The following is a 56654-nucleotide window of genomic DNA, read 5'->3' as shown; positions in this document are numbered from 1 at the left end:
GCGATACCGTCTGCTGGTCGTTACTCCTGCTGGCGCTCTATTTTGCCGCCGGCAGCGCCGCAGAATTTAATCTGCTGACCATCTGGCACTCGCTGCCCCACTTCTTTGACTATATGGCAGAGACCATTCCGCCTCTGAGTGCCGGTAACCTGTTCGCCGATGTGCAGACCAAAGGCTCGCTGGCCTGGTGGGGCTATCGCCTGCCGATCCAGTTGCCGCTCATCTGGGAAACCCTGCAGCTGGCGCTGGCCTCGACGCTGGTGGCGGTCGCCATTGCCACCATCTTCGCGTTCCTCGCCGCCAACAACGCCTGGACCCCAGCGCCGGTACGCTTTGCCATTCGGGTACTGGTGGCGTTTTTGCGCACCATGCCCGAGCTGGCGTGGGCGGTGATCTTTGTCATGGCGTTCGGCATCGGCGCGATCCCGGGCTTTCTGGCGCTGATGCTGCACACCGTCGGCAGCCTGACCAAACTGTTCTACGAGGCGGTGGAGAGCGCGCAAAACAAACCGGTACGCGGCCTGGCGGCCTGCGGCGCGTCGCCGCTGCAGAAAATCCGCTTCGCCCTGTGGCCGCAAGTGAAACCGCTGTTTCTCTCCTACGGCTTTATGCGGCTTGAAATCAACTTCCGTTCGTCGACGATTCTCGGGCTGGTGGGCGCGGGCGGTATCGGCCAGGAGCTGATGACCAATATCAAGCTCGACCGCTACGATCAGGTGAGCATCACCCTGCTGCTGATCATTCTGGTGGTGTCGGCGCTGGACATGCTGTCCGGTCGTCTGCGCCTGTGGGTACTGGAGGGTAAGAAATGAGCGTCTGGCACATGCAACCGGATATCGCCGCCAGCCGGCGGCAGCATAAACAGCTCTATCAGGTTCAGGGGCGCTACCTGCGCTACGTCGGGCTGGTAGCGCTGGCCTGCGTGCTCTATTACGTCTGGTTTTTTCTGCAGTTTGGCATCAGCGGCGAGCAGCTGACCACCGGTCTGCAGCAGATTGGCCGCTACCTGGCGCGGATGTTCGTCTGGCACGACTTCTGGAACTGGCCGTTCGGCTATTACTTCACGCAAATCGGCATCACCCTGGCTATCGTCTTCGCCGGGACGCTGACCGCCACGGTGCTGGCGCTGCTGCTCTCCTTCTTTGCCGCCCGCAACATCATGCGCGGCGTGGTGCTGGGGACCCTCGCTCTGCTGATGCGCCGCCTGTTTGATGTGCTGCGCGGGATCGACATGGCTATCTGGGGATTGATTTTCGTGCGCGCGGTCGGCCTCGGGCCGCTGGCCGGGGTGCTGGCGATCATCATGCAGGACACCGGTCTGCTGGGACGGCTGTACGCGGAAGGACACGAAGCCGTGGACCGCTCGCCCGGGCGCGGGCTGACCGCCGTGGGCGCGAACGGCCTGCAAAAGCATCGCTTTGGCATTTTTACCCAGTCGTTCCCAACCTTCCTCGCCCTGAGCCTGTATCAGATTGAATCCAACACCCGCTCCGCGGCGGTGCTGGGCTTCGTCGGCGCCGGGGGTATCGGGCTTATCTATGCCGAGAACATGCGCCTGTGGAACTGGGATGTGGTGATGTTTATCACCCTGCTGCTGGTGGCGGTGGTGATGATCATGGACACCCTTTCCGCCTGGCTGCGCCGTCGCTATATCGGCGGCGCCGCGGTGCCGCTGTATCAGGGCGGACGCTAGCACACCTTTGCGCCGGATGGCGGCTTCGCCTTATCCGGCCTACTCGTCCAGGACTGGCTGTTGACTCACCGCCGGGCCTGGGGCAACTGAAACTGCCGGTACTGGCGGCCTCAACATCGCTGAGACGTTCCCGGAAGGCCGGGGGACAGGGGGCGGCGGCGACTGGCCCCCCCCTGTGCGCTCCCTGCGCCACGAAAAACAGAATGCAGAAAAATTAACCGGGAGCGCAATGTGCCCGGAAATAACACAGGAGTGGTAGCCCTGCTAAGCGTAGCGCGAGCAGGGACATTTCCGGTTGCGCCGATATTTCGCCGGGTAGCGGCTGGCGCCTTACCCGGCCTACTCGTCCGGCTCCGACTGTCTGTAGGCCCGGCAAGCACAGCGCCGCCGGGCGATGGCATCAGGCACGGAGCTGCTTTTATGCCGGGTGGCGGCTGGCGCCTTACCCGGCCTACAGGGCTTATCCGGCCTGGAACGGCTGAACCCGAAGAAATATTTATCCGCTCCGCTATTCCAGCCGCCAGCTCAGCACCGGCCAGCCATATCCGGCACCCGCCGCCTGCAGCTGCGGACAGGGATTGACCAGCCGCACGCGATCCGCATGCAGGCACAGCGGCAGATCGTTAATGGAATCGGTATAGAAAGTCACCTCGCCGTCATACTGCGGATGCGCCTCGCGCCACTGCGCCAGACGCGCCACCTTCCCCTGCTGATAGCTGGGGATCCCGGCAATGACTCCGCTGTAGCCGCCGTCGACCATCGCCACGTCAATGCCCAGCGCCTGATCAATCTCCAGCGCGGCGGCCACCGCCTGCACCAGCAGGCTAACCGAGGCGGAGATAATCAGCATCTGCTCCCCCTCGGCCCGCAGACGACGAATGAGCTCCCACGCCTGCGGATAGACCCGGGGGAGGATCGCCTCGCGCACGCAGCGGGCCACCAGCGCATCAACGTCCGACTTCGGTATTCCGGCCAGCGGCGCCTGGATCAGGGCCACATAATCGGCGATATTCATCTCTCCCCGGTCATAATCCGCCATTAGCCGCGCCTCGCGGGCAAGATACCCCTTCTGCGTCGCCAGCCCTTCGCGAACCATAAACTGGCTCCAGACCGTACTGCTATCGCCCTGTATCAGGGTGTTATCGAGATCAAAAATCGTCAGCGTGTTGCCCATGGTACTTTCCCTTACTGGTCAAAATAAGCTGCCGGGAGCATGCGTAAAAAAGATGACAGGAAAATGAACCGGACGCCAAAGCGCCCGGCTCGCCATCAGCCGGCGCGGACCTTCGCGGTGCGGAACACCAGCACGATCCCACCGATGATCGCCACCATACCGACCATCGCCGCCGCCGACAGCCGGTTGCCCAGCAGCAGATAATCCAGTAGCGCCGTGATCACTGGCACCAGATAAAAGAGGCTGGTGACATTGACAATATTTCCCGCGCTCAGCAGACGATACAGCAGCAGCTGGGCGACCACCGAAATCAGCAGCCCGAGAAACAGCACCGGAATAATCAACCCGGCGTTAACGGTAAACTGGAAGCCGCTGACCGGGGCAATCAGCAGGCACAGCCCCAGACTGACGGCGTACTGCAGCGGCAGGACATCCGCCGGCGCCTGACGGCTGCGCTTTTGCCACAGCGCGCCAAAGGTCATCAGCAGCAGAGCCGCCAGCGCAAACAGGATCCCCACCATCGCCATCGGCGAGGCCGCCAGGCTGCGCCACACCAGCAGCACCAGCCCCGCCAGGGCAATCAGCAGCCCTGACAGCCGCCGCCCCTGCAGGCGACGCTCCACCACGCAAAGCGTAAGGATGGGCTGGATCCCCATGATGGTGGCGATAAGTCCCGGCGTCACACCGTTAGCCATCGCCTCGAAGTAACAGACCGAATAGCCGCCAATCAGCATCAGGCCGGTGGCCGCTGTCTGCAGGCGGGTGCCCGGCGCGGGTAGCCAGCGCCGACGGACGATGGCCAGCGGCGCCAGCGCGACCAGGGCAATCAGAAAACGAAAGACCAGCAGCGCCATCGGCGAAGCGTTGTCCAGTCCCCAGCGGGTGAAGATGGCCGCGCTGCCCCACAGCAGCACAAAAATGGCCGTTGTCGCCTGCGAGGCGAGCAGAGAATAGCGAACGTGCATAGCATGCTCCAGAACGTCAAACACAAGGTATCAAGCGTCATACCGGCAGGTAAGCGCCTGCTAAAGACGGCGTTAAGCGTCGAAAACAACCCGGTCTGGAGGGGGAGGCGGTGGGCAGAGCGTGGTGAAGCAATGATGAAGCGCAGACGTCATCCACCCCGCGTCGAAAGCGGCGCCGGGCAAAGTCTCACCAGAGATGGCGTAATGCGTCATGGAATGCCTCGTGAAATGTTTAATCAGAATCCTGGCACAGGCCGTTCGGAAGTGACAACTGCCTTTTATGGGTGATCTCTCGCCTGATTGTTTATTTTTAATCGTAAATAAACGTAAAGGCGGCCTCGGCTTATTCAGCCGTTCTTTTTAATCGGCTATAAAACAAAGCAGTCTGCTTGCTACTTCGAAAATAACGATATGAAGCCAAAACTGACGCATGCTCTCTTTTTAATTCCTTTTTTGTTGTTGGCAGGATGCTCCTCCTCACCGAAACAGGCAAAGAACACAAAATCTCATGCGGATATGACCATTGACGGCGGATCGGACGATCTGATCCCGGTGGTGGCGGCCCTGCATGATCAGATGCACACCTGGCAGGGAACCCCCTATGAATGGGGCGGTACTGAACAAAGCGGCGTCGACTGCTCGGGTTTCGTCTGGCGCACGTTGAAGGATCGCTTTAACCTGCCGATGGAGCGGATCACCACCCGCGAGCTGCTGCACATGGGCGTGCGGGTCAATAAGCGCGATTTACGTCCCGGCGATCTGGTTTTCTTCCGCACCCGGGCCGGGATGCACGTTGGCTTTTACGATACCGATCATAATTTCCTTCACGCCTCGAGCAGCCAGGGCGTGATGCGCTCTTCGCTGGACAACCCTTACTGGGAATCGGCGTTCTATCAGGCGCGTCGTCTGCCGAAGGAGTATAACGCGCAGATCACCATGAACAGCGACACCCTGCATCTGGCGAAGAATCGCCGCTAAAAAAAAGCCGCAGCCAGGGCTGCGGCGGGTGGTTCTGCGGTTAATCAGAACTGGTAGGTCATACCCAGCGCGACGATGTCGTCATCGTTGATGCCGAGTTTGTTATCGCTTTTCAGCTGGTTGATTTTGTAATCCACGAAGGCGTTCATGTTTTTGTTGAAGTAGTAGGTCAGGCCCACGTCAATGTAGTTAACCAGATCTTCGCTACCCACCCCTTCGATATCCTTCCCTTTCGACAGCACATAGCCGAGGGACGGACGCAGACCGAAGTCGAACTGATACTGCGCCACCGCTTCAAAGTTCTGCGCTTTGTTGGCAAAACCGCCGCTGATCGGGGTCATTTTGCGGGTCTCAGAATACATGGTCGCCAGGTAGATATTGTTGGCGTCATATTTCAGGCCGGTCGCCCAGGCTTCCGCTTTCGAACCCTGGCCGCGGGCCAGCAGGTTCTGATCGTTGGTACGGTCGGAGCTGGTGTAGGCCGCGCTGACGGCGAAGTCGCTGCCGCCGAAATCATAGCTTAATGAGGTGCCAACGCCGTCGCCGTTCTGTTTCTTCGCTTCACGGCCTTCGTTTTTACCCTGGTACTGCAGGGTCATATCCAGACCATCCACCAGACCGAAGAAATCGGTATTGCGGTAGGTCGCCAGGCCGCTGGCGCGTTTGGTCATAAAGTTATCGGTCTGGGCAGAGGAATCGCCGCCGAATTCCGGGAACATATCGGTCCAGGCTTCCACGTCGTACAGGGCGCCAAGGTTACGACCGTAATCGAAGGAGCCGTAGTTCTTCAGCTTCACCCCGGCGAACGCCAGACGGGTTTTCTGGCTGGAATCGCTCTCGGTTTTGTTACCGGAGAATTCAGATTCCCAACGGCCATAGCCGGTCAGGTCGTCGTTAATCTGCGTTTCGCCTTTAATACCGAAACGCACGTAAGTCTGATCGCCATCTTTGCTGTCATAATCGCTGAAGTAGTGCATGGCTTTGATCTTGCCGTACACATCCAGTTTGTTCGCGTTCTTGTTATAAACTTCCGCTGCCTGCGTCGCTGTTGAAGCCACAAAGCCCATCATCATTAATGCCAGAGTACTCTTTTTCATTATTCAGTCCTGGTGATTTATTTATACGCGCTATTCAATTGCGGGCGCTCGCCCATCAAAAACAGGAGGTTTTTTAACGCCGGGAGATTAAATATTTATGACAAGGTGGAACTTTTTATAAAAAAGAGTATTTAAATGTATCTGACATATTTTTGTCACATCCCCTCTCCAGAATGCCCGATCCCGCGCAATAAAATGGCGCGCCCGCCGCCCCGGGTGTTGGCAAGCGGGCCGACTCCTGCTACAACATCAGCTCGATATCGATATTCCTTTTGAACGGCAGAGAATCATGAGTGAAAGCCAGACGCTGGTGGTAAAACTGGGCACCAGTGTTTTAACAGGCGGGTCCCGCCGCCTGAACCGCGCCCATATCGTTGAGCTCGTGCGCCAGTGCGCACAGCTGCACGCCATGGGACACCGTATTGTCATCGTGACCTCCGGGGCCATTGCCGCCGGGCGCGAGCACCTTGGTTACCCGGAACTGCCCGCCACCATCGCCTCCAAGCAGCTGCTGGCGGCGGTGGGACAAAGCCGTCTGATCCAGCTGTGGGAACAGCTGTTTTCTATCTATGGCATTCACGTTGGCCAGATGCTGCTGACCCGCGCCGACATGGAAGACAGAGAACGGTTCCTCAACGCCCGCGACACTCTGCGCGCACTGCTGGATAACAGCATCGTCCCGGTCATTAACGAAAACGACGCCGTCGCCACCGCGGAAATCAAAGTGGGCGATAACGACAATCTCTCCGCACTGGCCGCGATCCTCGCCGGAGCGGATAAGCTGCTGCTGTTAACCGACCAGCCAGGCCTGTTCACCGCCGACCCGCGTAGCAACCCGCAGGCGGAGCTGATTAAAGACGTCTACGGCATCGACGACGCGCTGCGCGCCATCGCCGGCGACAGCGTCTCCGGACTCGGCACCGGCGGCATGGGCACCAAGCTGCAGGCCGCGGACGTCGCCTGCCGCGCGGGGATTGATACCATCATCGCCGCTGGCAACCGCCCGGACGTCATCGGCCACGCGATGGAAGGCCTGCCGGTAGGCACCTGCTTCCACGCTCAGGAGTCTCCGCTGGAGAACCGTAAGCGCTGGATCTTCGGCGCCCCGCCGGCCGGTGAACTGACCGTCGATGCGGGCGCGACTCAGGCGATCCTCGAAAGAGGCAGCTCGCTGTTGCCAAAAGGCATCAAAATCGTCAGCGGCAACTTCTCCCGCGGCGAAGTGATCCGCATCCGCAATAGCGAAGGACGCGATATCGCTCACGGCGTCAGCCGCTACAACAGCGATGCGCTGCGCCTTATCGCCGGCCAGCACTCGCAGCAAATCGATGCCATTCTGGGCTACGAATACGGCCCGGTGGCCGTCCACCGCGATGATATGATCATCCGTTAAGGAGCTGAAAATGCTGGAACAAATGGGCATTGCCGCCAAAGCGGCCTCCTGGCAGCTGGCGTTACTCTCCAGCCGGGAAAAGAACCAGGTACTGGAAAAGATCGCCGATTATCTGGAAGCGCAGACCGACGATATTCTGCGCGCCAACGCGGAAGATTTAGCCGAAGCTCGCGCCAATGGCCTGAGTGAAGCGATGCTTGATCGCCTCGCGCTGACCCCGGCGCGTCTGAGCGGCATCGCCAACGATGTGCGCCAGGTGTGCAATCTGGCCGATCCGGTCGGCCAGGTGATCGACGGCGGGCTGCTGGACAGCGGTCTGCGTATTGAACGTCGCCGCGTCCCGCTGGGGGTGATTGGCGTGATTTATGAAGCGCGACCCAACGTGACGGTCGACGTCGCCTCCCTGTGTCTGAAAACCGGCAACGCAGCGATCCTGCGCGGCGGGAAAGAGACCTGGCGCACCAACGCCGCCACGGTGAAGGTGATCCAGCAAGCGCTGCAGGAGTGCGGTCTGCCGGCCGCCGCGGTACAGGCCATTGAGAGCCCGGATCGCGCGCTGGTGGGCGAAATGCTGAAGATGGATAAATACATCGATATGCTGATCCCCCGCGGCGGCGCGGGCCTGCACAAGCTGTGCCGTGAGCAGTCAACGATCCCGGTGATCACCGGCGGGATTGGCGTGTGCCATATCTTCGTTGATGAAACCGCCGAGATCGCCCCTGCGCTGAAGATCATCGTCAATGCCAAGACCCAGCGGCCGAGCACCTGCAATACCGTGGAAACGCTGCTGGTGCACCGCAACATCGCCGACACCTTCCTGCCGGCGTTGAGCAAGCAGATGGCCGAGAGCGGCGTCACCCTGCATGCCGCCCCTTCCGCCCTCCCCACGCTGCAGAACGGCCCGGCGAAAGTCGAGCCGGTGAAAGCGGAGCAGTATGACGACGAGTATCTGTCGCTGGATCTGAACGTCAAAGTGGTGGCCGATATGGATGAGGCTATCGCCCATATTCGGGAACATGGCACCCAGCACTCCGACGCCATCCTGACCCGCACCCTGCGTAACGCCAACCGCTTTATCAATGAAGTGGACTCTTCCGCCGTCTACGTGAACGCCTCCACGCGCTTCACCGACGGCGGCCAGTTCGGCCTTGGTGCGGAGGTGGCGGTCAGCACCCAGAAGCTGCACGCCCGCGGCCCGATGGGGCTGGAAGCGTTAACCACTTATAAGTGGATTGGTTTCGGCGACGATACCATTCGTGCGTAAATGAGAACGGGCGATGCAAAAATAGGCAGTTGATTCCACTGGCTATTGACGCATCGCCCGCTAAGTTCTAACCTTTTGCCTCGTGATTCACGCTCGTGAACACCTCTTGCAGGGCCGATATAGCTCAGTTGGTAGAGCAGCGCATTCGTAATGCGAAGGTCGTAGGTTCGACTCCTATTATCGGCACCATCACGTAAAAATCCTTATAAATCAATAAGTTAGACTTAAAAATCTGCCTTTTATTCATCTATAAGAATCGGTAAATCATCCCTCATAACTGCCGTTATGGTTGATATGGCAATTGGGAATGTTAACTGTAACGGCCTGTAGTTGTACAGCTCGAACAGGTACAAGCTCAACTCGAAGCCTATGACGTTGCCAGCGTCTCTAATCAATCCCACAACTTTTAACTGTTCCACACTTAGCGCGGTGTCCCGTTACAGCCTGTCGTGATGACACGCCACGGATAAACGAGCAAATGATGGGAATCCTAACCAGTCCGGGAAAGGGGCTGGCTCTCTCGTGGTGTTCACCGTGCCATAAACGAACGGTACTCGATAAGAGAACGGTTAACTGAAAGATGCGCATAAGGCGCTTGTTATGGTGTCCCATCACGGCGCTAAATGGCTGCTATTGTCTTGAAATCACTCATGCCGATTCAATCAGGTGAGCCAATGCCAGCAATCTCAAGCGCTGCTCTGATAATCCGCCCAATTTGTAACGTCCCGCAAGTTCATAACCTACTCTGTCCAGCTTCTGTAGCATTGGGACAGGAATATTCAGGGCGAGATTTTGAGTTAACGGAATTGCATCCCCTTGAGACTTCAGAGGATTACACGGATAAAGCGTCATTCAAGCCTCCTGAGCATCTCACCGATTGCCAGCGTTAAACGCTGGTCTTCTGATACCACACCTTGACCAATCTGTTCAGAAAGCTTTTCCAGCTTTGTGATAAGCGATGGATGCAGCGTCATCAGAAGATTACAACTTACTTTCTGACCATATTCATTGAAGAGTTGATTCATTTACAGCCCTCCCATCGACTGAGCAACTTCAGCCGCTTCTGAGGCTGCTGTTATGGCTTTGTTTCGTTTTGTCTGTGCTTCGAGGATTCGTACAGTTGCATCACGCTGCAAGCGGGTGACCTTTGAAGAAGCCGCTTTCAGAATCCCGTCACAGAACGCTTTATGCTGGTTACTCATAGCGCTGGTGGCCTTAACGTAATCAGCGGGATTGATACCTATAGCTTCACAGAAAGGCTGTACAGCGTCGATGGCAGTCACTGTATGGCGTTGCATTAACTGAGCCTGTAAAGCAGCAATCTGAGCCTTGTAGGCGGCCTCAGTGACTTTGTTAGTCATTACCCACCTCATCGGCGACAATCACAGACAGATAGGATTCAAGCGATTTAATTCCCGATAACGCTTCTTCAGCCTGTTTCACCAATACGTTGTGAGCATGGATAGCCTTATTTACCTTATTCGCTTTCTCAGTGATTCCTGCATCAACAAATTTCTCAGCGGCTTTCTTACATGCCTTTTCAATCTCAGCAAGCGGGTTATGTTTTGGTGACTGCTGTAATGGTACAAACTTGATAAATCCAGCGCCCATCTCATACACAACGTAATTCTCATTCATCATGTTCTGAATAATAGTCTGTACCATCGCTGGGTGTGTAACCTGTCGGATTCGGAACCCGTAATCTTCGACTGGCTGAGACATTAGCTGCTTAGTCTTGACAGCAATAAGAGTATCTTTATTCAGGCTGTCTGCGTTGTAAATATCCTTTGCATCTTCGATATTTTCCAGTGCAGCTTTAATTTGGGGGATGAAATGTGATTCGATTTTAATTCGTTTCTGTGTAGGACTATTCATTATTAACGCTCTCGTGAAATTCAGATACAAAAATACACCACACAGGCCGTCTTTTACGTAACCCGTGTAGTGTCATCTGGAATGTGTAAGGGGTTGGCTAACCTGTCCCCGAGGAAGGGATGCCACAGGAAAGCCATTAATTTGTTAGGAAATCAATCCAATACATAAATGTTAACATGTTGTTAAATTATGTCAAGGGGTTTCAGTTTTCTGACAAATAGCCTTAATGATTTCATACCGTCTGGTTTTAGTCATCATACGAGGCGGGGTGTAATCGGTGGGGGATGTAATTCCTGTTAATTCGGAAAGACCCTTATATTGCATGTAGAACCGATGTGCCTTTTCAACTACGACAGTAAAGTATTTCTTTCTTTTTTTCATTCATGTTAATACCCCTGAAACAGGAAAGGCCACCCCCCATGATAAAACCTGAGAAAGTGACCTTCCAGCTATTCTCATCTATCTAAGACCCTGTTGACCGATTTTGATAAATGAGCATTACTGTATTATTATCATACGAAACTGTGTTTTTGTCCAGTAGTATTTTGTTATTGCAGTAATTGATGAATGGTTATTATTGGCGGGAGGGATGGGATTGCAGAAATACATATTTAGCACTTTTTGCTATTGACGGATTTTTTACGATTGATATAATGCATTAAGACCTTTACAGATTACCTTTAAAGTTTCTGATTATCACTAATTGAATACTACAATAAGAAAATGGCTTACGCCAAAAGCCATTAAAATCTTATTATCTCTTCAAAGATACTTAATCAATACCTTTAAAGATTACTGTTAAGATGTGGAATCACCAATCAAGGAATTATCCTTTCAACATTCGCATGGCTTCGCGTTGTCATGCTTCTTGCTTTCGCCTTGTAATCTATTCAGATAGCCTATCAGAACCCCTGTATGCCATTCTGAAGCGTTCCCAATATCAACCATACATTCTCCCCTCAAGGCCCATCATAAGCCCTCAGAGAGCGCTAAAATAGCTCAGGTTACAATTGCATCAAACCATTGCGTTTGATATAATAATCAACCTGTTAGAGATGAGTTCTCTTTGAGTTGTGGGAATATCTGGTGTCGTTGCTTAAGCCCCCGTTGAGTCGGGATAGCTTGAGAGTTCAACTAGTCCAGCCATATCTAAAGAGATTTATCAAATGGCAGACATTCACAATAAGAGTGAATACTAAACAACCCCAAATTGTTGAGTCACCTCACCCTACAGCAATATTGTGAATTGCAACTTTTCAGACTTTCCCATCTGTTAAGCCATAGGCAATCCATCACGGTGAAAAGGGTTCCTTCCCATCAAGCGTTAATCGCTGGTGGGCTGAATGATTTTCCACACCGGAGACTGGAAGAATGAAACCTACTGTACAGACATCAAACCGATTTTTGTTTCTTACCGGAAACGAAGACTTCACCATCCGAAAAACTGCTGCGGCAAAGATTGCCAGAGCACGCGGTCAGCGTTTCTTTGTTCACATCTGCAAGAGACATGGTGCTAGTGAACATTATTCAAGCTGCATGGCTTGTGTTGAATGCCAGAAACAATGGTACAGGGATAACGGTAAGCATAAGCCGGATCCAGACATCAAACCTTTCATCTCAGTTTACCCACTGGTTAAGATGACTTTCAGAGGGTTACAATTCCCTCAGATATTCTCCTAAGGGCCTCTCAATGGATGACGAAAAATTACACACCTACCTTAAAGCTATTGGTATGGGGTGCTTTGTGACGTATTACAGCAAGTTTGCCAACACAACCATTTCACGTGCTGACCTCATTGAACTGCTGCATACTCAGGAAGGATACACAGAAAAAAGCTGTGGGAGCCGCACCAGTAAAGCGAGAGCAATCATTTCCGCAGGGGCAAGTGAAGAAGCATTAAGGCTAATTATTGCGTCTAATCGTGTGAACGATGATTTAAGAGATGAGGCTAGAAAATTACTGATGAAAATTTTTCCGTAAAATCAGGGTGTCACTCGTTATTTTCGGCCTTCATTGATTACTGGAACATATCTGTGAAGGTCTGGAAGATTTGATGAGCAGATGAATACCTGCTTAGAAGGCGAACCTGAGAAAGTAGCGGTTAACAAGCAATTTCTCAACATATCTACAATGAAATCAATCAGAAAGCCCCGCACAAAGCAGGGCGTGACTCTTCACCAGTTAAATTAAGCTAATTCTTTGAGGCTCTTACTGACCTTTGCCACCGTTGCCCTTGAGCAATTCACCGTGTCCATTACGTCAGTGTAGGACATACCAGCCTGTAACAGCTTGGCTATTCTCTCATTACGCTGTGTGTCCTCTGGACGGCCTTTGTACTTACCGTCTGATTTGGCCTTTACAATGCCCTGAGCCTGTCTTCTCTTACGGTCTGTGTAATCCTTTCTGGCGATAGCGGCGAGCATGTCCAACATCATCCCGTTTAGCGCCTCAAGCATTCTGCTGGTGAACTCATCACCTGACTGAATAAGCTGGTGGCTTGTTGGCAGGTCTAAGGCAACCACTCTCACACCTTTCTCATTAATCAGTGACCGTAACTTGTTCCAGTCTTCACCGCTCAAACGTGACAGGCGGTCTACCTGCTCCACTAAGAGAACATCTCCCTTCTGCGCAATCTCAAGCAGTCTGAACAACTCAGGACGCTGTAGAGATGCACCTGATTCATTCTCTGTGAAGTAGCTTGAAATAGTCATACCGTTGGTTGTAGCGAACTCATCCAACTGACCTTTGGCGCGTGTTGCGTCTTGCTGAATGGTGGAAGCTCTGAGGTAAGCATAGACACGTGAAGTCATGATAGTGAACCGTGGCAGTCTGTTTAAGATGGTTCAATTATAACAGTCTGTTTTACATGGTTCAATAAATCGTTTTTGGGGTGAACTGGTTCAGTAAATCGGTGCTTGTTGAGGTATACCTTAACCAGACTGGAAACAGTGTGTAAATTACCAGTAAGTTCACTGTAATCACCACAGAACAGAAAAATGGCTTGAGGTCAGGGCTGGCAAGCCATCGAAGAAGAAAATATGGGGTGTGAGAAAACTGTTAATCACTGTTAAAACAATGAATAATCATTCAAATTAATCAGTACCTGCGGGCTATTGATGTATAACTATGCACTTTTCAGGAATGAAAAAGAAAGGCCGTCAGATAATAGCGGCCTTAACCTGATGTCAGACAGGAATGTTAAAGTAGTGGCAAAGCGCATTAGTTAGTAAAGCAGGAGCGGCTGCACCAGCGATTTTAAGCCCTCCAGTGAAAGCCTTTCCCGTAATCTTACCAATCCAAGACCCAAAGCCCTTTTCAACCTCATCTTTTGAAGTCGGTTTAGCAGTCTGTTTAACAAGCTGCTCCAACTCTTTGACATCAGCATCATCAAGCCCCTGCTCTTTTAGCTGACGCGCAAGGGAGTTAAAATCACCTGAAGTAATACTGTTCTGTTGGTGAATATCTCCGGTATTGCCAGCACCAATAGCACCAGCATTATGCACGTTGCCGTTAAAGTTATTAATATTGTTAACAGTCATTGTTGCCGCCTCTCTTTTCTCTACTTGTGAGAATAATAAACCTTCACCTAAAATCCCTTTACTTTCCAGCAATAAAGACCAGTCAAGAATACGGGAGCGGATATTTGAAAGGATTTTGGTTAAAATTGAAGGGCTGATACACCACGCTATGCGCGAACTACTTAAAATATATCTTTGCAAAAACTCGCGAGCGTCTTTTGGAATGTCACAAAAAAGCCAATCTTCACTTTTTGAATATCGAGATATCTCTGACACTGTGTTAGTAATATAGATAGTAGTTAATTCTTTATAAGTTTCAGAATCAAATCCGCTAATAATTTGACACGGAACCCACTCTTTACTATCTTGATTTAATGTTCTAATGGGGATGTCATTAAATATTCTGTAGGCAGGAAGATATGCAATGTCAGAGTAAGAATTAAGTTCATATTCAATCCAGTCAGATATATCTTTCAAGCCCAACTTCACTGAAATCATTTTTGCTCGCGATAGCAAATCTTCGATGTCAGTTGAGTTTGAGCTTGCCATCTCTTGAAGTTTTAGCACTGGTGAGTTGTTCATAGTCCATTGCTCGGCATGTAATCGAAGATACATTTTAATCACTCCGACCAGAGTTTGTAACCAATCTTTTCTCCCGCTCTTCAGAAGGGGGCATCTGTCAGACATAGAGTTACAGCTTTAGGCTAAAGGTCAAGTTACAGGTCAAAATTGACCTTTTCCACGTACTGAGCAAGCTCTTTGAGTGAAGCCCCTTGACTGTAAGTCTTGAAAGACTCTGTACTCCCCCTCTCATGACCTACAAGAAGCGCTATCCGGTCTTCAGGCACTTTGAGGCGGTCAAGCTCAGTGATGAACATACCACGCAATGAGTGAAAGACTTTCCTCTCCGTTTCCTTCTCGCCTAAAGCCTTTCTCTTTGCTCTGGTGAATTGCTGTGTATGCCATGTAGAGCGCTTACCATCAGCCCTGTCTGTTAACGCTGCATGTCTGAAAAGAAACTTATCCGTATGGTTTTGAATCAGCGTGTCAATAAGTCCGTTAATTGAAGGATGAATGGGAACCAATCGGGCAGCATTCTTTGTTTTGCCTTTTGAGATGCGTAAACACCTTACGTTTTCCTCGGTAACAATATCATCAGTGGTAAGGCTACAAATTTCATTCAATCTCATCCCTGAATAAAGGCCAATTAAGGTAACCTGTTTCATTTCCTCATTGAGTAACCTAAAGACTTTGCTTAACTCAGAAGTAAGGAAAGGTTCATAACTATCATGTGAACTTTTGGCCTCTAACCTGTGCCCTCTAAAGGGATTATCTTTAGGTGCATCGTGATAACGATTCTTTGCAAAATCGAATAGTTGAGCTAGTGCGCTTATATAATTTTGTAGCGTTTGAGTTGCTTTCTCTTTTTTCAGTTGGTCAAGCCATCCGGTTACTACCGTTCTGTTAATATCCTGAAGCTGTGAATCACGCTGTTTAATGTGAGAAAGAATTAACTCAACGGCTTTAGTTATCTTTGATAGCGTTGTTAGTTTGCGTTTATCGCTATATTTCAGCAAATAAAGGTCACGTATTTGTATCAGTGTAGGACAGCGCTCAATATTAGCCCCGTAATTCACTGGTGATTCCTTTGCAAAGTTGCTGATACCACGTAGTTCATTGATTATCTGCTCAACCTTTGAGCCGTTTTGTTTTGGCTTAAGCTGTTCCCTTAGCTTGATGAACTCTACCGCTACAGCATCCCTGAAAAGCCTTGCTTGCCTGATATCTTTGGTGGCTGTGGATTTCATGTAGTAGCGCTTACCGTTGAAGTAAGGCTTCATGTAGGACGGTATAACGATTCGCACCATGTAAACCCCGCAATGGTCGAGAATCAGATATCTGTCACGCTTGTAAGTCATGTAAACCCCTGATATTTTGTCGGGGCAGTTTCAGGGTTGATATATACCTTTTGTTGCTGGTGAAAAGTCTAATTAACTAAGTTTAATCAATCGGTTAGCTAGGCTTTGTAGATAATTCATTAGAGTCTGCGAAGGTCGTAGGTTCGACTCCTATTATCGGCACTCACACAACAAAACCCATTAAAAACAATAAGTTAAATAGTAGCTCTCTCTCAAGTTACGATCTTCTTTTAAGGGATTGTATGACCAACAGTTGCCGCTATGGTTAACAGTGGCTACTCAGGGATGTTAGCACGTAGCGGCCTGTAGTTGTAAAGCTCGAACAGGTACAAAGCGTGAACAGTCCACACGAACCGCTATCAACTCGAAGCTGATGACGCTGCCAACGTCTCTAAATCCTCCCGAAACAGATTGATCACACGCATTTAAGCCCAATGTGTGGCCGTATGAGCCACGTAAACAGGTGAATAGTGGTAAACGTACCTGCACACGACATGCAGGCTCTGCCAGCGCTTCGCTCACGCTCTGAAAGGTACACGAGCACCCTGATAAGGTGTGATCCTTCTGAACACTGATGTAGTCGCCTTGACCTGCTCCCCACAGATTGATGCATATAGATGTTAGTAACGTCCGCTTCACGCCCTGAGACATTCGACAAGCTTTTTACGGCATTAGTAAGGGAGATTTTCACTCTTCCAGTGCCAGAAAGTATCTCGCTTCGTCGTACCGGGTTTTGGTCTTCCAGCAACGGTAAATGATCCTTATCCATTTGAATGCTTGAGCCCGGATGAATGCTATCGGAACGACCGTCGAGAATCTGTATCTGCGGCACCTCGAAAATGGATGCCTACCGATGTTCTCTGGTACAGGCAAGAAAGTCGATAGAGTAGAAATGTACAATACAACAGCCACGACAATACAAATCGCCCGATGAAATTCATCAGGCGTTATAAGGCTGAAAAGTTCCTACCTGTTCTTTGATTAGTGAATTTACGCCTAATGGAGCAGTAGATCATTGAGGAAACGTCGCGCGCGCGGATGTTGTGGCGCGGTGAAGAATTTATCCGGATCAGCCTTTTCCAGTATTTGTCCCTGATCCATAAACCAGATCGTATCGGCTACGTCACGCGCAAAGTTCATTTCATGAGTCACGCACATCATGGTCATCCCTTCCTGCGCCAGCCCGCGCATCACGCTCAGCACCTCGCCGACCATCTCCGGGTCGAGTGCAGATGTCGGTTCGTCAAACAGCATGACAGGCGGCTTCATCGCCAGCGCCCGGGCGATAGCCACCCGCTGCTGCTGGCCGCCGGAAAGCTGTGCCGGATAAACGTCGGCCTTGTGCGATAGTCCCACCCTTTCCAGCAGTTCCCCGGCATGACGTCGGGCTTCCGAACGCTTCTCGCCGAGAACTTTCACTGGCGACATCATGATATTTTCCAGCACCGAAACGTGCGGAAACAGATTGAAACTCTGGAAGACAAAGCCGATTCTCGTACGCAGTTGGTTCAGCCTGGTGCTCGAGCCATGAATATCGACGCCGTCAAACAGGATCTGTCCCTTTTCGATGGGCTCAAGACGGTTGACCGTCCGGATTAACGTCGATTTGCCGGATCCGGAAGGACCGCACACCACCACCACTTCACCGCTTTTTATTTCGGCGCTGACGTCGGTCAGGGCCTGATATTCCCCGTACCATTTATTCACCTGATTGAACAGAATCATCGGTCGCATGGTTGCTCCTTATTGAGTTTGTGATGGTGATGGGTCGAGAACCAGCGGCATGACCGGCTTTCCCATAGCGGACTGTGCACGTTGCCTCCTGCTGGCAATACGCAGCTCCAGGCGATTGGCCAGCCACGTCAGGCTAAAATTAATGATGTAGTAGCTCAGCGCTACGATGGCAAAGACCTGGAACGGTTTTGTCAGCAGCTGATTACTGACCTGGTTGGCCGCATAGGTCAGCTCCGGAACGTTAATAACGTAGCCGAGGGTACTATCTTTGATAATCGACACCAGTTGACTGACCAGACTTGGCAGCGCGTTGTACAACGCCTGCGGTAGAATCACCAGGCGCAGAGCCCGCACATGCCCCATTCCCAGCGCACGGGAGGCTTCATATTGCCCTGAAGGCAGCGCCTGGATCCCGCCGCGCACAATTTCAGCGATGTAGGTGCTCTCGTAGATAACCAGCGTACACAGCATCGTGCTGAAGCCGCTAATATTGTGGCCAATCAGCAACGGCACGCAGAAATAGGTCCAGAACACCACCATCATCAGAGGAATACCGCGTAGCAGATAGATCCAGCAGGTGACCGGCCAGCTCAGCCAGCGCCACGGAGAGAGGCGAGCGAGGCACAACAGCACGCCGACCGGGAAGGCGAACAGCACTGCCAGCAGCGACACCAGCAAGGTACACAGCACACCGCCAAGCGGACCATCAGGATATTGCCCCATCAGCAACAACAGGCCGTTATCATGCAGAATCGTGAAAAAATCAAACATACATATTACCTCGCATACGCGCGCTGAAAGCGACGGGCCAGCAGCGCCCCCATCCCCATCAGCAACAAAGAGAAGGCCAGGTAGCCTACCGTCGCCACCATATAAGCTTCGAAGGTACGGAAGGTCTGGTTTTCAATATCGCGCGTTACGTAAGTCAACTCGGTGACGCCAATGACCATTGCAAGGCTGGTATTTTTAAACAGCAGCACGGTGTGGTTAATCACCGATGGCAACGCATTACGGATCCCTTGTGGCAGAATCACCAGCCACATGGCGCGCAAATATCCCATTCCCAGCGCCCTCGCCGCTTCATTCTGGCCTTCGGGGATGGCACGCAGACCGCTGCGGATGTCTTCAGAGAAATAGGCCGCCTGGCACAATCCCAAGGCGACCAGCGAGAACAGAAACTCCGCATTCATCTCGTTGACCCACATCTGCAACGACTCGGGCAGCAGCGTCGGAATCGCGAAATACCACATCATCAGTTGAATAAGCGTTGGTACGTTGCGGTGGTAGGATACATACGCCGCGACCAAAAGCTGCGCGAAGCGCTTGTTGCTCAGGCGGATCATAACCAGCACCAGCGCAATAAACATGGCCAGCAGCCATGCACCCAACGCCAGTTCCAGAGTGACGACGGTGCCATCAATAATCATCTGGCCGTAGTGGCCAGTCATCACGTTACTGAAGTCGAGTGCCATATATCCTCCTCGTTTGCCGTCATTCAGGACTCACGGTCACCAGGACGCATCGTGGATAGACCACCGGGTACCTGTAGCGTCGGCGTGACCTCAATATTGCCGATGTTGACTGCCACCGGCGCGGCGAGCGCAAAGGCCACGCAGTCGGCGATATCTTTTGCTTCCGGCAGCTCGAAACCATCGATAAAGCGACGGCGGGCCTCTTCATGATCGCCGGATACGTTACCGAATATCTCCGTCGCCACCCGCCCCGGGCAAATTTCGGTAATTCGTACCCGCTTGCCATAGCAATCGACGCGCAGCTGACGCGACAGCGCGTGCACTCCTGCTTTGGTGGCGTGATAGATGGAATTGCCATTGAAGTTATAAATCGCAGCGATGGAGGTAATATTAATGACGTGACCGCAGTCGCGCGCCACCATTCCCGGTACCAACAGACGACACAGGTGCAGCACGGCACGCAGGTTGACATCCACCTGGGTGTTGACCCAGTCGGCCTCGGCATCGAGAATCGATCCCGGATGAGAAACGCCGGCGTTGTTCACCAGAATATCGACCTGCAGACCCTGGCACAGTGCGGTCAGCGCCGATAGATCGCCGACGTCGACGGCGTGGGGAATGCAGCCAGTTCTGTCCGCCAGGGCGGCAAGCTGTTCATGGCGACGCGCGACCGCATGGACCTCAATGCCTTCCTGACAAAGGCGTTCGACAATCGCTTCCCCCATCCCAGCGGAAGCGCCGGTCACCAGGGCCACTTTATAATCTGAAAATGGCATATGAGCCTCTCCTGTTGCGGCAGACCGATCTGCCTTTGACGTTGTTTTTCTGACTGTATGCAGTTATGTCCAACGGGGATAAGACATAAATAGTTTGGCCCGATAAGGGGTCCTTATAACTTCGCGGAAGCGGCATCCGTGGGCAGCAGCAGCGCGATCTCGCTGCCGTACTCCAGCCGGCTCCCCGCCGGTGCCATAAGGCTTTTGAGCGTCCCGGCCACCGGGCTGCGCACCGGCAAATAGAGCGGCCCGACCTGCACCAGCGCGAGGATATCGTTCGGCGCAACGTGCTGCCCCTCGCTAACGAACGCCTCCCCATGGCTGGGGTGGCTCAGCAACAGGCGTCCTGGCATCGGGGAACACACCGATAGTGGGCGGGTTTCGGCCGCCAGCGGCGGCAGAGGCGGCGGTTCGGCCATCGTTTTGCCACTGGGGTAGCGCAGGCGAACCGACCAGTCCGCGCCGCGCCACTCAAGCTCCCGCAGTCCGGCGTTATGCATCTTCTGCGCCAGCTGGCGCACGTCCTCAAAAGCTATCAGTTCTTTTTCCATCATGATTCCATCGCGCAAGGGTCAGAGCACGGCTGTGCCGCGCGCCAGAGTAGTGACTCTAGCGCGGGGATCGGAAGGGTTGATAAGAGGGTTTCGCTTTGAGGCAATAAGGGGGACTTATTATCCCACCAGGGTTAGCGGCCGGTTGTCCTCAGTCCGCTGCGCCATCAGGGAGAGCAAAATCCCCTTCACCGCCTCCGCGGGCTGCGAAAGCGGCAGATGATCGGACATACAGAACGAGAGCGAGGTGAGTACATTGGGTTCGACAATTCTCGCCATCCAGGCATTGGCGGGCTGGAGCATGGTGCGCGCCGCGGACTCCGGCATGATGGTGCCGCCGAGATCCGCCGCCAGCGCGGCGTTAAGCGTGGTCAGCGATTCAATCTCGCACTTCACCCGGTAGCTCAGTCCGGCCAGGGTAAAGGCGTCGTCCGCGGCTTTACGCATAATGTTATAAATCCGCGGTAGAAACAGATCGTAGCGGGCGACCTCCGCCAGGGAGATTTCGCGCCGGGGCTCCCCCAGCGCGTGCGGACAGACGAAAAAAAGTTCTTCTTTCATCAGCGGTAGAAAACGCAATCCATGAATATCACGGTCACCGTAGATAACCGCCATATCCATCCGACCGCTCATAATTAATTCGCTGAGGGTGGTGCCAAAATTTTCATTGAAATAGAGCACAATCCCGGGATGCTGGCGCTGGACTTCAGTCAGCAGCGGGATCGCCAGCAGTTGGGCAGCTGTGCCCGGCGCCAGCCCGACAGAAACCTGACCGCTCAGGGCCTGGCCTGCACCGTCGATGGCGCTCTGCGCCTGCTCGCATTGGCGCAGAATCGCCTGAGCGTGGGTATAGAGAATTTTTCCGGCGTTGGTTGGCGTGACCCCTCGTTTGGTACGAATTAATAGCTGCTGATCGACTTCGCCTTCCAGAGTCGCCAGCTGCTGGCTGAGCGCCGGCTGAGCGATATGCAGAATGTCAGCGGCCTGCGTCAGGCTCCCGACGTCGACGATTTTAATGAAATATTTCAGGCGGCGAAGATTCATAGTAGCAGTCCCACATCAATACGTATCTCTGATGGCAAGCAAGATCGGTGCCATAGCCTAAGAGCACCACAGGCAGCCAATAGCGCCGCCATTTTCAGACAACCCACACTTCAACGCCGCTGCCTTTGCACCGTCGGAGTGCAGCGGCATATACCTGTTTGTCAACGGAGTGCCAGGAGGACGATTTCCTTCGGTCATCGCATTGCGTTATGTCCCCACAACAAAGCGCTATTAGCTTGCCACCTTCGCCCCCCTCTATGCTGGCTGATGTGTATTAACCTCCTTCGCCGCACACGGTGGATTATTCTGCGCCGCGTGTGGGTTTGCTGACCTTAGAACCAGGAACCGCAGCCTCATGCCTGATATAGCCGATCGTCTCAAAAATGTTACCGTCTCCGCCTCCGTCGCCATGACGCAAAAAGCACGCGATCTCGCCGCGCAGGGAATCGATGTCGTTGGTCTGTCTACCGGCGAACCGGACTTTCCCACTCCTCCTCACGTGATCGATGCCGCCTATGCCGCAGCATGCGCCGGGGATACCCGCTACCCGCCGACGGACGGCACGCCAGCGTTGCGTGCGGCCATCCAGCGCAAGTTCCTGCGCGACAATGAGCTACGCTACGATATCAGCCAGATCCTGACCGCTGGTGGCGCCCGACAGATTATCTTCAACGCTATGATGGCGACCATTAATCCCGGCGATGAGGTACTCATCCCCATGCCATCCTGGATTAGCTATGCCGACATCGTTAAATTCGCTGGCGGCACACCGGTGCCAGTACCCTGTCATGAAGAGTACGGTTTTAAACCACTGCCGCAGGACGTCGAAGCAGCGATCACGCCGAAGACCAAATGGCTGCTGCTGAATTATCCCAGCAATCCGACTGGATCGGTCGCCACCCATGCCGAACTCCTGGCACTCGGTGAGACGCTGTTGCGTCATCCGCATATCTGGATCATGACCGACGATATTTATGAGCATCTGTTGTATGACGGCGTGAAATTCTGGACCCTGGCACAGGTGGAGCCCCGGCTGTACGATCGCGTATTGACAGTGAACGGCGTCTCGAAAGCCTATTCAATGACCGGCTGGCGGCTGGGTTTTTGCGGTGGCCCATTGACGCTGATTAAGGCGATGAGCAACGTCAATACGCAAAACAGCGGCGGCGTGACGACCCTGGCACAAGCGGGGTCCGTCGCCGCACTGGATGGCCCGCAGGATCTGCTGGCAGAACGGGCGGAAATCTATCGCCAGCGCCGCGATTACGTGCTTGAGCGTCTTGCCGGTATTCCCGGTCTGCGATGCCATAAGCCGCAGGGGGCCTTCTATCTGTTCGTCAACATCGAGGCGTTTATCGGAAAAACCAGCGCCAGCGGCCATTTTATCGCCAGCGACGCCGATTTTGTGATGGCGCTGATTGAGGAGCAGCACGTGGTGACGGTACAGGGGGCAGCCTACGGCATGAGCCCCTACTTCCGCCTTTCTTACGCCACCAGTATGGAACGCCTGCAAACCGGTTGCGATCGCCTCGCGGCCTTCTGCGCGGGTTGCCGTTAAGCTGTAGCGCGCAAATTGTGCGCGCTAAGCAGAGTGAAATGCCTGCCTGGCGTCTGACCCGGCAGGCATTTTTTATCGTTCCAGAGGGGCGCCGGGATGGATTCATACCTGGCGGGATGGCCAATGGGTTTTGACTGACCGTGGGTCCGAGAGCGCATAGCGTAAAGGGAGAACAGGTAGTGGTCAGGGGCGCGATTTGCCCCCTCGTGACGGGAAAAGGCTTTACTGCGCCAGCACCTCCGCCGCGGATGCTACCGTCGCACCGCAGGCTTCAATCTCACTACGAACCAGCGTCGCCAGCGCCAGCGAGCCCGGGGTATCGCTATGGACCAGGATCGAACGCGCACGTATCGACAGCGTATTGCCGCTAAAAGTGGTCACCGTTCCCTGCTGGAGAAACTGACGTACTCTGGCGCGCACCGCCGCTTCCTCTTTGATTAGCGAACCGGCAATACCGCGCGGGACAAGTTGTCCACGATCGTCGTAGGCCCGGTCAGCGAGAAACAGCGTCAGCACCGGCAATCCGGCAGCCTGCGCCGCCCGTTCAATGATAGTATCCGGCTGGCAGAAGATAATCAGTTGCGAATCGATCCGGGCGACGGCCTGCATCACCTGCAGCGCCAGCGCATCGTCACGGTTAATCATATTGCCCATTGCCGCGTGAAAACTCAGGTGAACTACCCGGGTCCCCTCGGCGCGGGCAATGGCAGAGAGCGCGCCAAGCTGATATACCACCTGCTGGCAGATCTCATCGGCAGAGAACGCCATCTCTTTGCGCCCGAAGCCCTGGCGATCCGGCAGACCGGGGTGGGCCCCAATCCCCACGCCGCGCACTTTCGCCAGGCGTACCATCCGCGTCATGATCGCCGGATCCCCTGCGTGAAAACCGCAGGCGATGTTGGCGGAAGAGACCTTATCCATTAGCGCTGAATCATCACATAGCTGATAGACGCCAAAACCTTCTCCCATATCAGAGTTCACATCAATTTTCATGCTGAGTTCCTTATAAACCAACGACCTTGACCAGCGGCGCTATGCTGACGCGCAAACGCTGCAGCCAACGTTCAATTTCCTGCCGCACGGCGATGGCGGTAGACGTATCGGCCTGTACCAGTTGAATTGACTGCCCCGCCTGGAGCTGGCCCAGACGCCAGAGATCTTCTTCAATCACGCAGGCAATTTTGGGATAGCCTCCCGCGGTGTTGGCATCGCTTAACTGGATAATCGGTTCGCCGGCCGGCGGAACCTGTACGATGCCCGGTATCAGGCCATAGGAGCGCATTTCAACCGTTTCGGCTGGCAGGATAGGCTCTCCCGCCAGGCGATAGCCGGTTCGGTTGCTGTGCTGCGAAATTTTCCACGCCTGGCTCCAGAACCGCGATGCATCAGCGGCAAACAACGGATACTCGCCAGCGGGGATAGCTCGGATCTGGACATCGCCCTGTGCGTTGCGCGGGAAAAAGGCGTTTAAGGCCACTTCCGGCGGCTCAATGCCAATCCCGGAATCCGGGAGTGGCGCCCCCTGCCAGGGACCACAGGACAGCACGTCGCCGCGCTGTAGTTGCCGCCCCTCGAGTCCACCGAAACCGCCACGCAGAGCGGTACTGCGCGAGCCCAGAACCAGAGGGACATCAATGCCCCCTGCCACGCATAAGTAGCCGCGTGCGCCGCGACGGGGAAAACGCAACTCAAGCACCTGTCCTTTACGTACCGCGCAGCCCCACCAGGCCGGTAGTTCATCGCCGTCGAGCCTTGCCCGGCAATCGGCGCCGGTGAGCGCGATCCAGGTGTCCGCCAGGAAACGCACGCGAAAGGGAAACATCTGAACTTCGATGGCCGCCGCATTCTCCTCGTTTCCCAGCAGGGCGTTACCGGCGCGCAGTGCCAGCGGATCCATCACCCCGCTCACTGAGACGCCAAGATGACGCCACGCCGGACGGCCTAAATCCTGAATCGTATTTAGCGATCCGCTTTGTTCAATCTCAATCACAGTTCGACTCTCTCAGGCAGAAAACGGATGATATCGCCTGGCGCCATCAATGCAGGAATGGCGGCGTGGGGGTTGAATACCTCAATTTCCGCGTAGCCGATTGCATTCCAGCCGTTCGGTCCGGTCAACACCGACACCCCCGCCTGTGGCCCGCCAATAGTGACCGTCCCTTTGAGCATATTCAGCGAAGGCACCTTTTTACGCGGCGTCGCCAGACGCGGATCCAGACCATGGAGATAGCCAAACCCCGGCGCACTGCCAAGCGCGACCACGGTATAGACCCCCTGCGAATGCCGACGAATAACTTCCCGGGCGGAAAAACCAGTATGCCGACATACCGCCTCCAGATCGCTGGCGTGTTCGCCACCGTAGCACACCGGGATATCAATCTGCCGCCCTTCGAGGTTGAGCGCCTGCGCGGACAGCCAGTACTCGTGTAACCGGCGCTCCACTGCCGTCGGTTCCTCCGGCGTGTCATGGAGCAATACCAGTAAATTGGTCACGCCGGGGATCAGGGATTCCACCGCCGGCCACTGTTGCAGGTTCTGCGCCATAGACCAGATACGGCGCTGTGCAGGAAGGTCAAAGGCACCCGGCGCTTCGATAAGCCAGGCCCGGCTGCCCATCATGGAAATCCGCGCCGGAGCGCTGGCATGAATTTCAACGCGGCGCTCGGGTAACAACGTTTTCGATGTCGGCGTCATACTTATTCCAGCGGTTCGAACGTAAGGCTGGACAACGGTTGTACCCGTTCTTCGCGGACCATTTTGTATTCGGTATTCGGTCCAATCCAGGTATTCCAGATCTTGTCGATCGTCCCGTCGTCATCCATCACCTTCAGGCTTTCATTGACGCTGGCCAGCAGTTGCGGTTCGCCCTGCTTCATCCCCACGCCTATAGGCTCTAGCGCCATCGGCTCTTTAATCATCGCCAGATTAATGCCGTCCTTTTTTGCCTGACCGATCATTTTGATACCGGTCATAGTGTTGGTGACGAAACCCAGCACCTTATTCTGTTCAAGGGCAAGGAACGCCGACGCCGCGTCCTGGAAGGTAACCGGTTTGCCGCCCTTCAGCACGATGGATTGTTCAGAGGTAGTGCCCTTGGTGGCGCTGATACGCTTGCCTTTAAAATCGGCAAGGGTTTTATCGGCATTCGCCTCTTTTACCAACAGCATCTCTTTCGCGACGTAGTAAGGGTCACTGAACTGAATCTGGCGGCCACGTGTTTTGGTATAGGCAAGGTTGGCGATCAGCACGTCGGCTCGCCCGGTGGCGATAATAGCAATACGCGCTTCCACGGAAGTAGGAACCAGCTGCGCCTTGACTCCCATCTGTTTTGCCAGCGCATGACAGAGTTCAACGTCCATCCCGACCAACTGGCGGGTTTTTGGATCCGGGGCAGAAAATGGCGGCACATCGGAATAGACCGCGCACTTCAGCTCACCGCGCGCATGAATATCCGCCAGCATGTCGGCGCGCGCGGCCCCGGACACTGCTACCAGCGTCAGAACCAGCGCTAAACCCGCATTTCGCTTCAGTTTCATTATTGTTTTCCTCGGTCTGGATAAAAGAGTACCGACACCCGGTAAAAGGTTTCCCGTTTCGCCGGTATGGCTAACCACTTATCGCGACTATATCGACATTGTTTCGGTGATGGGTAAGAGGGAAACGCTGTTGCGAGATAGGTGATTTATATGACGGCGCCGGCGCCGGGAGATAAGCAAAAGTTATCCTCACAGAACAAAATTATCTTATCTGCCTGCCCCGAGCGCCCTCTACTGTTACGCCATGCGCGACACCCACGCCGCGTCCCTCCGCGACCGTTAACCAAAGGTAGTCACATGAATGCCCGACTTGGGATTTATCTAAAAATACTCTCCGCGCTATGCGCTACATTAATGCTGGCCTGCGTCAAAGGATTGCAGGGGGCGATTCCCACCGGCGAGGTGATCTTCTTTCGCTCTTTTATTGCTATGTTTCCCCTGCTTATCTGGTTAAAAATTCAGGGCAACGTGCTGGCCAGTATCAAGACCAAAAATATTTTCGGCCATCTGATTCGCGGCTTTTCCGGTACCGGTGGGATGTACTTCAACTATCTGGCGCTGGTATCGATTTCTCTCGCCGACGCCACCGCACTGAGCTACGCTGCTCCGCTCTTCACCGTCATCATGGCGGCCCTGCTGCTGAAAGAGCGGGTACGTTTTTCCCGTTGGCTGGGGGTTATCGTCGGTTTTTCCGGCATTCTGTTTATGCTCTCCGCCAGTTTAACCGCCAGCGGTTCTCTGTTCGCTGGCGGCCATCTGCAGTCCGGGATGGCTCTCGGCGTCGCGTTCGCCCTGCTTGCCGCTCTTTGCACCGCCACCTCCAACATTCAGATCCGTTTTCTCAACGGCATTGAAAAACCTGGCGCCATCGTCTTTTACTTCTCGCTGATGACCACCCTGATTGGTCTGGCAACCAGCCTGTTCGGCTGGGTACGTCCTACGCCGAGTCAGTTGCTGTTGCTGGTGGGCTGCGGCTTCTTCGGCGGCATGGCACAGATTCTGGTCACGCTGAGCCTGCGGTTTACCGACGCTTCGCTACTGGCGCCGTTTGACTACACCACGCTGGTCTGGTCGATGGTCATCGGTTATCTGTTCTTAAACAGCCTGCCCGGTTCTTCAACGCTGATCGGCGCAGGGATCGTAGCGCTGGCGGGGATATTCACCCTGTGGTGTGACCAGCGGCAACGGCGGGCGCATATCGCGCGCGCCTCTTCCTGACGCTTTCTGACTCTACCTATGGCCCCGCGCCGACAACGCAGGGCTTTTCATCGCCACGCCTCAGGAATACAGCCCGCGGTCTTTACTTGCCTGTAGGATCCGTTCGCAGGCTAGGGCCCAGGCGGCGGTACGCAGGGGGATTGCCAGCGCCTGCGCTTTTTGCCAGACGCTTTCGATAGCGTGGCGCATAATGGTATCCAGCCGAGCGTCGATCTCCTCTTCGCTCCAGAAAAGGCTGGAGAGATCCTGCACCCACTCGAAATAGCTGACCGTTACCCCGCCGGCGTTGGCAATAACGTCTGGAACCAGCACGATCCCCCGCTCAGCCAGCACGTCGTCAGCCTCCGGCAGCGTAGGACCATTGGCACCCTCCAGAATGAGGCGGCAGCGCAGCCCAGCCGCGAGTTCCGCGCTAATTTGCCCCTCCAGGGCTGCCGGAATCAGTATCTCGTACTCGAGACGCCAGAAAGCCTCTTCCGTCACGTTATCGGCACCGGGGAAACCAGCTATTGTGCCGTGCTCCTGTTGCCACGCCTGCAGTGCCGGGATATCGAGCCCGTTATGCTGATACAACGTCGCACGATGATCCTGTACAGCCACCACCCGCGCGCCAGCAGCATGAAACAGCCCGGCGCTGACGCTACCCACATTGCCAAAACCCTGCACCGCAACCCGGCTTTGCGCCACGGGGAGTCCCATTTTTTCCGCAATGTGACAGCCGGTGATAAACACGCCGCGCCCGGTCGCCTGTACCCGCCCCAGCGATCCGCCGAGGTGGACCGGTTTCCCCGTCACCACGCCGGTCGCGGCTGTTCCGGCGTTGCGTGACCAGGTATCCATCATCCAGGCCATGACCTGGGCGTTAGTGCCGACGTCCGGCGCCGGAATATCCTGCCGAGGGCCGATTACTCTGCTGATTTCACAAGTGTAGCGCCGGGTCAAACGCTCCAGCTCTCTGTCGGATAGCGTCGACGGGTCGACGCGCACACCGCCTTTCGCCCCGCCGAACGGCAGATTGAGCGCCGCGCATTTCACGGTCATCCACGCCGCCAGCGCCATCACCTCCTGCAGGCTGACGTCGGGGTGATAGCGCACGCCCCCTTTGCCGGGTCCGCGAGAGAGATTATGCTGAACCCGAAAGCCTTCAAAATGGCGAATCGTCCCGTCATCCATTTCCAGAGGAACATCGACAATCAGCGCCCTTTCCGGGTGGCGCAGAGTATTGGCCCAGCGATTGAGATCGCCGGGCAGCGGCAGAACGCGTTCCACCTGGGAGAGATATATAGCCCAGGCACAATGGCTCTCACCCGTCACATAAGAGAGTGCAGACACAACTTACCTCCGGTTTTCCTGTAGTGATATTGATAGCGATAAATGAAGAAAGCCGCCCGGAGGCGGCTTTGGGGCTAAGTTCAGCGATTGAGCTCCAGTTTCTTTTCCAGATAATGGATGTTGCAGCCGCCAGCGCGAAAATGGTCATCCGCCATGATCCGCCGCTGTAGTTCAGCGTTGGTTTTGATGCCATCGATCACCAGTTCGCTCAGGGCATGTTCCATTCTCGCAATGGCCTCATTCCGGCTGTCGCCGATGACGATCAATTTGCCAATCATTGAGTCGTAGTACGGTGGGACGCAGTAACCTGCGTAGATATGAGATTCCCAGCGTACGCCGAAGCCACCTGGCGCATGAAAACGGGTAATTTTGCCGGGGCTGGGCATGAAGGTATGTGGGTCTTCGGCGTTAATACGGCATTCAATTGCATGACCGCGTAGGCTCACCTGCTGCTGGCTGATGGAGAGAGGCAATCCGGAGGCAATCCTCAACTGCTCTTTAATCAGGTCAATGCCGGTGATCATTTCCGTCACCGGATGCTCCACCTGAATGCGGGTATTCATTTCGATAAAATAAAACTCACCCTGCTGATAGAGAAATTCAAAGGTACCGGCACCGCGATAGCCGATGTCCAGACAGGCTTTGGCACAGCGCTCGCCGATAGCCTGGCGGATTTCCGCGGTGATCCCCGGCGCAGGGGCCTCCTCCACCACCTTCTGGTGGCGACGCTGCATTGAGCAATCGCGTTCGGCAAGATATATCGCCTGCCCTTGCCCATCGGCCAGAATCTGGATTTCGATATGGCGTGGATTCTCCAGATACTTTTCCATGTAGACCATATCATTGTTGAACGCTGCCTTTGCCTCGGCGCGCGTCATGTCAATGGCCTGCGCCAGCTCTTTCTCTTCGCGAACAACCCGCATCCCGCGCCCACCGCCGCCTCCGGAGGCTTTGACGATAATCGGGTAACCGATCCCGGCTGCCAGCCGGCGATTCTTCTCATGGTTATCGTCCAGCGGGCCATCGGAACCCGGTACGCACGGTACTCCAGCTTGCTTCATTGCCTGAATAGCCGAGACCTTATCCCCCATCAGGCGAATGGTTTCCGCTTTCGGGCCGATAAACACAAATCCTGAGCGTTCCACCTGTTCGGCAAAATCCGCATTTTCTGCGAGAAAACCGTAACCGGGATGAATGGCCGCCGCGCCCGTCACTTCAGCTGCCGAAATTACCGCCGGAATATTGAGATAGCTTTTGGCGGATGACGGAGGACCAATACAGACGCTTTCATCGGCCAGCAGCACGTGTTTTAACTCGCGGTCGGCAGTAGAGTGAACGGCTACCGAGCGGATGTTAAGCTCCCGGCAGGCGCGCAGAATACGCAGCGCGATTTCGCCACGATTGGCAATCACGATTTTGTCCAGCATGAGATCCCCTATTCAATCACTATCAGCGGCTGGTCGAATTCAACCGGTTGACCATCAGTAGCCAGAATCGCTTTAACGATCCCGCTGTTCTCTGCCGAGATTTGATTCATCATCTTCATCGCTTCGACGATGCACAGGGTATCGCCAATATTAACCTGCTGACCCACAGCCACAAATGGCGCCGCACCGGGTCCCGGAGAGAGATAAAAGGTTCCTACCATCGGGGATGACGTGATGTGCTCCGTCGCAGGGTCAGATGCGATAGCCCTGGCCTGTGCGGCCTGAATCGGAATATCCAACTGCGGCTGGACGACGGCCGCGGATACGGCGGACGACCCAACCGCCGTGGGGCTGGAGATGGCGCGGCTGATACGCACGGAGCTTGCCCCTTCGGCAATTTCCAGTTCGCCAATGCCGGAGGCTTCAACCAGAGCGATCAATTTTTCAATGCTGGCAATATCCATAATTTTCGGGTTCCGCAGAAATAGGAAATGATGTACCCGATTGCGCAATCAGCGGTGATGCAGTTATAGCAGAGCTGGTGGGCGATATTTCATAGGAAGTTCAGGTGGTGGGATAAGAAAATATGAGGGTCAAACTGGTAATGAACGAATCCCTTGCTATCTGGGTTATCGCCTGAAGTAAAGGAATCAACTGTAAAACTGAAAATCTCATACGGTAAGGCTGTTTTGAGGGAGCAGTGAACGTCGTTATCACGAAATATGTTTTGAAGATCATAGGCTCAAAAACGCCGGGATTATCCGTGGCTCATAGCCCCGTTAAGAAAGTGGCTCGTCTTAATAATATTTTATATCCAGCCCTCCCTCTTCAAACCGTTAATCCAGTAATTTCATCTCCAGCGCCCGGCTCATCGCTTGAGTGCGGCTATTCACTTTAAGCTTCGCGTAGATGTTTTTGATGTGCCATTTGACCGTCTCGGCAGAAATAGCGAGAGAGCGAGCAATTTCTTTATTCATCTGACCTTCAGCGATCAGTTGTAATATCTGCAACTCTCGCTCGCTCAGCTCGCCATGAATATCGGGGCTTCCACTATTAAACGGTGTGCCGTCTGCAGGCGCGCGCTTGTCGGCCCAGGGTTCATGCACTCCCCCTTCCTCTTTACCAGCCGAAGAGGTTTCATTCATACCGGCAAGCAAAGGTTGCAAGGTATCGCCAGCGTCAAGAAAGAGGCCCTTGAGATGCTGTTGTTCAGCCAGCTGCACGACTGGCTGAAATGTCGTGCGCGCAGCGGCAATTTTGCCGCTGCTCCATAAGGCTAATGACCAGAGCGTACGCAGACGCGCTGCGGTTAACCTGTCCCCCCGGCTTTCCTGATCAGGGACCATCTCAGCCAGGAGAATACAGGCTTGCGGCGCCTGGCCTCTGGCGAGAAGAAACCGGCTACGGCTAAGGGATGCAGACAGAGCGATAGCGCGTTGACAGGGATGTTCGGCATCCATTCTGAAGCTGGCGGCCATTTGTTCAAGTTGTCGCTGCAGTTGCTCTGCGCCTGTGACATTGCCGCGCTGCAGCCGCACCCTCACCTGCTCGGCTAACATCATGGCCTGGAGCCGTTGCCAGCCGCGAGACACGGCAAGACGCTGCGCATGCTCCAGCAATCGCTCGGCCTCATACGGCATATCGCCATCCAGGGCCTGACGCGCGAGATAGGTATAGCAACGACGCAGCGCATCGGGTGGACTGAATCGGTCGATGAATTCGAGCCGGTCGGCTAACAGATGATCGGGCGAGTCACCACTCTGACATTCATAGGCTATCTCCGCCAGCAGCGGCGCCAGCGTCGCGCCACTGGTCGACTGGGTACCGGTATAACATTCAGCCTGGCGCAACGTTTTCTCTGCGTACCACCCGGCTTTCCCCAGATCGCCCTGACAAAGATGGCACTGGGCAATGATAAAAGCGCGATAAACCGAGACAAACAGATTATCTAAAGGACTTTCCGGAGAGGGCATATGCTGTTGAACCTCCAGCGCATCGTGATAGCGCTGGTTAACAACATGGCAATAGCTGAGAATATTGCATATCAGACCATCAACCCAGGTGTCGCCGCAGGGCACTTCGGCCAGCAACGGCTGAACAATAGCCAGACTCTCCGGGATGTTTTCCGCAAAGGCTTCGCAAATTGCCCGCACAACCCGCAATTTACACCAGGTGCTGCGGGTTAAATCCTCACGATGATGAAGTACCATCTGATCGAGGTTATCAAGCAGCTGCCTCGACTCATCAAAGTGGAAATAATGCGCCAGTGCCCAGGCCAGATTAATTTGCAGGTCAATGCGCGAAGGATCGGTGCTGGGCGGTAAATGATGCATCCATGAGATCAGGGTATCGATATCCCCTTCTTCCGCCAGTGACTGAGCGCTTGCGCCGTCCTGTACGGGGCTATGCACCGGCTTGCCTGCGCTGAGCGCATGGCGTACCGCCTCAGACCACAGCTTCTGTTCGACGAACCAATGACTGGCTAATTCATGTAGCTGTTTGCGATCAATATCGTTGTTCTGCTGCAGCATGATCCGAAGATTTTCCTGCAACAGAGGATGGTAGCGGAACCAGTAGCCTTGTTCGTCAAGGGCTGACAAAAAAAGGTTGTGTCGCTCAATCCATGTCAGCATCGCTTTACTATCATCACGTCCTGTCACTGCGTTGCATAATTCGGCATTTAACCGACTGAGGAAGGACGTTTTCACCAGAAAATCGAGAACCTCTTCCGGCAGCGGATCCAGTACCACCTCTTTCAGATAGCGGGCAATAGACCGTGTTCCTCCATGCATATTGCGCAACAGATGCTCGGGATCATGCTGTAATTCTGCGGACAATGAAGCGATCTTCATCCCTGCAATCCAGCCCTCTGTCACGGACTGTAGCCGCTGTGCATGGTGGTTGCTGAGGGGTAGCGCAACCGTGCGGCTAAAATAGTGTTTTGTTTCTTCGAGCGTGAATTGCAGGTCTCGATCATAGATTTCCACCAGTTGGTCCTGGGCCTGCAGCTGGCTCAGCGCAAGATTCGGGTGGAAACGGCTGCCAATGATCAGATGCAAGGCGGCAGGCGCATGCTTGATTAAATACCCCACGGCTTCATAGACCCCGCGATCGTTAATCACGTGAAAGTCGTCGATAATCAGGTACACATCATGCGGGCAATAGTGTAGCTGATTAATGAGCCCGGCCAGCAGTTGCTCGGAGCTGGAGAGCTTCTGTTCTTCCATGTCACGCCAGAAATCGGCGTCCCAGTCAGCATAGAGTGGACGCAATGCTTGCAGCAGATAAGGAATAAACTGCCATACGTCATCATCATCCTCATCGAGGCTCAGCCAGGCGATACGTTCCCCCTGGGCGACCATCTGCTGATGCCATTGCGCCAACAGCGTGGTTTTGCCAAATCCAGCGCCGGCGCAGACGACGCCCAGCCGGCACTGCTGAACGGGATTGAGAAGCTGAAGAAGCCGGGGGCGCTCCAGCAATTGTATCGAGGAGCGAGGCGGGACGAATTTGGTCAGGATTAACGGCAAGCCTCGCGTCAGCCGCAATGGCCCGGAGACCAGTGAGGGTGATTGGCGACCTTCTAAATCCAATGGCTTCATCCGTGGTGTCTACTCGTTTTGTTTTTTTTTCAATTGTACGCCAGCCACCGGGATGACATGGGGCAGGCAAACTTTATGGCTACACAAAATTTTGAAAGTTTGACCTCAAGCATGAAAACCCCCACCTACCCCCCCATGAAGGTGGCTTCGCACTCTCTCTAACCGCTCGTAGATTCATTGCATGGGTGTGGCCAGGGTTATTCGCCCTGTCTGTTGGCCCCGCCTGGGTGACCTTTATTGAGGAGAATTAAACGATGCTCAGCAAACAGGCGTTATTGCAGGCTTACCGCAAGATGCGGGAGATCAGGACCTTTGAAGAGCGGTTGCATCAGGAAAATACCAGCGGTGATATTCCGGGCTTCATTCACCTTTATACCGGTGAGGAGGCCATCGCGGTGGGGGTCTGCGAAAATTTAACGAGCGCAGATTTCATTGGTTCAACACACCGTGGACATGGCCACTGTATTGCTAAAGGTTGTGACATTCACGGCATGATGGCCGAAATATTCGGTAAGGACAGCGGGTTATGTCGCGGTAAGGGTGGCTCGATGCACATTGCCGACCTGTCGAAAGGAATGCTGGGGGCGAATGCTATCGTTGGGGGAGCCCCTCCACTGGCCATCGGCGCCGCGCTAACGGCAAAAACGCTAAAAACCGGCAACGTCGGTGTCTCTTTTACGGGCGATGGTGGTTCTAATCAGGGCCTGGTCTTTGAAGCCATCAATATGGCCGTCGTGCTCCAGCTTCCAGCCGTCTTTATTTTCGAGAACAACGGTTACGGCGAAGGGACCGGTCATGACTACGCCGTGGGTGGGCGTGATATCGCCCGGCGCGCCGCTGGCTTCGGCCTGCCGGCAGTGACCGTCGATGGCACCGATTTCTTTGCGGTTTATGAGGCAACCTCAGAGGCGGTCAAGCGTGCGCGAGAAGGCGGTGGCCCAAGCGTCATTGAGGCCAAAGCCTTCCGCTGGCATGGTCATTTTGAAGGCGATCCCGCGCTATACCGCGCGGAAGGTGAAGTGCAACGCCTGCGTGAACAACATGATCCGCTGAAGATTTTCACCGCTAAGGTCAAGCAGCATATCACCCAGGAAGAACTGGCGGCGATTGACGAGGAAGTAGAAGCCCTGGTCAACGATGCCGTATTGAAGGCCCGCGCCGCTGCCTACCCGGCTCCGGAAGACCTGCTGACAGACGTGTACGTCTCATACTGAGGGTGATAACCATGACAATAAAAACCTATCGTGAAGCGGTCAAGGAAGCCCTGGCTCAGGAAATGGAGCGCGATGAACGCGTGGTACTCATCGGTGAAGACTTGCGTGGCGGTCATGGCGGAAATGCGCCCGAAGAGGCAAAGATTGAAGCCTTTGGCGGTGTGCTGGGTGTCACTAAAGGGCTGTGGACGCAGTTCGGCTCCGATCGGGTGATCGACACGCCCATTACCGAGTCAGCCATCATCGGTATGGCGGCCGGCGCCGCAGCGACGGGGCTGCGGCCGGTCGCGGAACTGATGTTCATGGATTTTTTTGGTGTGAGCCACGATGCACTGTATAACCAGGCGGCTAAGTTCCGCTACATGTTTGGTGGCAAAGCCAGAGCTCCGCTGGTAATGCGAGGGATGATCGGCGCAGGGTTTTCCGCCGCGGCCCAGCATTCACAGTCACCCTATAATATCTTTGCCACCACGCCTGGACTGAAAGTGGTGGTGCCCTCGACGCCTTATGACGTCAAGGGTCTGTTAATCCAGTCCATTCGCGACGACGACCCGGTGGTATTCTGCGAGCATAAAATGCTGTACGACCTCAAGGGCGAGGTACCGGACGAGATCTATACCATCCCGCTAGGTGTAGCCAACTACACGCGCGAAGGAGAGGACGTCACCATCATTGCGTTGTCGGCAATGGTACATAAAGCAAACCAGGTGGCGGACAAACTGGCCAGAGAGGGGATCTCGGTCGAGGTGGTCGACCCGCGAACCATTTCACCGCTGGATGAGGAAGGGATTCTGGAATCGGTGGCTTCCACGGGGCGGGTAGTGATTGTCGACGAATCCGCTGCACGCTTCGGTTTTGCTCATGATGTCGCGGCGCTAATTGCGTCCCAGGCATTCCATTTCCTCAAAGCGCCTGTTCTGCTGGTGACGCCGCCACACACGCCGGTCCCGTTCTCCCCTGCTCTCGAAAAACTCTGGATCCCTGGCGTTGAACGTATCGAAGCCGCCGTCCGTCAAGTGCTGGAGGATTAACCTATGAGCGAAATCAAGACGCTTGAAATGCCAAAGTGGGGGCTTTCCATGGAGGAAGGCTTGCTCGCTCGATGGGCAATCCAGGAGGGTGACGATTTCACCAGAGGGCAGGAAATCTGTGAGATTGAAACCAGTAAAATCGTCAATGTGCTGGAGGCACCTTTTGCCGGTACATTACGCCGGATAATCGCCCGGGAGGGTGAGACGCTTCAGGTTGGCGCCGTGCTGGCTCTGGTGGCTGACGCTTCGGTCAGCGATGCTGAACTGGACGAATTCGCTGCCAGTCTGGCTACAGTGAAACCCGCAGCCCCTGGCCCGGAGGCTGCCGCGCCGGACGTAGCGGCACAGGCAGGCGGTAAGCCACCTTCCGTTGTTTCGCCGCCATCCAACAGTCCGGAGCCCCCTATTGGGCAGACCGTCATTCCCGTCAGTCTGCAAGGCGTGACTGATGTGACTCAGGTTAATGCCACGCCCCATGCGTTACGACTGTCTGCCCGCTGGGGTGTCGACCTGAAAAAGGTCCGCGGCAGCGGACGCGGGGATCGTATCTCTGTTTCTGATCTGGAAAGCGCGATCGTTGCCGCCGGCGGTCGCCTGGCCTCTCCGACGCCACCCGTTCGTCGCAGCAAAGCGCCCCGCTCGCATGCCGATGATAGCCAGGTATCGGCCACCCCGCTGGCGCGCCGCCTGGCCGGCAAGCTGGGTATCAACTTGCATGACTGCCGAAGCAGCGGTTCACGCGGTCGGGTGAGTCGCGATGATGTGCTGGCTGCGTCGTTGTTGCTCGACGGGCCCCCGCAGACCAGCCCTGTGCAGGAGAGTGCCCCGACATCCTTTGAGAGCATCCCCATGTCCGGTATGCGGCGGGCTATCGCTTCTCGCTTGCAAACCTCTAAGCAACAGTCTCCCCATTTCCGTTTGAGTGTCGATATCGATCTGGAACGACTGTTAGCGTTTCGTCAGGAAATTAACCGCGAAGTACCCGGTGTCAAGATTTCGGTTAACGACCTGCTGGTGAAAGCCTGTGCCCTGGCGCTGGTGGCCGTGCCAGACGTCAACATCCAGTTTGATGAAGCGACACAAAGTATCCGCCGCTTTGTGGATGCCGACATTTCAGTGGCCGTTGCGCTGCCTGACGGGCTAATTACCCCCATTGTTCGCTCGGCGAACCGGAAATCGATCAGCGACATATCGGCCGAAATTCACGCCCTGGTGACCAGGGCCAAAGCGGGCACGCTGAAGCCGGAAGAGTTCCAGGGGGGGACCTTTAGCGTGTCAAATCTGGGGATGCTCGGCATCCGGCAGTTTGACGCCATCATCAATCCACCGCAAAGCGCAATCCTCGCCATTGGCACCGGCGAGATGCGGGCGGTAGTACGCGACGGGCAAATCGTCGCGCGCCACCAAGTGACGGTATCGCTATCCTGCGATCACCGGGTCATCGATGGGGCGGCAGGTGCAGCTTTTCTCCGGGAACTCAAGCGACTGACTGAAACCCCAACCCTGATGTTTATCCAGGAGACGAGCTATGCACGATAATTACGATGTGCTGATCATCGGCGGGGGGCCTGGGGGGTATGTGGCCGCCATCCGTGCCGGCCAGCTAGGTCTTCGTACCGCCTTAGTGGAAAAACAACATCTGGGCGGCATCTGCCTGAACTGGGGATGCATTCCAACCAAGGCGCTGTTGCATGGCGCTGAGGTCGCGCACAGTATCACCCATGCCAGTCAGCTGGGCATCAGCGTGGGTGAGGTGAATGTCGATCTGCAGAAACTGGTGCAGTTTAGCCGTGCCGTTTCGCAACAGCTCACGGGTGGCGTTGAGTACCTGTTGAAGAAAAATGGCGTGAGGGTGATTGATGGCACCGCGCGGCTGCGCGGTAAGGGACAAATAACGGTAGCGGATGCCCGGGGGGAAGCGCACGATTACCGTGCCGATCACGTGATCCTGGCCACGGGCGCCCGACCACGCGCATTACCAGGCATAGAGCCAGATGGCGAATATATCTGGACCTATTACGAGGCACTACAGCCTAAGCGATTGCCCAGGTCGCTATTAATCATCGGTTCAGGCGCGATTGGCGTCGAGTTCGCCAGCCTTTATAACGATCTGGGCTGTAAAGTGACGCTGGTCGAGCTAGCGTCGCAGATTTTGCCCGTGGAAGATGCCGAAGTGTCAGCGGCGGTGCGTAAGTCATTCGAAAAGCGCGGGATTCAGGTCCATACCCAGACCCAGGTAACGCAAGTACAGCTCACCGATACCGGGGTACGCTGTACAATGAAAAATACGAGCGCCGAATCTTTCCTGGAAGTCGAACGCGTGCTGCTGGCGGTTGGCGTACAGCCGAATATTGAAGATCTGGGGCTGGAAGCACTGGGCGTCGAGTTAGACCGCGGTTTTATCAAGACGGACACGGCTTGTCGCACTAACGTATTTGGGCTTTATGCCATCGGCGATGTAGCCGGCCCGCCTTGTCTGGCGCACAAGGCCAGCCACGAAGGCGTGATCTGCATTGAGACACTGGCTGGTGTCGAAGGCACCCATCCGCTTGATCGCGACTATGTGCCCGGTTGCACTTATTCCCGGCCTCAGGTTGCCAGTCTGGGCCTGACGGAATCGACGGCCCTGGCCAGGGGACGGCCCGTCAGGATCGGTAAGTTCTCTTATCAGAGCAATGGTAAGGCGCTGGCCAGCGGTGAGACGGAGGGTTTTGTGAAGACCATTTTCGATGCTGAAACGGGTGAATTGCTGGGCGCGCATATGGTTGGCGCACAGGTCACGGAACAGATCCAGGGGTTTGGCATCGCCCGTCACCTGGAGGCCACAGATGAAAGTCTCCTGTCGATGATCTTTGCGCATCCGACACTTTCCGAAGCGATGCATGAGTCAATCCTCGCGGCCTGCGACCAACCGTTGCATCAATAAAAAATAAGGGAGGCGATAGCGTCGTGATACGGAGTAAGTTGCCCGTTATCCCTCCTGTATTTTCCTTGAACGTTCGATAAGGTAACAGCCCGTCGTTAGGTAAGTATCCCGCATCATTGATCTCCAGCCACTGGCAGTCATCTCACTTTATTGAAAATGAGCAGGACTAACGCAAGGCAAATGGCGCTACCGACAAATGCGGTGATGAAGGAATTCACCAATGAGCTGCTGTAACGAAATAAAAGCGTCATTGCGGATTCATTCCGTCAAGACTTGCTTATTTGTTCGTTACGAACATTTTAATACCTGGGGAATTGCACATAGCCGCTAACCTGTCCTTATTATTGCCACGCAACCTCATCTCTGTTGCCCTTACTGACGTTGCACTCGTTGCACATGATTTGCAGATTGGCAATATCGAGGGCTAAATGCGGGTAAAGAGAACGCGGTTTTATATGATCAACGTGCATCACCATCCCGTCACTGGCGCCGCGCCCGCATACGCAACATTTATTGCCGTAGCGCTGGAACGCCTGGTAACGTAAACGCCGCCACTCCCTTGAGCGGTAGAATGTCTCAGCCTCTTTAGCAGCTTGCTGCCGCTGCGCCTGCTCACGTCGGAACTGTTCGAATAAAACGACATGCCCTTCAGCTTTAGGGTAATTTCCCCAGGCATCCGTCGCTGGTGTCGTGTCGGGTTTCTCCTGTACCTTCACCGAGTCTTGAGGATAGAGTTTGCTCGTAACCTTTTGTACCAGCTTGAAAAGTATCCATACGACTACGGCCAGAATAACTAACGTTTCCACTCCCTCGCCTTATTCTCGTTCAAAGATGATTGCTGCATTATTTTATACAAGCGCCATATTGATGGTCATTATACCTTTGTAGGGATGAATTCGCGTTATCGCAAGGGGATAACATGCGTCCCCACACCATATACACCGCTGTACCACTCATCTTTTCCCCCTCACGTTTTCAACCCAACCTGCTATGCTCCTTCTTTCCCTGTTCTCTGGAGATCTCAATGCTGACCATCTGGGGCCGAAAAACCTCCTCTAACGTGCAGGCGCTGATGTGGTGTGTTGGCGAGCTTGGGCTGGACTATCTCCGGTTCGACGTGGGGCATCGCTATGGTGGTACCGACAGCGAGGCGTTTTATCAGCTCAATCCCAATCGCACGGTGCCAGTGCTGCAGGATGGCGATAATCCGCCGCTGTGGGAAACGGGCGCGATCCTTCGCTATTTAGCCAGTCGCTACGCCGATGACGCCTTCTGGCCGGGCGATCTGCTGGCCCGCACTGAGGTTGATCGCTGGGCCGAGTGGTCAAAGCAGAATATTGCCCTCGGCTTTACGGCGCCAGTGTTCTGGCGCGTGGTGCGCACGCCCGCCGCCGAGCGGGATCCGCAGGCCATCGCCGCGGCGGTGACGGCCCTGGAGCAAAAGCTGGCGATTGCCGAGGCACGTCTCGCCGGCAGTCGCTATCTGGTGGGCGATACGTTCACCCTGGCCGACATCCAGTTTGGTCATGTGCTGTACCGCTACTTTGCCATCGATATCACCCGTCGTCCCCTCCCCCATCTTGCGGCGTATTATGCACGGCTAACCGCACGGCCCGCCTTTCGCCGGCACGTCATGGTCAGCTACGACGAACTGAAGGTCTGAAGATGGTCGGTAGCGCCTCCTGACGCTACCGACATACCGGTTAACGCGCCATCAGGACAAACACGCCCCAGCCGAGATATTCCCGGGTCCAGGTGACATGGTGCAGCGGCGCGGTGGTCAACTGCTGGCGAACCTCCGGCGCGAAGTGATCGTGCGGATTGGCCTCCAGCCAGCGGCGCATCGTCAGCCATTTCGCCGCTTCATAACGATCCCAGCCCTCCTGGTCGGCCAGCACCATCTCCACCACGTCATAGCCCAGTTCACCAAAGTGGGCGACCAGCGCCGGCAGCGTCAGGAAGTCATCGGGAGTCTGCGCGCCGCAGGCAACCGCCTCTTCCGCCGTGGCCGGACGTTTGCGCCACCATGGCTCGCCGATAAGCAACATGCCGCCTGGGGTAAGGCTCTGCTTCAGCAGCGCAATCGTGCCGGCCACCCCGCCGCCGATCCACGTGGCCCCCACGCAGGCGGCAATATCGCACGGCTGGCTGGCGACATATCCGCTGGCATCCTGATGCACAAAGGTTACCCGGTCGCTTACCCCGAGCGCTTCTGCACGGGCGGTCGCCTGCTGGCTGAACAGCAGGCTCATGTCCACGCCGGTGCCGACGATCTGATGATCGCGCGCCCAGCTACAGAGCATCTCGCCGGAGCCGCTGCCAAGGTCAAGAATAGCGGTGCCCGGCGCCATCCGCAGCGCCCGTCCCAGGGTGGCGTACTTTTCCGGGGTAAAAGGGTTATGAATACGGTGTTCGCTTTCACTGATAGTAAAAATGCGAGGGATATCGATCATGGGTGTTTCTCCTTGAGAGCCATACGCCCGGGCAGCGACCCTGCCCGGGTCGCTGTATCAGCGGTTGTCCGCCTGCGCGCGAACGTTATTCAAACCAGTGGTGTTGATCCGGTACGGCTGGCCGTTCACCGACTTAATCAGCTTTTTGGTTTTGAGCTTTTTGAAGACCGCGAGGGTGCAGTCGTTCAGCAACAGCCCTTCACGGGTGTAGCATTCGACGGCGGTAATGCGGCCGGAGGTATCGCGGACGTGCGCAATACGGCCACCTTTGGCGAGAACGTGTAAGGTCCGTTGTTCCTGACGGGATAAATTCATACTGAAACCTGTTCATTATCATGTGCGAAAACATGCCTACACCCGCAGGTGTGTGCGTAAGGTTTAAGCGCAGCGATAATCAGTCCGGCCTGGGCAGGTCGGGGAACTGATTATCTGATAATGACATTCTCCAGCATCGAAGCCTCGGTAAGCATTGAAAGGTATTAACGCGCTGAATACTAACACCCTCAGTTCATAAGGGTATGGCGCAGATTAAAAACTGTGACCGGTATTACGATTTACCCTCAGCCTCCCCCGCATTTTGCGCTTTCCGCCACCCGCTCTGTTCCTCAAGGTTGACCACCACCTTATCTCCCTCCCGCATTGTTAAATAATTGTTGTCAGATCACAAAATAGAAACAAAAAGGCCATTTCGTACGCATTTTATAAAAATGTAGATATTTTTAATTTATGGCTACGAAATGAACATCACCCTGACCTTACAGCGAGGAACGATCCTGATGAACGCCCTGACCGCAGTAAAACCGACACCCGCGCCGTTAGCCCAGCCATATCCGGGCTTTTCCATTGCCCCTTCCGCACAGTCGCCGCGCCTGCTGGAGCTCACCTTTTCCGCCGAAACAACCACGCAGTTCCTGCAGCAGGTCGCGCAGTGGCCGGTGCAGGCGCTGGAATACAAATCTTTCTTACGCTTCCAGGTCGGCAAGATCCTCGACGATCTGTGCGGCAATCAGCTGCAGCCGTCGCTGATCAAAACATTGCTCGATCGTGCGGAAGGCGCGCTGCTGATCAACGGCGAAGGGATCGATAACGTCAGCCAGGCCGAGGAGATGGTCAAGCTGGCCACCGCTGTCGCCCATCTGATTGGCCGTTCCAACTTCGACGCCATGAGCGGTCAGTATTACGCTCGCTTTGTGGTGAAAAATGTCGATAACTCCGACAGCTACCTGCGCCAGCCGCACCGGGTGATGGAGCTGCACAACGACGGCACCTACGTCGAAGAGCAAACCGACTACGTGTTAATGATGAAGATCGACGAGCAGAACATGCAGGGCGGCAATTCCCTGCTGCTGCATCTCGACGACTGGGAGCATCTCGACGAATTTTTCCGCGACCCGCTGGCTCGCCGCCCAATGCGCTGGGCCGCGCCGCCGAGCAAAAACGTCAGCAAGGATGTCTTCCATCCGGTGTTCGACGTCGATTCGCTGGGCCGCCCGGTAATGCGCTATATCGACCAGTTCGTCCAGCCGAAAGATTTCGAAGAAGGCACCTGGCTGAGCCGCCTTTCCGACGCGCTGGAAACCAGCAAAAACATCCTTTCAATACCGGTGCCGGTGGGCAAATTCCTGCTGATTAACAACCTGTTCTGGCTGCACGGCCGTGACCGGTTTACGCCGCACCCGGACCTGCGCCGCGAACTGATGCGCCAGCGCGGCTACTTTGCGTATTCCACGAATCATTACCAGACTCATCAATAAGGGTTCTCAGGCGAAGGAATTGAGCGGATGTATGATTTCGTGATTATCGGCGGCGGCATCATCGGCATGTCGACCGCCATGCAGTTAATTGAGATTTACCCGGACGCCCGCATTGCGCTGCTGGAAAAAGAGACCGGTCCGGCCTGCCATCAGACTGGCCACAACAGCGGCGTGATCCACGCCGGGGTGTATTACACCCCCGGCAGCCTCAAGGCGCAGTTTTGTCTCGCCGGCAACCGCGCCACCAAAGCGTTTTGCGAGCAGAACGGCATCCGCTATGACGTCTGCGGCAAAATGCTGGTCGCCACCTCGCCGCTGGAGATGGAGCGGATGCGCGCCCTGTGGGATCGCACCGCCGCCAACGGCCTGCAGCGCGAGTGGCTAAGCGCCGGGGAGCTACGCGAGCGCGAACCGAACATTACCGGGCTCGGCGGGATCTTCGTCCCTTCCAGCGGCATCGTCAGCTACCGCGACGTGGCGGCGGCAATGGCGAAGATCTTCGAAGCGAAAGGCGGAACGATCGTCTACGACGCCGAAGTCAGCGCCCTGAAAGAACATGCCAGCGGCGTGGTGATCCGCACCCGCCAGGGCGGAGAATATGAGGCCTCGACGCTGATCGCCTGTTCGGGCTTGATGGCCGATCGGCTGGTGAAAATGCTCGGCGTCGATCCCGGGTTTATCATCTGTCCGTTCCGCGGCGAATATTTCCAGCTGGCGCCGCAGCACAACCAGATCGTCAACCATCTGATCTATCCGATCCCCGATCCGGCGATGCCGTTCCTCGGCGTCCACCTGACCCGCATGATCGACGGCAGCGTCACCGTCGGCCCCAACGCCGTGCTGGCTCTGAAGCGCGAAGGCTACCGCAAGCGCGATATCTCGCTGGCCGATACCCTGGAGATCCTCACCTCGCCCGGCATCCGCCGGGTACTGCAAAACAACCTGCGCGCCGGACTGGGCGAAATGAAGAATTCGCTGTGCAGAAGCGGCTATCTGCGGCTGGTGCAGAAATACTGCCCGAGCCTGACGCTGAGCGATTTACGCCCGTGGCCCGCCGGCGTGCGGGCGCAGGCGGTATCGCCGCAGGGCAAACTGATCGACGATTTTCTCTTCGTCACCACCGCGCGTTCGATACATACCTGCAATGCGCCATCGCCGGCGGCCACCTCCGCTATCCCGATCGGCGCGCACATCGTCAGCAAGGTGCAGACCCTGCTGGAAAGCCAGAGCAATCCCGGACGCACGCTGCGTGCGGCACGTAGCGTGGAGACACTACACGCCGCTTTTACCCGTTAACCCCCTTAAGACAGGAAGCGATTATGCAACTCAACGATATGACACTGTTTCGCCAGCAGGCGCTGATCGATGGTCAGTGGCGCGATGCGCCCAACGGCGATGTGATTGCGGTGACCAACCCGGCCAACGGCGAGCAGCTCGGCAGTGTGCCGAAAATGGGCGCCGACGAAACCCGTGAAGCAATTGAAGCCGCCAATCGCGCCCTTCCCGCCTGGCGTGCCCTGACCGCCAAAGAGCGGGCGAATATTCTGCGCCGCTGGTTCGATCTTATGATGGAGAATCAGGACGATCTCGCCCGCCTGATGACCCTCGAGCAGGGAAAACCGCTGGCGGAAGCCAAAGGCGAAATCAGCTACGCCGCCTCCTTTATTGAGTGGTTCGCCGAAGAAGGTAAGCGCATTTACGGCGATACCATTCCCGGCCATCAGGCCGACAAACGCCTGCTGGTGATTAAGCAGCCCATCGGCGTTACCGCCGCCATCACCCCGTGGAACTTCCCGGCGGCGATGATCACCCGCAAAGCGGGCCCGGCGCTGGCCGCCGGCTGCACCATGGTCCTGAAACCGGCCAGCCAGACGCCGTTTTCAGCGCTGGCGCTGGCCGAACTGGCCAATCGCGCCGGGATCCCCGCCGGGGTGTTCAACGTGGTCACCGGTTCCGCCGGGGCCGTCGGCGGCGAACTGACCAGCAACCCGCTGGTGCGCAAGCTCTCCTTTACCGGCTCGACCGAGATTGGCCGCCAGCTGATGGAGCAGTGCGCGAAAGACATCAAAAAAGTCTCCCTGGAACTCGGCGGCAACGCGCCGTTTATCGTCTTTGATGATGCCGACCTTGATAAAGCCGTCGAAGGGGCGCTGGCGTCGAAGTTCCGCAACGCCGGGCAGACCTGCGTCTGCGCCAACCGACTGTACGTCCAGGACGGGGTGTATGACCGTTTCGCTGAAAAACTGCAGCAGGCGGTGGAAAAACTGCGCATCGGCGATGGCCTGCAGGATGGCGTCACCACCGGCCCGCTGATCGACGAGAAAGCCGTCACCAAAGTTGAAGAACATATTGCCGACGCCATCGCCAAAGGCGCGAAAGTCGTCACCGGCGGCAAACCGCACGCCCTGGGCGGCAACTTCTTCCAGCCGACCATCCTGGTCAACGTTCCCGACAGCGCCAAAGTGGCGAAAGAGGAGACCTTCGGCCCGCTGGCGCCGCTGTTCCGCTTTAAGGATGAAGCCGACGTCATTGCCCAGGCCAACGATACCGAATTCGGCCTCGCCGCCTATTTCTACGCCCGCGATCTGAGCCGCGTCTTCCGCGTCGGCGAAGCGCTGGAATACGGCATTATCGGGATTAACACCGGCATTATCTCCACCGAAGTCGCCCCGTTCGGCGGCGTCAAGGCCTCCGGCCTCGGCCGCGAAGGGTCGAAGTACGGCATCGAAGATTACTTAGAAATCAAATATATGTGTATTGGCCTTTAACAGGAGCGATGGATGAACAGCAATAAAGCAATGATGGCGCGTCGCAGCGATGCGGTCCCGCGCGGCGTCGGCCAGATCCACCCTATCTTCGCCGAACGCGCGGAGAATTGCCGGGTGTGGGACGTCGAAGGCCGGGAATATCTCGATTTTGCCGGCGGTATCGCGGTGCTCAATACCGGCCATCTGCATCCGCAGGTTGTCGCCGCCGTCGAAGACCAGCTGAAAAAGCTATCTCATACCTGCTTCCAGGTACTGGCCTACGAGCCCTATCTGGCGCTGTGCGAAAAGATGAACCAGAAGGTGCCCGGTGATTTCGCCAAGAAAACCCTGCTGGTCACCACCGGGTCGGAAGCGGTGGAGAACGCGGTGAAAATCGCCCGCGCGGCAACCGGGCGCAGCGGCGCCATCGCCTTCACCGGCGCCTATCACGGCCGTACCCATTACACCCTGTCGCTAACCGGGAAAGTGAACCCGTACTCCGCCGGTATGGGGTTAATGCCGGGCCACGTCTATCGCGCCCTCTACCCGTGCGCGCTGCACGGCGTCAGTGATGACGAGGCGATCGCCAGCATCCATCGCATCTTCAAAAACGATGCCGCGCCGGAAGATATCGCCGCCATCATTATCGAGCCGGTGCAGGGTGAAGGCGGATTCTATGCCGCCTCCCCGGCCTTTATGCAGCGCCTGCGCGCCCTGTGCGACGAGCACGGCATTATGCTCATCGCCGATGAGGTCCAGAGCGGCGCGGGCCGTACCGGCACGCTGTTCGCCATGGAGCAGATGGGCGTGGCGGCGGATATCACCACCTTCGCCAAATCCATCGCCGGCGGTTTCCCGCTGGCGGGCGTCACCGGGCGGGCGGAGGTGATGGATGCCATCGCCCCCGGCGGACTCGGCGGCACCTACGCTGGCAACCCCATCGCCTGCGCCGCCGCCCTGGCGGTATTACAGATTTTCGAGCAGGAGAACCTGCTGGAAAAAGCCAACCAGCTTGGCGACACCCTGCGCCAGGGCCTGCTGGCGATTGCAGAAGATCATCCGGAGATCGGTGACGTTCGCGGCCTGGGGGCGATGATCGCCATTGAGCTGTTTGAAGAGGGCGACCGCAGCAAGCCTAACGCCAGACTGACGGCGGATATCGTCGCCCGCGCCCGCGACAAAGGCCTGATCCTGCTCTCCTGCGGGCCGTACTACAACGTGCTGCGCATCCTGGTGCCGCTGACCATTGAAGAGGCGCAGATCGAGCAGGGTCTCAAGATCATCGCCGACTGCTTTACCGAGGCGAAACAGGCATAGAACAGAACACATGCGGAAGCGAAGTACGTTCGTAAGGGAATGAAGACGAGACCTGCAAAACAACAATAATACGCGTGCCCCGGCGCGGGAATGTCGGGGCGCTCTCCCAGGTGACACACTTCGAGAGGGTAAATGATGGGGCAACTGTCGCAATCACAGGATTTAGGGGCGGGACTGAAGTCGCGCCACGTCACGATGTTATCTATCGCCGGGGTGATCGGCGCGAGTTTATTTGTCGGTTCCAGCGTCGCCATTGCCGAAGCGGGCCCGGCGGTGCTGCTGGCCTATCTGTTTGCCGGGCTGCTGGTGGTGATGATTATGCGTATGCTGGCCGAAATGGCCGTCGCCACGCCGGATACTGGCTCCTTTTCCACCTACGCCGACAAAGCCATCGGCCGCTGGGCGGGGTATACCATCGGCTGGCTGTACTGGTGGTTCTGGGTACTGGTTATTCCGCTGGAAGCCAATATCGCGGCGATTATTCTGCATTCGTGGGTGCCGGGCGTCCCGGTGTGGTTGTTCTCCCTGGTCATCACTCTCGCCCTCACCGGCAGTAACCTGCTGAGCGTCAAGAACTACGGTGAATTCGAGTTCTGGCTGGCGCTGTGCAAAGTGATCGCTATTCTGGCGTTTATCGTACTGGGCGCGGTCGCCATTACCGGTTTTTATCCCTATGCCGAGGTCAGCGGCATTTCGCGGCTGTGGGACCACGGCGGCTTTATGCCGAACGGCTTCGGCGCGGTGCTGAGCGCGATGCTGATCACCATGTTCTCCTTTATGGGCGCGGAGATCGTCACCATTGCCGCCGCCGAATCGGACACGCCGGATAAACACATCGTCCGCGCCACCAACTCGGTGATCTGGCGTATCTCTATTTTTTATCTGTGCTCGATCTTTATCGTCGTCGCCCTCATCCCATGGAATATGCCGGGGCTGAAGAGCATCGGTTCCTACCGCTCGGTGCTCGAGCTGCTGCATATTCCCTACGCGAAGCTGATTATGGACGGCGTGATCCTCCTGTCGGTCACCAGCTGTCTGAACTCGGCGCTGTATACCGCCTCGCGGATGCTCTACTCCCTGAGCCGTCGCGGCGATGCGCCGGCCATCATGGGCCGGACCAACCGCAGCAAAACTCCGTACGTGGCGGTGCTGCTCTCCACCGGCGCGGCGTTCCTCACCGTAGTGGTGAACTACTATGCGCCCGCGAAGGTGTTTAAATTCCTCATCGACAGCTCTGGCGCCATCGCCCTGCTGGTCTATCTGGTGATCGCCGTTTCACAACTGCGGATGCGCAAAATCCTTCAGGCGCAAGGCGGCGAGATCCGTCTGAGAATGTGGCTCTATCCGTACCTGACCTGGCTGGTGATCGCCTTTATCACCTTCGTGCTGGTGGTGATGCTGTTCCGTCCGGCGCAGCAGCTGGAGGTGATCTCTACCGGCCTGTTAGCATTGGGAATTATTTGTACAGTCCCGATTATGTCGCGCTGGAAAAAGCTGGTATTGTGGCAAAAACTGCCGCTGCAAAATACGCGTTAACCCTGTTCCCGGCGCCCGCCGGGAAGAGTATTCAGGAGTAAGAACATGACCGCCATTCCCCAGGCGACGGCCATTGACGGGTACCGTTGGCTGAAAAACGACATCATCCGCGGGGTCTACCAACCCGATGAGAAGCTGCGAATGAGCCTGCTGACGTCGCGCTATGAGCTCGGTGTCGGGCCGCTGCGGGAGGCGCTCTCGCAGCTGGTGGCGGAAAGGCTGGTGACGGTGGTTAATCAGAAAGGCTATCGGGTGGCGCCCATGTCGGAGCAGGAGCTTCTCGATATCTTCGACGCGCGCGCCAATATGGAAGCCATGCTGGTGCGCCTCGCCATCGAACGCGGCGGCGACGAGTGGGAAGCCGAGCTGCTGGCCCGCGCCCATCTGCTCAACAAGCTGGAGTCCTGTGACGCCAGTGAGCGCTTACTCGATGAATGGGACCAGCGCCATCAGGCGTTTCACACCGCCATCGTCGCCGGCTGCGGCTCCCAGTATCTGCTGCAGATGCGCGAAAGGCTGTTCGATCTGGCGGCGCGCTACCGTTTCATCTGGCTGCGCACCACCGTGCTGTCGGTGGAGATGCTGGAAGACAAGCATGTCCAGCACCAGACCCTGCTGGACGCCATTCTGGCGCGCGATGCCGAACGAGCCAGCGCGCTGATGCGCGAGCACTTACTGACCCCTATCCCGATTATTCAACAGGCGATGGCTGGCAAGCTGTCGCCGCAGGCAGGGTGAGTCAGATGGTGGGGTTGAAATTACGGGTATGGCGGCACGCTCCTCCACGCCGCACGGGCGTGGAGAAATCGTATCCGTAGATCAATCAGGCCCGCAGGCGAACCGGTTCGCTGAAATCGTCGGCCGGTTCCAGCTTCAGATTAAAGGTGGTCAGCAGTGCTGCCGCGCGCTCGTGGAACTCGCGTAGCGTTTTTTCCAGTCTCTCGCTCACTTCCGGGTCGTCAATGTCGACCGCCTGCCATGAACCTTCTTTATTGAACAGGCCAAACTGGTAGCTATAGGTGAAACGTGACTCTTGTGCTTCCATTTCCATCCACCAGCCCCAGAATTCACGCTTCTCCGGTGCGGGCTTAACATTGACGCAAACTGCCAGGCAATCGAAAAAGAAACGGTTGTCATGGCACTGCTCTTCGCGAATGTAAGGCCCTAGCGCCGTGAATTTCTTGATCAACTTACTTTTCAGGTGTCCACTCGGTAACGTCATTGCGATCTCCTTTAGTGATGCAACTGTTTTACCAAACCAATAGAATTTAGCAATAAATTAACCAAATCTATGATTGATCCAGCGGGCGATCTGTCGCAATGCGTGATCAAAATTGCGATACACCGGGTTAAACGGGATCTCCAGCAGTTTGCCATCGGCAGATGACGAAGTGATTAACCGCGACTCCTCTTCGGGGCTGAACGGATCGTCCTTCCAGAAGCCGGAAAGCATCGGCGTCGGGCAACGGCGCCCCAGCAGTCCCTGGGTTTTTAACGAGTAGCGGTTGAGCTCCACGCGCAGCGCTTCATCGGACGCGTCATGCATGCCCAGCCGCGAGGCCAGCACGTCAAGATACATCTCCGGCACGCGCCCCTGATGCAGGGGATCCACCAGCAGACCATGAACGACCGGGCCCAGACACGCCACAGCCTTCAGCCGCTGCGGCTCCAGGTAACCCAGACGGACCGCGATATTGGCGCCAAAGCGGAAGCCAAAGGCCGCGACCCGGGTATGATCGACCCACGGTACATTTTCCAGATGGCGCAGCGCGTGCTGGTGCAGCAGGCTGGTGTCCTGATTCAGCGTCCATTTTGACGAGAAGCCGATGGAAGGCATATCGATCGTCAGCATGGCAATACCGAGCGGTGAGAAGTAGTTCTCATACAGGTTGTAATAATCCGTCTGCAGTGAGTCCAGGCCCCCGCACATCAGCACCGTCGGAAACGGCCCATCGCCTTTTGGCATATGCAAAAAGCCGGTTATTGGCGAACCGCCAGGAATGGTGAACTCCAGTTCGCGCAGCGAGCCCGGCAGCCGCTGGGCGGCCTCTTCATACGCCCGGTTGGCTAAAGCCTGCGCCTGTTCGGCCAGCTCATCGCCTTTAATATGCGGATAAGCGGCAATGCTATACAGGTTCGATGCATGCAACCAGTGGCGGCCGCTCAGCAAAGGATCGGCTTCCTGCCCGGCCTTTTGCTGCCACTGCATGGCCTCTTTCGCCCACTCAAAGATCCAGTTGCCGCCGCGATAGCCGATAACGGTATCGAACAGTTCTGGATCCGTTCGTTCGGCCTCGCTCATCACAATGCGCGCTTGCACATCGAGGATCTCCTGCGGGGTCACGCCGCGCCAGATCCACATCAAACGGTTGATCAGACGGTACCAGTGATCGACGTGATTGCCGCTCAGCGCCGACTGCATCGCCTGCGGTTTTCCGGCGGAAAACCGACGCACCAGCGTAGAGGTTTCGGGATGTTTGAAGCGGGGTTTAAACAGCGTTTCGCTGAGGTTAGCCTGTGACATGTGCAGCCTCCGTCGTAGTGCCACTCCTGTTATTGTAACCTGCTAAAGGATAAAAAAAACCACGCCCGGCAAGCCGGGCGTGGTAAATAGCACTGTCCTGAAGAATTAACGACCTGCGATAGGCGGTACAAACACCACGCCCATATCCCACGGCTGTTCAATCCAGGTGTCCTGCGGAATATCCACAACGTAATCGTCCACCAGCGGGCGGCCTGCCGGCTTGGCGAAAATGGTGACAAAGTGTGCTTTTGGATACATTTCGCGGATCGCCACGGCGGTACCGCCGGTATCCACCAGATCGTCGATAACGATAAAGCCTTCGCCATCGCCTTCCGCGCGTTTCAGCACTTTCAGCTCGCGCTGGTTATCATGGTCGTAGCTGGAGATGCATACGGTATCAACATGACGAATGCCCAGTTCACGCGCCAGTAAGGCTCCCGGTACCAGTCCACCGCGGCTGACGGCAATAATGCCTTTCCATTGCTCAACCGGCAGCAGACGGCTGGCCAGTTTGCGGGCGTGAATCTGCAACATGTCCCAGGTGACGACGTATTTTTCGCTCATGTGAAGTGTCCCAGCCTGTGTAATACGGCTTAAATAATGTTCGAGGGGGAAAATGGTTGCGCGAGATTATAGAGATCTGACGCACTAAAAACCAGTGTTAAGCGGTTTGCGCAACGCTTTTTGCGTTGTTTACACTACCTGCGGCGATGGAAAGTGGTATTCTCAACCCCATCGCGCAAGCCCGGGCTTGTTGTGTATTTTAACGCTAACCCTCGTCCTGCAACCGCTGTATGCAGGAGTCTGTAAGGAGACTTACCGTGTCTGAACTGTCTCAACTATCCCCGCAGCCGCTTTGGGATATTTTTGCCAAGATTTGCTCCATCCCGCACCCGTCCTATCACGAAGAACAGCTCGCCGAGCACATTATGGGTTGGGCAAAAGAAAAAGGCTTACACGCGGAACGTGACCAGGTTGGCAACATTCTGATTCGTAAAGGCGCGACTGCCGGTATGGAAAACCGCAAGCCGGTAGCGCTGCAGGCGCACCTCGATATGGTGCCGCAGAAAAACAACGATACCGTCCACGACTTCGCCAAAGATCCGATCCAGCCGTACATTGACGGCGAATGGGTGAAAGCGCGCGGCACCACGCTGGGCGCGGATAACGGCATCGGGATGGCGTCCGCACTGGCGGTGCTGGCCGACGACAGCGTCGCTCACGGCCCGCTGGAAGTGCTACTGACCATGACCGAAGAGGCCGGTATGGACGGCGCGTTCGGTCTGCAGGCCAACTGGCTGCAGGCGGATATCCTGATCAATACCGACTCCGAAGAAGAAGGCGAAATCTACATGGGTTGCGCCGGCGGGATCGATTTCACCTCTAACCTGGCGCTGACTCGCGAAGCGATTCCGGCCGGGTTCCAAAGCTTTAAAGTAACCTTAAAAGGGCTGAAAGGCGGCCACTCCGGCGGTGACATTCACCTGGGTCTGGGTAACGCCAACAAGCTGCTGTCGCGCTTCCTCGCCGGCCACGCCGATGAGCTGGATTTGCGTCTGGTCGATTTCAACGGCGGTACGTTGCGCAACGCCATCCCGCGCGAAGCATACGCAACCGTCGCCGTCGCCGCGGATAAAGCCGATGCGCTGAAAGCGCTGGTGAATACTTACCAGGCGCTGCTGAAAAACGAGCTGGAGGCCAAAGAGAAGAACCTGGTAGTGCTCCTGGAAGCGGTTGATAACGACAAAGCAGCGCTGACGCAGGCTTCCCGCGACGGTTTCATCCGCCTGCTGAACGCCACGCCGAACGGGGTTATCCGCAACTCTGACGTGGCGAAAGGCGTAGTGGAAACTTCGCTGAACGTCGGCGTCGTCACCATGACCGATGACAACGTGCAGATCCACTGCCTGATCCGCTCGCTGATCGACAGCGGCAAAGACTACGTGGTCAGCATGCTGGATTCTCTGGGTAAACTGGCGGGGGCGAAAACCGAAGCCAAAGGCGCTTACCCTGGCTGGCAGCCGGACGCCAACTCGCCGGTAATGCACCTGGTGCGCGAGACTTACCAGCGTCTGTTCAACAAGACGCCGAACATCCAGATCATCCACGCCGGTCTGGAATGCGGTCTGTTCAAAAAACCGTATCCGGAGATGGACATGGTCTCCATCGGGCCAACCATTACCGGTCCGCACTCCCCGGATGAGCAGGTACATATCGAAAGCGTCGGTCAGTACTGGACGCTGCTGACCGAGCTGTTGAAAGCCATTCCGGCTAAATAAGCCCCACCACCGGCGGCGGCCCGCCGCCGGTTTTCCCCGCATCACCTTAGCGCCACGCGTTTTTCCATCCGGTAGTTAATAAACCACTCCCCACGGGCTGCCACCCGCTGCTCCGCCACCACTTTAAATCCATGGGCCGTAAAACAGGGCTTTGCGGTAATGCTGGCGTCCACCGTCAGGATTTGCGCAGGATACTGAGCGCAGAGCGCCTCGATAAGCGCGCCGCCGATACCCTGCCGGGCGTGATCCGGCGAGACAAAGAGCAAATCGATATGCGTCCCGATGGCGGTGATAAAGCCAACCGGTTGATTGTTAACCACGGCCACCCGCCCGACTGAGTCAGCCAGCTTTTGTCGCCAGCGCGTCTCATCCATCTGCGCCCAGGCCGCAATCTGCGCCGGGGTATAGTCCCGGCTCGCCGTTTCCTGCACCGCGCGCAGAAAGATCTGGCAGAGCAATGGCAAATCGCTGTCGCGGTAAGCACGAATATGCATGGTTAAATCCCTAATAAAAGCTGCCTTTCCAGCTGCGGATCGAGCAGCGTCACATGGAGCCCAACCAGACGCACGCCCCGTCCGCCGCGCCGCTCATCCCAGGCTTTGTGGGCGGTGGCAATCAGATCCTCTTTGTTCAGCCGCGGCCAGACGTGCTCCTGAGTGGTCAGCTGGAAGTCATTGAATTTCAGTTTAATCCCCTGGCGGGCGATCAACAGGTCCGGTTTGACCTTCGCCAGCCGCCGCTCCAGTTCGGGATAGAGATTTTCGATAATCGCTTCGCACGCTGACCATTCGTGGATATCTTCCGCTAACGTCCGCTCCACGCCCACCGATTTACGTTGCCGATCGTTATGGATTTCCCGCTCATCAATCCCGTGGCTGCGCTCCCACAGAATACGGCCGAATTTACCGAAGCGCTTGAGCAGCATGGCCAGATCGCTGTTCTGCACATCGCCACAGGTACGCAGGCCCATATTTTCCAGCTTCGCCGCCGACACCTTTCCGACACCGGGTATTTTCGCCAGCGGCAGCGCCCGCACAAACTCTGCCACCTGATGGGGAGCGATAACGAACTGGCCGTTGGGTTTATTCATATCGGAAGCGATTTTAGCGAGAAACTTCACCGGCGCCACGCCCGCCGAGGCGGTGAGGTGCAGCTCCCGTTCGATGGTCTGGCGGATCTCCTGAGCTATTAGAGTGGCCGACCCGTGACAATGCACGCTGTCGCTGACGTCAAGGTAGGCTTCATCCAGCGACAGCGGCTCAATGCGCGAGGTATAGCGGGAGAAAATTTCGCGGATATGATTCGAGGCTTCTTTGTAGGCATCGAAGCGGCCGGGAAGCAGCGTGAGATGCGGGCACAGCTTGAGCGCCGTTGCCGTCGGCATGGCGCTGCGCACACCAAACTTACGCGCAGGATAGTTCGCGGTACTAATCACGCCACGCTGTACCCGACTGCCGCCTATCGCGAGGGGGATATCACGCAACGCCGGGTTGTCGCGCATCTCCACCGCTGCAAAGAAACAGTCCATATCGACATGGATAATTTTACGCATCGTCAGACTCAACACTGTATACCCATACAGCATAGCAAAACTGCGCGCCAGTTTGATGCTTTTTTTACTCCGGTGGTCAAAAAAACGCTGACAACATAAAAGTGCAATAAATCATGTTTATTTTCATAACGTTAATCAACTAATCTGAAAGATACAATCATGAAGAAACGACTCACCGCCCTTTGCCTGCTGGCCGCCAGCAGCGCTTTAGCTAACCCACAGCTGATTGCCCACCGCGGCGGTACCGGCGATGCGCCGGAAAATACCCTGCCAGCTATTAAACTGGCGCTGGAGAACCACGCTGAGGCCATCTGGGTCACGGTGCAGTTAAGCCGCGACGGCGTACCGGTACTCTACCGTTCAAGCGATCTCTCCGCCCTGACCAACGCCGAGGGTAAGGTCTCCAGCTTAACCGCCGCCGAGCTGGCGAAAGTCGACGCCGGCTGGAAATGGGGGGATGACAGCCACCCGTGGCGCGGTAAGCAGGCCACGATCCCGACCCTGCAAAGCGTGCTGCAACAGTGGCCGCACACTTTTTTCTATATCGATATCAAATCTCCAGATGCCGAACCGGCGGTGATGGGCGAACGCCTGCTGGCGGTGTTAAAAGCCACCGACAGCCTCGATCGCGTGCGGGTCTATTCCACCGATGACCGCTATATCGCCGCCCTGCCATCGGCTATTCCCCGCTTCGTCACCCGCAGCGAGACTCGCACTAAACTTGCGACTATTTCACTCAGCCACCAGTGTCAACTGAGCAGCCAGCACGAGGGCGAGCAGTGGTATGGGCTGGAGCTGAAGCGCAAGGTGGAGGTGGTGGAGAAGTTTACCCTTGGCGAAGGGATCTCCCCGGCAACGCTCACCTGGGATAAAGAGGCGATGGATTGCTTCCGCTCACAGGGCAAAGCGCACATTATTTTCTTCGGCATCAACAGTGCGGAAGACTACCGCACGGCGAAGGAGCTGGGCGCCGACGGGGTGATGGTGGATTCTCCGGCACAGGCGAAAAGCTGGCAGTAAGGGAGTCAACGGCTAAAAAGGCCGCGAAAGCGGCCTCACATTGCTGGCATGCTATTGCCGGGTGGCGGCTAGCGCCTGACCCGGCCTACGGTCCCAAATCACCGCCGGGCCTGGGGCAACTGAAACTGCCGGTGCTGGCGGCCTCAACATCGCTGAGACGTTCCCGGAAGGCCG

General features: G+C 56.0%; 53 protein-coding genes and 1 tRNA gene (1 of these 54 running past the window's edge). 22 read left to right on the top strand and 32 right to left on the bottom strand.

Annotation, left to right across the window (positions count from 1 at the left end; translation table 11 throughout):
* Together phnE (NKJ21_RS19375) and phnE (NKJ21_RS19370) are read left to right on the top strand one after the other, a co-directional pair.
* Nucleotides 1–812 carry the 3' portion of a phosphonate ABC transporter, permease protein PhnE gene (gene phnE / locus NKJ21_RS19375; protein ID WP_012968864.1) on the top strand. It extends 61 nt beyond the left edge of the window, so only the last 812 of its 873 coding nucleotides appear in the window; the start codon falls outside the window, past its left edge; it ends in the stop codon at nt 810–812.
* Complete coding sequence (phnE, locus tag NKJ21_RS19370) at nt 809–1693, top strand: phosphonate ABC transporter, permease protein PhnE (RefSeq protein ID WP_012968865.1); 885 nt, start codon at nt 809–811, stop codon at nt 1691–1693. Before phnE (NKJ21_RS19375) ends, phnE (NKJ21_RS19370) begins: the two co-directional genes overlap by 4 nt.
* A 508-nt stretch (nt 1694–2201) precedes the next feature.
* Here the strand turns inward: phnE (NKJ21_RS19370) and NKJ21_RS19365 are convergent.
* Complete coding sequence (locus tag NKJ21_RS19365; RefSeq protein WP_023322122.1) at nt 2202–2867, bottom strand: HAD family phosphatase; 666 nt, start codon at nt 2865–2867, stop codon at nt 2202–2204.
* Between the two features lie 95 nt (nt 2868–2962).
* A complete protein-coding gene (locus NKJ21_RS19360; protein ID WP_225386835.1) occupies nt 2963–3832 on the bottom strand; it encodes a DMT family transporter in 870 nt (289 codons plus the stop codon).
* Nucleotides 3833–4243: 411 nt separating this feature from the next.
* Here NKJ21_RS19360 and NKJ21_RS19355 point away from each other — a divergent pair, with 411 nt between their 5' ends.
* The gene (locus NKJ21_RS19355) at nt 4244–4810 is read left to right on the top strand and encodes an NlpC/P60 family protein (protein WP_004222859.1); all 567 of its coding nucleotides are present in this window, start codon (nt 4244–4246) and stop codon (nt 4808–4810) included.
* 44 nt (nt 4811–4854) lie between these two features.
* Here the strand turns inward: NKJ21_RS19355 and phoE are convergent, their stop codons facing one another.
* Nucleotides 4855–5907, bottom strand: coding sequence for a phosphoporin PhoE (phoE, locus tag NKJ21_RS19350; RefSeq protein ID WP_008805307.1), 1053 nt, complete (start codon nt 5905–5907; stop codon nt 4855–4857).
* Between the two features lie 289 nt (nt 5908–6196).
* On the opposite strand from phoE, the gene proB reads away from it, so the two are divergent.
* The 3 genes from proB to NKJ21_RS19335 all read left to right on the top strand — a co-directional run bounded on the left by proB (nt 6197) and on the right by NKJ21_RS19335 (nt 8753).
* Nucleotides 6197–7300 carry a glutamate 5-kinase gene (gene proB, locus NKJ21_RS19345; protein WP_008805306.1) on the top strand — a complete coding sequence of 368 codons (1104 nt, stop codon included), beginning with the start codon at nt 6197–6199 and terminating at the stop codon, nt 7298–7300.
* A 10-nt stretch (nt 7301–7310) separates the two neighbouring features.
* On the top strand, nt 7311–8564 hold the full coding sequence (proA, locus tag NKJ21_RS19340; protein WP_022065078.1) for a glutamate-5-semialdehyde dehydrogenase: 1254 nt from the start codon (nt 7311–7313) through the stop codon (nt 8562–8564).
* Between the two features lie 113 nt (nt 8565–8677).
* Nucleotides 8678–8753, top strand: a tRNA-Thr gene (locus NKJ21_RS19335).
* A gap of 459 nt (nt 8754–9212) precedes the next feature.
* Here NKJ21_RS19335 and NKJ21_RS19330 read toward each other — a convergent pair.
* The 4 genes from NKJ21_RS19330 to NKJ21_RS19315 are packed head-to-tail and all read right to left on the bottom strand — an operon-like array spanning nt 9213 to nt 10439.
* A complete protein-coding gene (locus NKJ21_RS19330) occupies nt 9213–9416 on the bottom strand; it encodes a hypothetical protein (RefSeq protein ID WP_254733160.1) in 204 nt (67 codons plus the stop codon).
* Nucleotides 9413–9589, bottom strand: coding sequence for a hypothetical protein (locus NKJ21_RS19325; RefSeq protein WP_012967825.1), 177 nt, complete (start codon nt 9587–9589; stop codon nt 9413–9415). The genes NKJ21_RS19330 and NKJ21_RS19325 overlap by 4 nt, the downstream gene beginning before the upstream one ends.
* A complete protein-coding gene (locus NKJ21_RS19320; protein WP_012967826.1) occupies nt 9590–9925 on the bottom strand; it encodes a hypothetical protein in 336 nt (111 codons plus the stop codon).
* The gene (locus tag NKJ21_RS19315) at nt 9918–10439 is read right to left on the bottom strand and encodes a hypothetical protein (RefSeq protein WP_254733158.1); all 522 of its coding nucleotides are present in this window, start codon (nt 10437–10439) and stop codon (nt 9918–9920) included. Before NKJ21_RS19315 ends, NKJ21_RS19320 begins: the two co-directional genes overlap by 8 nt.
* 1690 nt (nt 10440–12129) lie before the next feature.
* Between NKJ21_RS19315 and NKJ21_RS19310 the strand changes: the two genes are divergently transcribed.
* Complete coding sequence (locus tag NKJ21_RS19310; RefSeq protein WP_032453058.1) at nt 12130–12420, top strand: hypothetical protein; 291 nt, start codon at nt 12130–12132, stop codon at nt 12418–12420.
* 206 nt (nt 12421–12626) lie between these two features.
* Here the strand turns inward: NKJ21_RS19310 and NKJ21_RS19305 are convergent, their stop codons facing one another.
* From NKJ21_RS19305 to nac, 9 genes are all read right to left on the bottom strand, one after another.
* Nucleotides 12627–13250, bottom strand: a complete 624-nt coding sequence (locus NKJ21_RS19305) for a recombinase family protein (RefSeq protein WP_254733156.1) — start codon at nt 13248–13250, stop codon at nt 12627–12629.
* A 375-nt stretch (nt 13251–13625) separates the two neighbouring features.
* Complete coding sequence (locus NKJ21_RS19300) at nt 13626–14540, bottom strand: abortive phage resistance protein (RefSeq protein ID WP_254733154.1); 915 nt, start codon at nt 14538–14540, stop codon at nt 13626–13628.
* 134 nt (nt 14541–14674) lie between these two features.
* The gene (locus NKJ21_RS19295) at nt 14675–15877 is read right to left on the bottom strand and encodes a tyrosine-type recombinase/integrase (protein WP_254733152.1); all 1203 of its coding nucleotides are present in this window, start codon (nt 15875–15877) and stop codon (nt 14675–14677) included.
* A gap of 996 nt (nt 15878–16873) precedes the next feature.
* Complete coding sequence (locus tag NKJ21_RS19290) at nt 16874–17611, bottom strand: amino acid ABC transporter ATP-binding protein (RefSeq protein ID WP_020316552.1); 738 nt, start codon at nt 17609–17611, stop codon at nt 16874–16876.
* 9 nt (nt 17612–17620) lie between these two features.
* Nucleotides 17621–18382: an amino acid ABC transporter permease gene (locus NKJ21_RS19285; protein ID WP_004222855.1), complete on the bottom strand. Its 762-nt coding sequence runs from the start codon at nt 18380–18382 to the stop codon at nt 17621–17623.
* 5 nt (nt 18383–18387) lie between these two features.
* Nucleotides 18388–19083, bottom strand: a complete 696-nt coding sequence (locus NKJ21_RS19280; RefSeq protein WP_004222853.1) for an amino acid ABC transporter permease — start codon at nt 19081–19083, stop codon at nt 18388–18390.
* 23 nt (nt 19084–19106) lie between these two features.
* Nucleotides 19107–19859, bottom strand: a complete 753-nt coding sequence (locus NKJ21_RS19275) for an SDR family oxidoreductase (protein ID WP_119867118.1) — start codon at nt 19857–19859, stop codon at nt 19107–19109.
* Between the two features lie 113 nt (nt 19860–19972).
* Nucleotides 19973–20413: an acetyl-CoA carboxylase biotin carboxyl carrier protein subunit gene (locus tag NKJ21_RS19270; RefSeq protein WP_016530499.1), complete on the bottom strand. Its 441-nt coding sequence runs from the start codon at nt 20411–20413 to the stop codon at nt 19973–19975.
* Between the two features lie 117 nt (nt 20414–20530).
* Nucleotides 20531–21454 carry a nitrogen assimilation transcriptional regulator NAC gene (nac, locus tag NKJ21_RS19265; protein WP_009485114.1) on the bottom strand — a complete coding sequence of 308 codons (924 nt, stop codon included), beginning with the start codon at nt 21452–21454 and terminating at the stop codon, nt 20531–20533.
* 355 nt (nt 21455–21809) lie between these two features.
* On the opposite strand from nac, the gene NKJ21_RS19260 reads away from it, so the two are divergent.
* Nucleotides 21810–23012, top strand: coding sequence for a pyridoxal phosphate-dependent aminotransferase (locus NKJ21_RS19260; protein WP_048994181.1), 1203 nt, complete (start codon nt 21810–21812; stop codon nt 23010–23012).
* A gap of 222 nt (nt 23013–23234) precedes the next feature.
* Here the strand turns inward: NKJ21_RS19260 and NKJ21_RS19255 are convergent, their stop codons facing one another.
* From NKJ21_RS19255 to NKJ21_RS19240, 4 genes are read right to left on the bottom strand one after another with little or no spacing between them, the layout of a single operon-like run.
* Nucleotides 23235–24005, bottom strand: a complete 771-nt coding sequence (locus NKJ21_RS19255; RefSeq protein WP_004222843.1) for a 5-oxoprolinase subunit PxpA — start codon at nt 24003–24005, stop codon at nt 23235–23237.
* Between the two features lie 10 nt (nt 24006–24015).
* On the bottom strand, nt 24016–25002 hold the full coding sequence (locus NKJ21_RS19250; protein WP_004222841.1) for a biotin-dependent carboxyltransferase family protein: 987 nt from the start codon (nt 25000–25002) through the stop codon (nt 24016–24018).
* A complete protein-coding gene (gene pxpB / locus NKJ21_RS19245) occupies nt 24999–25706 on the bottom strand; it encodes a 5-oxoprolinase subunit PxpB (protein WP_048994187.1) in 708 nt (235 codons plus the stop codon). The genes NKJ21_RS19250 and pxpB overlap by 4 nt, the downstream gene beginning before the upstream one ends.
* A 2-nt stretch (nt 25707–25708) precedes the next feature.
* A complete protein-coding gene (locus NKJ21_RS19240) occupies nt 25709–26548 on the bottom strand; it encodes an ABC transporter substrate-binding protein (RefSeq protein ID WP_004222836.1) in 840 nt (279 codons plus the stop codon).
* 297 nt (nt 26549–26845) lie between these two features.
* Between NKJ21_RS19240 and NKJ21_RS19235 the strand changes: the two genes are divergently transcribed.
* On the top strand, nt 26846–27766 hold the full coding sequence (locus tag NKJ21_RS19235) for a DMT family transporter (protein WP_012968872.1): 921 nt from the start codon (nt 26846–26848) through the stop codon (nt 27764–27766).
* Between the two features lie 60 nt (nt 27767–27826).
* Here NKJ21_RS19235 and NKJ21_RS19230 read toward each other — a convergent pair whose 3' ends face one another.
* The 4 genes from NKJ21_RS19230 to NKJ21_RS19215 form a co-directional block, all read right to left on the bottom strand.
* Nucleotides 27827–29098 (bottom strand): Glu/Leu/Phe/Val dehydrogenase, encoded by a 1272-nt coding sequence (locus tag NKJ21_RS19230; RefSeq protein WP_004222831.1) that lies wholly within the window; start codon nt 29096–29098, stop codon nt 27827–27829.
* 80 nt (nt 29099–29178) lie between these two features.
* Entirely contained in the window at nt 29179–30525 is a 1347-nt protein-coding gene (gene accC / locus NKJ21_RS19225; RefSeq protein WP_004222829.1) for an acetyl-CoA carboxylase biotin carboxylase subunit, read from the bottom strand.
* A gap of 8 nt (nt 30526–30533) precedes the next feature.
* On the bottom strand, nt 30534–30989 hold the full coding sequence (accB, locus tag NKJ21_RS19220) for an acetyl-CoA carboxylase biotin carboxyl carrier protein (RefSeq protein WP_009485120.1): 456 nt from the start codon (nt 30987–30989) through the stop codon (nt 30534–30536).
* Nucleotides 30990–31361: 372 nt separating this feature from the next.
* Nucleotides 31362–34127, bottom strand: a complete 2766-nt coding sequence (locus NKJ21_RS19215; protein WP_306471511.1) for a LuxR C-terminal-related transcriptional regulator — start codon at nt 34125–34127, stop codon at nt 31362–31364.
* Nucleotides 34128–34381: 254 nt separating this feature from the next.
* On the opposite strand from NKJ21_RS19215, the gene NKJ21_RS19210 reads away from it, so the two are divergent.
* From NKJ21_RS19210 to lpdA, 4 genes are read left to right on the top strand one after another with little or no spacing between them, the layout of a single operon-like run.
* The gene (locus tag NKJ21_RS19210; RefSeq protein WP_002889884.1) at nt 34382–35341 is read left to right on the top strand and encodes a thiamine pyrophosphate-dependent dehydrogenase E1 component subunit alpha; all 960 of its coding nucleotides are present in this window, start codon (nt 34382–34384) and stop codon (nt 35339–35341) included.
* Nucleotides 35342–35352: 11 nt separating this feature from the next.
* Complete coding sequence (locus NKJ21_RS19205; protein ID WP_002889881.1) at nt 35353–36372, top strand: alpha-ketoacid dehydrogenase subunit beta; 1020 nt, start codon at nt 35353–35355, stop codon at nt 36370–36372.
* Nucleotides 36373–36375: 3 nt separating this feature from the next.
* Entirely contained in the window at nt 36376–37911 is a 1536-nt protein-coding gene (locus NKJ21_RS19200) for a 2-oxo acid dehydrogenase subunit E2 (protein WP_049157695.1), read from the top strand.
* On the top strand, nt 37901–39298 hold the full coding sequence (gene lpdA, locus NKJ21_RS19195; protein ID WP_044650054.1) for a dihydrolipoyl dehydrogenase: 1398 nt from the start codon (nt 37901–37903) through the stop codon (nt 39296–39298). The genes NKJ21_RS19200 and lpdA overlap by 11 nt, the downstream gene beginning before the upstream one ends.
* Nucleotides 39299–39639: 341 nt before the next feature.
* Here lpdA and NKJ21_RS19190 read toward each other — a convergent pair whose 3' ends face one another.
* Complete coding sequence (locus tag NKJ21_RS19190; RefSeq protein WP_004191854.1) at nt 39640–40104, bottom strand: HNH endonuclease; 465 nt, start codon at nt 40102–40104, stop codon at nt 39640–39642.
* 218 nt (nt 40105–40322) lie between these two features.
* Here NKJ21_RS19190 and NKJ21_RS19185 point away from each other — a divergent pair, with 218 nt between their 5' ends.
* Nucleotides 40323–40961 (top strand): glutathione S-transferase family protein, encoded by a 639-nt coding sequence (locus NKJ21_RS19185; RefSeq protein ID WP_254733150.1) that lies wholly within the window; start codon nt 40323–40325, stop codon nt 40959–40961.
* A gap of 40 nt (nt 40962–41001) precedes the next feature.
* Here the strand turns inward: NKJ21_RS19185 and NKJ21_RS19180 are convergent, their stop codons facing one another.
* Nucleotides 41002–41751, bottom strand: a complete 750-nt coding sequence (locus NKJ21_RS19180) for a cyclopropane-fatty-acyl-phospholipid synthase family protein (RefSeq protein ID WP_049157701.1) — start codon at nt 41749–41751, stop codon at nt 41002–41004.
* Nucleotides 41752–41808: 57 nt separating this feature from the next.
* Nucleotides 41809–42066 (bottom strand): YjhX family toxin, encoded by a 258-nt coding sequence (locus tag NKJ21_RS19175; RefSeq protein WP_008805277.1) that lies wholly within the window; start codon nt 42064–42066, stop codon nt 41809–41811.
* Nucleotides 42067–42527: 461 nt separating this feature from the next.
* Here NKJ21_RS19175 and glaH point away from each other — a divergent pair, with 461 nt between their 5' ends.
* From glaH to csiR, 6 genes are all read left to right on the top strand, one after another.
* Complete coding sequence (glaH, locus tag NKJ21_RS19170; protein WP_254733174.1) at nt 42528–43505, top strand: glutarate dioxygenase GlaH; 978 nt, start codon at nt 42528–42530, stop codon at nt 43503–43505.
* 27 nt (nt 43506–43532) lie between these two features.
* Entirely contained in the window at nt 43533–44801 is a 1269-nt protein-coding gene (gene lhgO / locus NKJ21_RS19165) for an L-2-hydroxyglutarate oxidase (protein WP_032734866.1), read from the top strand.
* Between the two features lie 23 nt (nt 44802–44824).
* Complete coding sequence (gene gabD, locus NKJ21_RS19160; RefSeq protein ID WP_048267472.1) at nt 44825–46273, top strand: NADP-dependent succinate-semialdehyde dehydrogenase; 1449 nt, start codon at nt 44825–44827, stop codon at nt 46271–46273.
* Between the two features lie 12 nt (nt 46274–46285).
* On the top strand, nt 46286–47569 hold the full coding sequence (gene gabT, locus NKJ21_RS19155) for a 4-aminobutyrate--2-oxoglutarate transaminase (RefSeq protein WP_008805274.1): 1284 nt from the start codon (nt 46286–46288) through the stop codon (nt 47567–47569).
* Nucleotides 47570–47704: 135 nt separating this feature from the next.
* Complete coding sequence (gene gabP, locus NKJ21_RS19150) at nt 47705–49105, top strand: GABA permease (RefSeq protein ID WP_002889795.1); 1401 nt, start codon at nt 47705–47707, stop codon at nt 49103–49105.
* A 45-nt stretch (nt 49106–49150) separates the two neighbouring features.
* Entirely contained in the window at nt 49151–49843 is a 693-nt protein-coding gene (gene csiR, locus NKJ21_RS19145; protein WP_008805273.1) for a DNA-binding transcriptional regulator CsiR, read from the top strand.
* Nucleotides 49844–49928: 85 nt separating this feature from the next.
* Here the strand turns inward: csiR and crl are convergent, their stop codons facing one another.
* From crl to gpt, 3 genes are all read right to left on the bottom strand, one after another.
* The gene (crl, locus tag NKJ21_RS19140) at nt 49929–50327 is read right to left on the bottom strand and encodes a sigma factor-binding protein Crl (RefSeq protein ID WP_004178681.1); all 399 of its coding nucleotides are present in this window, start codon (nt 50325–50327) and stop codon (nt 49929–49931) included.
* Nucleotides 50328–50384: 57 nt separating this feature from the next.
* Nucleotides 50385–51629, bottom strand: a complete 1245-nt coding sequence (gene frsA / locus NKJ21_RS19135; protein WP_012542786.1) for an esterase FrsA — start codon at nt 51627–51629, stop codon at nt 50385–50387.
* Nucleotides 51630–51734: 105 nt separating this feature from the next.
* Complete coding sequence (gene gpt / locus NKJ21_RS19130; protein WP_002889733.1) at nt 51735–52193, bottom strand: xanthine phosphoribosyltransferase; 459 nt, start codon at nt 52191–52193, stop codon at nt 51735–51737.
* A 257-nt stretch (nt 52194–52450) separates the two neighbouring features.
* Between gpt and pepD the strand changes: the two genes are divergently transcribed.
* Nucleotides 52451–53908, top strand: coding sequence for a cytosol nonspecific dipeptidase (gene pepD / locus NKJ21_RS19125; RefSeq protein ID WP_012968882.1), 1458 nt, complete (start codon nt 52451–52453; stop codon nt 53906–53908).
* Nucleotides 53909–53949: 41 nt separating this feature from the next.
* On the opposite strand, the gene NKJ21_RS19120 is transcribed toward pepD, so the two are convergent.
* Both NKJ21_RS19120 and dinB read right to left on the bottom strand, forming a co-directional pair.
* On the bottom strand, nt 53950–54402 hold the full coding sequence (locus NKJ21_RS19120) for a GNAT family N-acetyltransferase (RefSeq protein WP_254733148.1): 453 nt from the start codon (nt 54400–54402) through the stop codon (nt 53950–53952).
* 2 nt (nt 54403–54404) lie between these two features.
* Entirely contained in the window at nt 54405–55460 is a 1056-nt protein-coding gene (gene dinB, locus NKJ21_RS19115; protein ID WP_008805269.1) for a DNA polymerase IV, read from the bottom strand.
* Nucleotides 55461–55619: 159 nt separating this feature from the next.
* On the opposite strand from dinB, the gene NKJ21_RS19110 reads away from it, so the two are divergent.
* Nucleotides 55620–56480: a glycerophosphodiester phosphodiesterase family protein gene (locus NKJ21_RS19110; RefSeq protein ID WP_060876702.1), complete on the top strand. Its 861-nt coding sequence runs from the start codon at nt 55620–55622 to the stop codon at nt 56478–56480.
* Nucleotides 56481–56654 lie beyond the last annotated feature (174 nt).

This window comes from Klebsiella sp. SWET4 (genome assembly GCF_024296565.1).
In the GTDB taxonomy this organism is placed as follows: domain Bacteria; phylum Pseudomonadota; class Gammaproteobacteria; order Enterobacterales; family Enterobacteriaceae; genus Klebsiella; species Klebsiella variicola.
This window is presented reverse-complemented; position numbering and strand designations above follow the sequence as displayed.

Excerpts from the sequence above, each read along its gene's own strand:
- phnE (WP_012968865.1), top strand. The coding sequence starts at position 809 with ATGAGCGTCTGGCACATGCAACCGGATATCGCCGCCAGCCGGCGGCAG.
- NKJ21_RS19365 (WP_023322122.1), bottom strand. The coding sequence starts at position 2,867 with ATGGGCAACACGCTGACGATTTTTGATCTCGATAACACCCTGATACAG.
- NKJ21_RS19360 (WP_225386835.1), bottom strand. The coding sequence starts at position 3,832 with ATGCACGTTCGCTATTCTCTGCTCGCCTCGCAGGCGACAACGGCCATT.
- NKJ21_RS19355 (WP_004222859.1), top strand. The coding sequence starts at position 4,244 with ATGAAGCCAAAACTGACGCATGCTCTCTTTTTAATTCCTTTTTTGTTG.
- phoE (WP_008805307.1), bottom strand. The coding sequence starts at position 5,907 with ATGAAAAAGAGTACTCTGGCATTAATGATGATGGGCTTTGTGGCTTCA.
- proB (WP_008805306.1), top strand. The coding sequence starts at position 6,197 with ATGAGTGAAAGCCAGACGCTGGTGGTAAAACTGGGCACCAGTGTTTTA.
- proA (WP_022065078.1), top strand. The coding sequence starts at position 7,311 with ATGCTGGAACAAATGGGCATTGCCGCCAAAGCGGCCTCCTGGCAGCTG.
- NKJ21_RS19330 (WP_254733160.1), bottom strand. The coding sequence starts at position 9,416 with ATGACGCTTTATCCGTGTAATCCTCTGAAGTCTCAAGGGGATGCAATT.
- NKJ21_RS19325 (WP_012967825.1), bottom strand. The coding sequence starts at position 9,589 with ATGAATCAACTCTTCAATGAATATGGTCAGAAAGTAAGTTGTAATCTT.
- NKJ21_RS19320 (WP_012967826.1), bottom strand. The coding sequence starts at position 9,925 with ATGACTAACAAAGTCACTGAGGCCGCCTACAAGGCTCAGATTGCTGCT.
- NKJ21_RS19315 (WP_254733158.1), bottom strand. The coding sequence starts at position 10,439 with ATGAATAGTCCTACACAGAAACGAATTAAAATCGAATCACATTTCATC.
- NKJ21_RS19310 (WP_032453058.1), top strand. The coding sequence starts at position 12,130 with ATGGATGACGAAAAATTACACACCTACCTTAAAGCTATTGGTATGGGG.
- NKJ21_RS19305 (WP_254733156.1), bottom strand. The coding sequence starts at position 13,250 with ATGACTTCACGTGTCTATGCTTACCTCAGAGCTTCCACCATTCAGCAA.
- NKJ21_RS19300 (WP_254733154.1), bottom strand. The coding sequence starts at position 14,540 with ATGAACAACTCACCAGTGCTAAAACTTCAAGAGATGGCAAGCTCAAAC.
- NKJ21_RS19295 (WP_254733152.1), bottom strand. The coding sequence starts at position 15,877 with ATGACTTACAAGCGTGACAGATATCTGATTCTCGACCATTGCGGGGTT.
- NKJ21_RS19290 (WP_020316552.1), bottom strand. The coding sequence starts at position 17,611 with ATGCGACCGATGATTCTGTTCAATCAGGTGAATAAATGGTACGGGGAA.
- NKJ21_RS19285 (WP_004222855.1), bottom strand. The coding sequence starts at position 18,382 with ATGTTTGATTTTTTCACGATTCTGCATGATAACGGCCTGTTGTTGCTG.
- NKJ21_RS19280 (WP_004222853.1), bottom strand. The coding sequence starts at position 19,083 with ATGGCACTCGACTTCAGTAACGTGATGACTGGCCACTACGGCCAGATG.
- NKJ21_RS19275 (WP_119867118.1), bottom strand. The coding sequence starts at position 19,859 with ATGCCATTTTCAGATTATAAAGTGGCCCTGGTGACCGGCGCTTCCGCT.
- NKJ21_RS19270 (WP_016530499.1), bottom strand. The coding sequence starts at position 20,413 with ATGATGGAAAAAGAACTGATAGCTTTTGAGGACGTGCGCCAGCTGGCG.
- nac (WP_009485114.1), bottom strand. The coding sequence starts at position 21,454 with ATGAATCTTCGCCGCCTGAAATATTTCATTAAAATCGTCGACGTCGGG.
- NKJ21_RS19260 (WP_048994181.1), top strand. The coding sequence starts at position 21,810 with ATGCCTGATATAGCCGATCGTCTCAAAAATGTTACCGTCTCCGCCTCC.
- NKJ21_RS19255 (WP_004222843.1), bottom strand. The coding sequence starts at position 24,005 with ATGAAAATTGATGTGAACTCTGATATGGGAGAAGGTTTTGGCGTCTAT.
- pxpB (WP_048994187.1), bottom strand. The coding sequence starts at position 25,706 with ATGACGCCGACATCGAAAACGTTGTTACCCGAGCGCCGCGTTGAAATT.
- NKJ21_RS19240 (WP_004222836.1), bottom strand. The coding sequence starts at position 26,548 with ATGAAACTGAAGCGAAATGCGGGTTTAGCGCTGGTTCTGACGCTGGTA.
- NKJ21_RS19235 (WP_012968872.1), top strand. The coding sequence starts at position 26,846 with ATGAATGCCCGACTTGGGATTTATCTAAAAATACTCTCCGCGCTATGC.
- accC (WP_004222829.1), bottom strand. The coding sequence starts at position 30,525 with ATGCTGGACAAAATCGTGATTGCCAATCGTGGCGAAATCGCGCTGCGT.
- accB (WP_009485120.1), bottom strand. The coding sequence starts at position 30,989 with ATGGATATTGCCAGCATTGAAAAATTGATCGCTCTGGTTGAAGCCTCC.
- NKJ21_RS19215 (WP_306471511.1), bottom strand. The coding sequence starts at position 34,127 with ATGAAGCCATTGGATTTAGAAGGTCGCCAATCACCCTCACTGGTCTCC.
- NKJ21_RS19210 (WP_002889884.1), top strand. The coding sequence starts at position 34,382 with ATGCTCAGCAAACAGGCGTTATTGCAGGCTTACCGCAAGATGCGGGAG.
- NKJ21_RS19205 (WP_002889881.1), top strand. The coding sequence starts at position 35,353 with ATGACAATAAAAACCTATCGTGAAGCGGTCAAGGAAGCCCTGGCTCAG.
- NKJ21_RS19200 (WP_049157695.1), top strand. The coding sequence starts at position 36,376 with ATGAGCGAAATCAAGACGCTTGAAATGCCAAAGTGGGGGCTTTCCATG.
- lpdA (WP_044650054.1), top strand. The coding sequence starts at position 37,901 with ATGCACGATAATTACGATGTGCTGATCATCGGCGGGGGGCCTGGGGGG.
- NKJ21_RS19185 (WP_254733150.1), top strand. The coding sequence starts at position 40,323 with ATGCTGACCATCTGGGGCCGAAAAACCTCCTCTAACGTGCAGGCGCTG.
- NKJ21_RS19180 (WP_049157701.1), bottom strand. The coding sequence starts at position 41,751 with ATGATCGATATCCCTCGCATTTTTACTATCAGTGAAAGCGAACACCGT.
- NKJ21_RS19175 (WP_008805277.1), bottom strand. The coding sequence starts at position 42,066 with ATGAATTTATCCCGTCAGGAACAACGGACCTTACACGTTCTCGCCAAA.
- glaH (WP_254733174.1), top strand. The coding sequence starts at position 42,528 with ATGAACGCCCTGACCGCAGTAAAACCGACACCCGCGCCGTTAGCCCAG.
- lhgO (WP_032734866.1), top strand. The coding sequence starts at position 43,533 with ATGTATGATTTCGTGATTATCGGCGGCGGCATCATCGGCATGTCGACC.
- gabD (WP_048267472.1), top strand. The coding sequence starts at position 44,825 with ATGCAACTCAACGATATGACACTGTTTCGCCAGCAGGCGCTGATCGAT.
- gabT (WP_008805274.1), top strand. The coding sequence starts at position 46,286 with ATGAACAGCAATAAAGCAATGATGGCGCGTCGCAGCGATGCGGTCCCG.
- gabP (WP_002889795.1), top strand. The coding sequence starts at position 47,705 with ATGGGGCAACTGTCGCAATCACAGGATTTAGGGGCGGGACTGAAGTCG.
- csiR (WP_008805273.1), top strand. The coding sequence starts at position 49,151 with ATGACCGCCATTCCCCAGGCGACGGCCATTGACGGGTACCGTTGGCTG.
- crl (WP_004178681.1), bottom strand. The coding sequence starts at position 50,327 with ATGACGTTACCGAGTGGACACCTGAAAAGTAAGTTGATCAAGAAATTC.
- frsA (WP_012542786.1), bottom strand. The coding sequence starts at position 51,629 with ATGTCACAGGCTAACCTCAGCGAAACGCTGTTTAAACCCCGCTTCAAA.
- gpt (WP_002889733.1), bottom strand. The coding sequence starts at position 52,193 with ATGAGCGAAAAATACGTCGTCACCTGGGACATGTTGCAGATTCACGCC.
- NKJ21_RS19120 (WP_254733148.1), bottom strand. The coding sequence starts at position 54,402 with ATGCATATTCGTGCTTACCGCGACAGCGATTTGCCATTGCTCTGCCAG.
- dinB (WP_008805269.1), bottom strand. The coding sequence starts at position 55,460 with ATGCGTAAAATTATCCATGTCGATATGGACTGTTTCTTTGCAGCGGTG.
- NKJ21_RS19110 (WP_060876702.1), top strand. The coding sequence starts at position 55,620 with ATGAAGAAACGACTCACCGCCCTTTGCCTGCTGGCCGCCAGCAGCGCT.